Origin of the sequence: Streptomyces sp. NRRL WC-3618 (assembly GCF_001280005.1) — a bacterium.
GTDB lineage: Bacteria > Actinomycetota > Actinomycetes > Streptomycetales > Streptomycetaceae > Streptomyces.
In genome coordinates this window covers 1-54,029 of sequence record NZ_LGDW01000188.1, presented here as the reverse complement: position 1 = coordinate 54,029, position 54,029 = coordinate 1, and the positions used below count along the sequence as shown (strand labels likewise).

Here is a 54,029-nt window from a genome sequence, read left to right as displayed (position 1 = left end):
CCCTTGCCGTCGCGGACGGTGATGACGGGCGCGTAGCCGTGCGCGGTGAGGTAGACCTTCGAGTCGCCGACCACCAGCGGCTCATTGACCTTGATGGTGCGCTTCTTGGGCTTGCCGTACGCGCCCACGCTGTAGGAGAGGTCGGCCTGGTAGGTGCGCGGGGTGCCGCGGTTGGGTCCTGTCGTCTCGTACGTGCCCGTGAAGTCCTTCAGGGTGAAGCTGAAGGGGTCGAGGTCGTCGGTGTCGAAGAGGGCGCCGGACTTGAAGTCGTCGTACTGGGTGAGCGTGTTGGAGAAGCCGTCGCCCTCGAGGGTCAGCTTGTTGCCCTCGGACTTGTACAGCTGGCCCCAGGCGAAGGAGGTCAGCATCACGATGAGCGCGATGTGGAAGGCGAGGTTGCCGACCTCACGCAGATAGCCCTTCTCGGCGGCGACCGCGTCCCCGGCGAGATGTGCCCGGAAGCGGCGCTTCTTCAGCAGTACGAGGGCCGCCTCGCGGATCTGCTCGGGCTCGGCCTCCGTACGCCACGTCGTGTACGCGGGCAGCCGGGTCAGACGGCGGGGCGCGCCCGGCGGGCGGCCGCGCAGCTGGCCCACGAACTGCCAGGTGCGGGGCACGATGCAGCCGATGAGGGAGATGAACAGCAGGATGTAGATCGCCGAGAACCACACCGAGCTGTACACGTGGAACAGACCGAGCTTGTCGTAGAGCGGCCCGAGGAAGCTGTGCCGCCGCGTGAAGTCGGCGACCTTGGTGTCGTCCGTCCCGGACTGCGGGATCAGCGAGCCGGGGATCGCCCCGAGCGACAGCAGGAACAGCAGCAGCAGCGCGACCCGCATCGAGGTGAGCTGCCGCCAGAACCAGCGGGCCCAGCCGATGACACCCAGGGCGGGCAGGTTCGGCGCGTCCTCCTGGGGTGCGGTGGACAGTTGGGAGGCGGCGGCGCCGAGGTCCTGCTCGTCGTTGTGCTGGGGAGCGGGGGCAGGGGTGCCGCCGGTGGTGGTGCTGTTGCTCATCGGTCAGATCCCCACAGTGAAGCCGTTGGACCAGGTCTGCATCTCCTGCACCAGACGGTCCCACGCGCCGGTAAGAATCAGCACACCGGTGAGGATCATCATCGAGCCGCCGATGCGCATGACCCAGACATAGTGGCGCTTGACCCAGGCGAACGCGCCGAGCGCCTTGCGGAAGGCGACCGCGGCGAGCACGAAGGGCACCCCGAGGCCGACGCAGTAGGCGACCGTCAGCAGGGCGCCGCGCCCCGCGCTGGCCTGCTCGAAGGCGAGGCCGTTGACGGAGGCGAGGGTCGGGCCGATGCACGGCGTCCAGCCGATGCCGAACAGCGCGCCGAGGAGCGGGGCGCCGACCAGCCCGGCGGCGGGCTTCTTGTGGAAGCGGAACTCGCGCTGGGTGAGCCAGGGCATCAGGCCCATGTAGAACACGCCCATGAGGATCATGAGGGCGCCGAGCACCTTGGACAGCGTGCCCTGGTGCTCCTGCAGCGTCTGCCCGAAGAACCCGAACAGGGCCCCCGTGGACACGAACACGGCGGTGAACCCGAGCACGAAGAGCGAGGCCCCGGCGGCCATCCGGCCCCGGCGGGCCTCGCCGAGATCGGTGCCGGTGACGCCGGTGACGTACGACAGATAGCCGGGGACGAGGGGCAGCACGCACGGCGAGAAGAAGGAGACGAGCCCGCCGAGGACGGCGATGGGCAGGGCCAGTGCCAGGGCCCCGCTCCGCACGGTCTGGTTGGGCTCGGTGAAGGAGGCGGCCAGCGTGAGAAGGTCGGGCGCCTGGGACATCCCGCTCACGTCACTTCTCCGCGAGGACGGGGTCGATCATCTTGCGCAGGTTGTCCTCGCTGAGCGCCTCCAGCGCGCGGGCGGCGATCTTCCCCTGCCGGTCGAGGACGAGGGTGGAGGGGATGGCCTGCGGGTTGAGCGTGCCCTTCTTGAAGCGGAGCATCAGCCTGCCCGTGGGGTCGTACAGACTCGGATACGGGACCCCGTACTCCTTGTCGAACGCCTTCGCCTGCTTCGTGTCCGTGTCCCGGGTGTTGATGCCGACGAACACCACACCCTGGTCGGCGGTGTCCTTGGAGACCTTGACGAAGTTGGCCGCTTCGGCGCGGCACGGCGGACACCAGGAGCCCCACAGGTTGATGACGACGATCTTGCCTTTGTAGTCGGCGACATCGAGCTGCTTGCCGTCGACAGTCGGGCCCGAGAGGTCGGGGGCCTGCACCCGGTCGCCCGCCTTGACGGTGGCGATGCCGTCCTTGCCCGCGATGAAACCGACGTCACCCGACCCCCCCGACGTGCCGCCGGACCCGCAGGCGGCCAGGGAGAGGGCCAGAGCGGCAGTCCCGGCGAGGGCAGGGGCGATGCGGCTTCGGGTGCGATTCAGGCGCTGGGAGGCGCGGCGGGCGGCACTCATGTGAAAAGTTTCGCATGCCCGTTCTGGGATTCTTTTCGGCCCCCCGGTTAGGGCGGAATGCGCACTTCAGGGCAGGTCGAACATGCGGTCGCAGTGTGCGCCAGGGCCTGTCCGACGGGTCGGGTCGGCGGGTCGGGCCGACGTCGGACAGGCCCTGGCGGACCGGCTATGGGGGGGGTACGCGGGCCGGAGCCCTGGACTCAGCGGGTCTGGTAGTCGACCAGCTTCACGAAGTACCGCTGGGCCGCGCCGCAGGCCACCTTCGACGTCCTGTTGATGCCGACCCACGGGCCGAACGCGAGATGGGTGTCGCCGGTGATGCCGTCCTCACACGTGACCTTGACCCGCACCTGGCCGGTACCGAGTCGGCAGATCGCGGTCCCCGTGTTCTCGTCCGGCTTGCCCACCTGACAGCCGCTCGGCGTGGCACTGGCGGCGGTCGCGCCCGCTATCGGCGCGGCGACGGCGATGCCCGCGAGCACCAGCGGCGTCATGGCGAGCGACGTGAACTTCCTCTTGTTCATGGCTTTTTCCCCTCTTCGGCCTGCCAGGCAGGCGAGCAAGCACGGGCCATGGTCAGCCGGCCCGGGCTACGGCGACGAGGAGGTTATCCAAGGTCCACTCAGCGCGTCCACGCCTTTTAGGCGGGACGACGGCGCCCGCCCGGGAGACCGGGCCGGCGGCGCGGGCACGGCCTCACGCCGGCTTTCCCGCGCCCGTTCCTGCTGTCGCTGTCGCTGTCGCTCCCGCTCCCGTTCCCAGGAACCCCTTCCAGCCACCCGTCGGCTGCTGCCCGACATCAAGGGTCCGCAGCTTCTCCAGCACCTCGGGCTTCTGCACGTCCAGCCAGTCGACGAACTGACGGAAGGAGACCATCCGGACGTCCTCGCCCTTCTCCTTCTCCCGGGCGATGTGCTTGAGCGCGGCCTCGACGGCGTCCATGTATATGCCGCCGTTCCAGTGCTCGAAGTGGTTGCCTATGAAGAAGGGGGCGCGGTTCGTCTCGTACGCCCGCTGGAAACCGGCGATGTAGGAGTTGGTGGCCTGCTCGCGCCACGCGGGGTAGTTGTGGGCGGGCGCGTTGGTCGAGTTGATCGACTGGTTGGCGAGGATGTTGTAGTCCATCGACAGGACCTCGAACTTGTGGCCGGGGAAAGGCATCGCCTGGAGGGGCAGATCCCAGACGCCCCCCTTCTTCGTGGGCCACACCTGGCTGCCGCCGGGCGAGGAGGCGTCGTAGCGCCAGCCGAGGGCGCGGGCGGTGGGCAGCAGGTTGTTCTGGCCGAGGAGACAGGGCGTACGGCCGCCTATGAGCTCCTTCTCGTAGTCGAAGGGGAGCGCGGGCAGGTCGGTCCACCCGGTGTTGGTGCGCCACTCCTTCACGAAGCCCTTGGCCTGCTCTATCTCGCTGCTCCACTGCTTGGGCGTCCAGTTGGCGACCGTGCCGTAGCCGGAGCAGAAGTGGCCGTTGAAGTGGGTGCCTATCTCGTGCCCGTCGAGCCAGGCCTGCCGGACGTTGGTGAGGGTCGCCTTGACGTGGTCGTCGCTGAGGTAGCCGATGTCGGAGGCGCCGGGGGCGTTGTTCGGCGGGAGGTACTTGCGCTTCTGCGACTCGGGGAGGAGGTAGATCCCGGAGAGGAAGAAGGTCATGTGGGCGCCGTGTGTCTTCGCCAGCTCCAGGAAGCGCGGGAAGAGGCCGTTGCCCACCTCTCCCGCCCCGTCCCAGGAGAAGATCACGAACTGCGGCGGGGTCTGGCCCGCCTCCAACGGCACGGGCTTGTCCGGCTGGTGGGGCTGCTTGCCGGTGTACGAGGTGGAGCCGTCCCCGATGGGCTTGGCGGCGGGGCTGGCCTTGGGCGACGGCTTGCCGGAAGACCGGTCCCCGTTGGCACCCTTGGAGCCCTTGTCCCTCTTCGGATCGCCTCCCAGGACGGACCCGCAGCCGGCCGTACCGAGAGCGGCGGCGGCCCCGAGGCCGAGGCCGAGCGCACCACGCCGGCCGAAGCCACCGACGCCGTCGCCGTTCTTGCCGTGCATGGGATCCCCATTCGTCGTACTCGCTGGTGCTCACCCATTCAGAGGGCACGACGAACAGGGAGGTTCCCCATGGTGTTCTGGGCTTCGGAACAATTGCAACAACCGTGTCACTAGATGGGCAAAAGTCGAAAATTTCCGAAGCGATGGTTGAAAAGCAGCGCTGAGCGCTGAGGGATGAGAGATGGGGGATGAGGGATGAGGGATGAGGGATTACGCCCCGAAGGCCTTGTCCTTGCCCTTCACCGGCTTGGCGCCGGCGAGGAGGTGCGCCGGGACCAGATCACGCGCGGGCTCGGTGTAGCCGACGGACACGATCTTGTCGCCGCGGTAGGTGAAGGTCGTGAGGGAGGCGAGCGTGCACTGCCGCTTGCGGGGGTCGTGCCAGAGCCGGCGCCGCTCGACATAGCTGCGCACGATCCAGATCGGCAGCTGATGACTGACGAGCACGGCCTCGTGCCCACGGGCGGCGTCCTTGGCGGCGTCCAGCGCCCCCATCATCCGTACGACCTGGTCGACGTACGGCTCGCCCCAGGACGGCTTGAACGGGTTGACGAGGTGCTTCCAGTTCTCGGGCCGCTTCAGGGCCCCGTCCCCGACCCCGAAGGTCTTCCCCTGGAAGACGTTCTCGGCCTCCAGGAGCCGCGCGTCGGAGGCGAGATCGAGCCCGTGCGCCTTGGCGATCGGCGTCGCCGTCTCCTGCGCCCGCTCCAGCGGGGACGCGCAGACGTACGTCACGTCACGCGGCGCGAGGTGCTCGGCGACCCGGTCGGCCATCCGCAGGCCCAGCTCGGAGAGGTGGTAGCCCTCCAGCCGCCCGTACAACACCCCTTCGGGGTTGGCGACTTCACCGTGCCGCATGAGGTGTACGACGGTGATGTCGGCGTTCTTCCCACTGTTGATGTCGCTCATACTGCCGTGGCCTCCGCCGCCGCACGGGCCGCCGCCGGAAGGGCGTCGGCGATTTTCTGGATGGCCCGCTCGTCGTGCGCCGTGGAGACGAACCAGGACTCGAACGACGACGGCGGCAGATAGACGCCGTTCGCCAGCATGGAGTGGAAGAACGCGGTGAAGCGGAACGACTCCTGCGCCTTGGCGCCCTCGTAGTCGCGCACCGGCTGGTCGGTGAAGAACACGGAGAACATGTTGGACGCGTTCTGCACGGTGTGCGCGACGCCCTCCTTGCTCAGCGCCTCGCCGACCAGCCCCTGAAGCTGCGCGGAGACGGCGTCGACGGTGACGTACGCGGCCTCGTCGAGCAGCCGCAGCTGGGCGAGCCCGGCGGCGGTGGCGATCGGGTTACCGGAGAGGGTGCCGGCCTGGTAGACGGGCCCGGCGGGAGCGAGGTGGGCCATGACGTCGGCGCGCCCCCCGAAGGCGGCGGCGGGGAACCCACCGCCCATGACCTTCCCGAAGGTCATGAGATCGGGCCGGACGCCGTCGATCCCGTACCAGCCACTGCGACTGGTCCGGAACCCGGTCATGACCTCGTCGGACACATACAGCGCGCCGTTCGCGGCGCAGGCGTCCTTGAGCCCCTGGTTGAACCCGGGCAGCGGCGGTACGACGCCCATGTTGCCCGGGGAGGCCTCGGTGATCAGGCAGGCGATCTCGCCGGGGTGCGCGGCGAAGGCGGCGTGCACGGCGTCGAGGTCGTTGTAGGGGAGCACGATGGTGTCGCCGGCCTGGGCACCGGTGACGCCCGGGGTGTCTGGCAGCGCGAAGGTCGCCAGTCCGCTCCCCGCGGCGGCGAGGAGCGAGTCGACGTGACCGTGGTAACACCCGGCGAACTTGATCACCTTGGCGCGCCGGGTGAACCCACGGGCCAGCCGGATCGCCGACATGGTGGCCTCGGTCCCGCTGGACACGAGCCGCACCTGCTCGAGGGGGTCGATACGGGCGACCATCTCCTCGGCGAGCGCGACCTCGCCCTCCCCCGGCGTGCCGAAGGACGTACCGCGCGAGACGGCGTCCTGGACGGCGGCGATGACCTCCGGGCGGGAGTGCCCGAGGATCATCGGACCCCAGGAGCAGATCAGGTCGACGTACTCGCGCCCGTCGGCGTCGGTGAGATACGGACCACGCCCCGACACCATGAACCGGGGCGTACCGCCCACGGCACGGAAAGCGCGCACCGGCGAATTGACGCCGCCGGGTGTGACACCCGTCGCACGGTCGAAGAGGCCCTGCGAGACGGGTGCTTCGTATGGATAGGGCAACCCACTCGCCATTCCGCTGGCTACCCCGCTAGACGTTTCGCTCATGACCTGCGACTTCTCCGGCTTCTCGGTCTCCTGCTGCCAGTGACCCCCTCAGGGTAGGCGGCGGGACGGCGGGGCGTCGGCCCCACCCGTCTGCGAAACTGGGACCGAACACACACGGAGACTCACAGAGACACACAGCTCATCGGGCCGTACATACGGACGATAGGCGGACGATGGTGTTCAGGGGCTGCGAAGATCCTGCGGACAGGTGTTTCAACGCACGTTTCGGCGGGCGGACGTGGGGGAGGTCACTGACACGATGATCGGGTTGCGCGACGGGGTTCGCGCGTCCTAGAACAGCAGTCGGGTGGAGATATGCATCGCGGTGGCGGACTGGGCGAGGGGACTGACGACCTGGGTCCTCGACGTGCCCGGCGGGGAAGGCACCGACGCGACGTGGAGGAAGCGGCAGCGGCAGAAGCGGCACGGCAGGCCCAGGCCCAGGGGCTGGGTCCCGGGCAGGGCAGTATGGGTCCGGGTCAAGGAATCATGGGCCCCGGGCAGGGAACCATGGGTCCTGGGCAGGGCAGTATGAGTCCTGGGCAGGCCCCGGGATCGAACGGTGTGCCCGAGAGCGTCGACCGGAGGGTCGATCGACTCCGGGCAGCGAGCGGGAATGGTGGTCGGGTGGGGGTGACGTACAAATACTTCGGCGCACCGGACGGCGCCACGGCTGCCCGCGTCCCGATCTCGATGCGCCCCGAGGAACTCGGCGGCGACGAGCTCGGCATGAACGGCATGTTCACCAAGATCAAGCCCGAAACGATGGCCGCGATGGTCCTCACCGGCATCGAGGGTGTCCCCCTCCACAAGGTGCCCCCGCTGGAACTCGTCGTCCTGCACCCCGACTACGCGGTCGTGAAACTCCCGATGACCGTCGTCGACCCGCTACGAGGCATAGGCGAGGAGGCGGTGGGCGCGGCAGCGTTCATCTGGTCGACGGTGCCGGACCGGGGCGGGCCTCGGGACGCGTTCAATGTGTACCAACTGCTGCACGAGTGGCAGGACTTCAGCCATCGGTTGCATGAGGCGGGGCATCAGCCGTACTGCCTTGTGTGGCCCTGAGCCGGGATTTCGTTCGGTGCGGGCGGGGCTTTCGGGTCCCGCCTTTGTCATGCGCCAGGAGGGGCGGCAGCAGGACCGGAACAGGTTGGCTTGCGGAAGGCTTGCAGGATCCGCCGGCCTCCGGCAGCCTTACCTGATCTTCCGGCCACGCTCGACAACGCTGCCCGCGTCTGCGACCAGGAGGTTTGGGCAGCACGGAGTGCCTTTTTCGGCACAGATATTGACGCCCGGCGGGTAGGGCCATACCTTCAGTCGCTGAGCGAAGTATCGAACGTAGTTCGACATTACGAACAAGGCCGGTGGCGGTCCGCCCTCGCACGCTGACCGGTCGAAGCCCCGAAATGAGAGCACCGCTATGAAGGCGACAGGTCTGGCAGCGCCGCACAGACTGCGAAGTTCCGACGCCGTCATGCGTCTCGACGGGGTCGACGCCGTCATGCGTCTCGATGGCTTCGACGGGGTCACGCGTCTCGATGGCTTCGACGGGGTCGACGGGGTCGACGGTCAGGGCTTTCGCAACCATCGACCGGATCTTGTCGTAGATGTCGCAGACGGTCGTCCCGTCGCTCTCGACGTCCTGCCGGGCATCGCCCACTGGCGCGAGTCGTTCCCCGACTTCCGGCCGCCTTCGGAGCGAGCCTCGGCGCGGACCTCGCGCCTGCGCACCCGGCGTCGACCGCATCACCGTCACACCGCTCACCGTCACGCCGCTCACCTGCTGATGGCACGCTCCGGCAGGGGTCCGGGCGCGTGAGCCGGCCCCTGCCGGGATCCGTACCCCCGAGGCTTCCCTCCGCCCCACCATTTCTCATGTCGAACAACGACCGTAATACCGAACAGAAAGGCGGTCCGGTGGTGAACGCCGAGAACAGCGAAGACACCCAGCCCGACACCTACGTCATCGGAGTCGACTACGGGACGCTGTCCGGGCGGGCCGTAGTGGTCCGGGTCGCCGACGGCACCGAAGTGGCCGCCGCCGAGCACCCGTACACGCATGCGGTCCTGGACCGGGCGCTTCCCGACGGCACCCCGTTGCCGCCCGACTGGGCGCTTCAGGTGCCCTCGGACTACGTCGACGTCCTGCGTATCGCCGTACCCGAGGCGCTGGCCCGTTCCGGTGTGCGACCGGAGCAGGTCGTCGGCATCGGCACGGACTTCACCGCCTGCACGATGGTGCCGGTCCTCGCCGACGGCACGCCCCTGTGCGAGCTCCCCGACCTCGCCGGCCGGCCGCACGCCTACGTCAAGCTGTGGCGTCACCATGCCGCGCAGGCGCAGGCCGACCGGATCACGGAGCTCGCCGAGGCGCGCAAGGAGCCGTGGCTGAAGCGCTACGGCGGCAAGATCTCCTCGGAGTGGGAGTTCGCCAAGGGCCTCCAGCTGCTGGAGGAGGACCCCGAGCTGTACGAGCTGACCGACCGCTGGATCGAGGCCGCCGACTGGATCGTCTGGCGTCTGTCCGGCAACTACGTCCGCAACGCCTGCACCGCCGGATACAAGGGCCAGTACCAGGACGGCAGCTACCCCTCCGCCGAGTACCTCGCCGCCCTCAACCCCGGCTTCGCCGGGTTCGTGACCGACAAGCTGGACCACCCGATCGGTCAGCTCGGCGATCTGGCCGGCGGGCTGACCGCCGAGGCGGCGGAATGGACCGGCCTTCCCGAAGGCATCGCCGTGTGCGTCGGAAACGTCGACGCCCATGTGACCGCACCCGCGGCGACCGCGGTGGAGCCGGGCCGCATGGTCGCCATCATGGGCACCTCCACCTGCCATGTGATGAGCTCCGACCAGTGGGCCGAAGTACCGGGCATGTGCGGTGTCGTCGAGGGCGGCATCCTGCCGGGCCTGTGGGGATACGAGGCCGGGCAGAGCGGCGTCGGCGACATCTTCGGCTGGTTCGTCCGTACCTCCTTCCCCGCGTCGTACGCCGAGGAAGCCGCCGCCCTCGGGCGGGACGCGCACGAGCACCTGACGGCCCTCGCGGCCGAGCAGGAGATCGGCGAGCACGGCCTGATCGCCCTGGACTGGCACAGCGGCAACCGTTCCGTCCTGGTCGACCACGACCTCAGCGGCGTCGTGGTGGGACAGACCCTGTCCACCCGCCCCGAGGACATCTACCGGGCGCTCCTCGAGGCCACCGCGTTCGGCACCCGCACCATCATCGAGACGTTCCAGAAGTCCGGCGTCCCGGTCGAAGAGCTGATCATCGCGGGCGGACTCACGAAGAACGCGCTGCTGATGCAGATCTACTCCGACGTCACCCGACTCCCCCTCGGCGTCATCGACTCGGCGCAGGGTCCCGCCCTCGGCTCGGCGATGCACGCGGCGGTGGCGGCGGGAGCGTACGCGGACATCCGCGCCGCCGCCCAGGCCATGGGCAAGGCACGTCCGGCCGTCTACCTGCCCGACCCCGAGCGGGCCGCGGCCTACGACCGTCTGTACGCCGAATACCAGCTCCTGCACGACTACTTCGGCCGTGGCGCCAACGAGGTCATGCACCGCCTGCGCCGCATCCGCGCCGAGGCATCCGCCTGAGCGGCACCGCCCCGCGCCCCCGGTCGACCCCCTTCGAAAGGAACCTCATGGAGAACAACGCCACCCACCCCTATCCCGAGCAGGAGATCTGGTTCCTCACCGGAAGCCAGGGCCTGTACGGCGACGACGTCCTGCGTCAGGTGGCCGACCAGTCCAGGAGCATCGCCGAGATCCTCGGCAGCCCCGGGAAGATCCCGGTCAAGATCGTGTGGAAGCCGGTCCTGAAGGACGCCGACTCGATCCGCCGTATGTGCCAGGAGGCGAGCTCCTCCGACGTCTGCGTCGGCGTGATCGTCTGGATGCACACCTTCTCGCCCGCCAAGATGTGGATCGCCGGACTCAGCGCCCTGGACCGGCCGTTGCTCCACCTGCACACCCAGTACAACCTGTCGCTGCCCTGGCCGACCATCGACATGGACTTCATGAACCTGAACCAGGCCGCCCACGGCGACCGTGAGTTCGGGCACATCGAGTCCCGTATCGGCATCGACCGCAAGGTCGTCGCCGGTCACGCCACCGACCCCCGGGTCGTACAGCGTGTCACCGCCTGGGCCCGCGCCGCCGTCGCCCGCCACGCCTCACGCACCCTGCGGCTCGCCCGCTTCGGCGACAACATGCGCGACGTCGCCGTGACCGAGGGCGACAAGGTCGAGGCGCAGATCCGGTTCGGGTACTCCGTCAACACCTACGGCGTGAACGACCTGGTCGCCGTCGTCGACGAGGTCGAGGACAAGGCGACCGCCGAACTCGCCGCCGAATACGTCGAGTTGTACGACGTGGTGCCCGCGCTGCGCCCCGGCGGCGACCAGCACGACTCGCTCCGCTACGCCGCCCGGCTCGAAATCGGCCTGCGCACCTTCCTCACCGAGGGCGGCTTCACCGCCTTCACCACCAACTTCGAGGACCTCGGCGGTCTGCGCCAGCTTCCCGGACTCGCCGTCCAGCGCCTGATGGCCGACGGCTACGGCTTCGGCGGCGAGGGCGACTGGAAGACGTCCGCCCTGCTGCGCACGATGAAGGTCATGGGCGCGGGCAACCCCGGCGGCACCAGCTTCATGGAGGACTACACCTACCACCTCGGCCCCGGCACCCCGCTCGTCCTGGGCGCCCACATGCTCGAGGTCTGCCCCTCGATCGCCGCCGACCGCCCCAGCTGCGAGATCCACCCGCTGTCCATCGGTGGCCGTGAGGACCCGGTCCGCCTGGTCTTCAGCGCGGCCGAGGGCCCCGCCGTCGTCGTCGGCCTCTCCGACCTCGGCGACCGCTTCCGGCTGACCGCCAACGCCGTCGACGTCGTCGCCCCCAGCGAGCCGCTGCGCCGTCTGCCGGTGGCCCGCGCCGTGTGGAAGCCGCGCCCGTCGCTGGCGGAGTCGGCGGAGAGCTGGCTGCTCGCCGGCGCGCCGCACCACACCGTCCTCAGCTCGGCGGTCGACACCGAGACGCTGACCGACTACGCGGCCATGGCCGGCGTCGAACTGCTCACCATCGACGAGAACACCAAGACCGAGCAGTTCGGCAAGGAAATCCGCTGGAACGCCGCCTACCACCGGCTCGCCCAGGCCCTGTGACGTCCATGAACCGTATGCAGAAGGAGACGACCTCATGACCGCACGAGTCCGCGACGGCCTGCGGGAAGAGGTCCTGGACGCCAACCTCACCATCCCCAAGGTCGGCCTGGCGACCCTGACCTGGGGCAACGTGAGCGGAGTCGACCGGGAGGCGGGCGTTTTCGTCATCAAGCCCTCCGGCGTCCCCTACGACGCCCTGACCATCGACGACCTGGTGACGGTGCGCCTGTCCGACGGCGCGGTCGTCGACGGTCACCTGCGCCCCTCCACCGACACGGAGACCCACCGCTGCCTCTACCTGGCGTTCCCCTCCGTCGGCGGGGTCACCCACACGCACTCCACGCACGCCGTCGCGTTCGCCCAGGCCCGCCGTGACATACCTGTCCTCGGCACCACCCACGCGGACACGTTCAACGGCCCGATCCCGTGCACCCCCGACCTCTCGGCCGAACAGTGCGCGAAGGACTACGAGTACAACACCGGCCGCGTCATCGTGGACATGCTGGCGGAGGACGACCAGCGGGCGGCGGAGGTCCCCGCCGCCCTCGTCGCCAGCCACGGCCCCTTCACCTGGGGCTCCAGCGCCCGCAAATCCCTCGAACACGCGATCATCTGCGAAGCCGTCGCCGAGATCGCCCTCAACACCCTGGCCCTGGCGCCCACCAGCCCGCCGCCCCCTCACCTCCTGGCCCGCCACTACACCCGCAAACACGGCCCCGACGCCTACTACGGCAACCCGGATCCCACTGCGGCTTCGTGACCGGCACGGAGATACGTGCGGATGCCCGGCGATGACGAGCCCACGCCGGGCATGCGCCCCGGAGGGCATATCCGGGGCGCATGAGCCTGGGAAAGGGAAACGGCGTTGACCGACGAGAGCTACCGAGAGGTGTTCTCCGAGGTCAACACCGTTTCCCCGAGAAAGTCCAGGTCGGCGCCCTCACGCCCTCAGTCGCTGTACGAGGGGCAGGATTTCAGCCACCGGTTGGCATGAGGCGGGGCATCAGCCGTACTGCCTTGTGTGGCCCTGACTTCGTGAACTGCTCGACGTCCAAGAACGCTGGCGGTCCTACGCTCTCGTGCAGTAGTAGGCAGCTTGTGCGCCGACCCGCCCGGCCACCACCTCAACCGGGAGTCTGCCGCTTCGCGCTGCGAGGAACGGATCCACGGGTGCACGCGCGCCAGGCGGACGAGTGGGTATCCGTGCTCAGCGACGCACAGGAAGGGTTTCTTGTCCGAGTTGTTCAGCCTCGTCACGCCTGGGCTGCAAGGAAGCGGGCTTCTCGTTGGACAGCCAGTCTGTTCGCCAACACCCCGGGACCGATCTTGCTCAAGGCCCAGAGGCTGCTGCTCCTCCGTGCCCACTGCCAGAGCGGATCGTCCGCATCCCCAGGGGTACGGAAAGGCAGCACAGGGATGCTGCGGGCATCAAACGGATCAACGTCGAGGTAGCGCAGCCCGCCGGTGCCGCACAGATAGTGGGTACTGCTGGTGGCTGCGGCGAGATCGGCAAGGCGCTCGGACCGGCCTTGACGGGTCGGGATCTCACTACTGACCAGCACTTCTCCTGACCAGCCAAGAGCGGTGAGCAGGGCGATCGTCGATGCTCTCGTGAGGTCGGCCACGCGGTCTGTGGTGTCGATCATGTACAAGACCGCGTCCAGGACCTCGCGCGTGGCATCCCAGTAGCGGCTGTGGCCGTAGTACTGGCGCATGAGCAGTTCGACTGTCCGTCGCGAGCGGCGGGGATCGACGAGCCGAGCCTGGCTGATCCTCGTCGCGCGCCCGTGGGGAAGGTGCGTCGGGAGCGTGAGCCACTGCTGCCGACCAGGATCGTCCAAGGCGGCGAGACGGGCTCGATGCTGGTAGTCGCGCCGGGCAAACTGCACATCGTCGAGGACGATCCAGCGGTCGGCGGCAAAGAGCTTCGCCAATGTGGACAGCCGTGGAAACAAGTTCGGTTGATGAATCGCACACACCCCATCCGACGGACCGACGCGGGGTGATTCAGGCGCTGATGAGGCGGCTGTCGAATCCGGCCTGTAGAAGGCGCTCGTAGGCGTCATGGACATCCTTCGGTACGTCCTGCTCAACGGCGAAGCCGAGCTTCGGGTATTCGATCACCCGTTGCAGGTCTCCGACGAGCATGTCGACGACGAGCTTCTCGTCGCCGATGGACTTGATGTAGTCGTCCAACTCAAGTGGCTCGGAGGCGCAGACCACCTCCACGTCCGGCCACAAGTTGCGGCAGGTCGCGTACGAGCGGCGCTCCATGTACGGCTTGGAGATCAGCAGAAGCGACTCCACCTCCACGCCGGCGTCGGCGAGCAGCTCGCGGGAGAAGGTGATGTTCTGGCCTGTGTTCGCCGCCTTCGGTTCCACCAGGATCGACTCGTCCGGCACACCCAGGGCAAGCGCATGCTCGCGGAAGTGGACGGCCTCGCCGCGCGGGAAGCGGGCTCGGGTGGTGGGGCTGTTGCCGCCGCTGAACACCACGACGGGGAAGAGGCCGGCGCGGTAGAGGTCGGCGGCCGTGGTGGCCACGCCCAGGTCGTGGCTGCCCAGGCCGATCGCCGCCGAGCAGGGCCGCTGCTCGTGGCCCATCTGGTGGTAGTTCCAGATCAACGTCGCGTCGTGGAACTGCTCGTCGGTGATCTGGCGCTGCTGGTGCTCCGGCACGTGCACTCCCTGGCTCATCTTTGCTGGTGGCTCAGCCCGAACTGCTGAGCCACTTGTGCCGCCTGATCGAGGACGGACAGCCCATCATTCCGGGTCGCCGCATCCGACAGAAGGATGTGCCCGTACGCGGTGTCCAACCGCACCCGCTGCATCGGAGAGTCGACCGTGCCGGTGGTACGCGCGATATCGATGTAGTGCAGGGCCTGCTTCAGATCACCGGCGCCGCGGTGGGCCAGGGCCAGCTTCTGGTGGGCGACCGACCAGTCCTCCGGCTCGCCCAGGTCCTCGAACGCTTGAGTGGCGTCCACCATCACGTTGGTGGCGTACTCGTTGTTGCCCTCCTTACTCAAGGCCGTACCCACCCAGAGCTGGGCCCTGGCGCGGTCGCGAGGGCTCAGGCGCTCGTCGGTGGCGAGGAGTTCGTAGTGGCGGGCGGAGGCTTCGAGTTGGCCGGACATCTCCTGTACGACGGCGATGGACAGCTCGATCTGTGCCACCCGGCGCGGGATGTCGAGTTCGGTGAACATGCCACGGGCGGTCCGGTAGGAGTGAAGGGCGGAGAGCGGGCCGAGGATCGCGCCCTGGTCCCGCTGAAGGTCACCGAGGAGGACGAGCGAACGGCCGTACAGATAAAGGCCCTTGTCCTCCAGGCGGTGCGGGTCGTGACTCCCCAGCCAGCGGTTCAACAAGGTGGAGGCGAAGGAGAAGTTCTGGCGGCTGACGCAGACCACGGCCCGCTCGATGTCCTCGGTCCAGGTCTCGTAGTCCGCCGGCCTCGCGCTCTTCCGCTCCGGGAACAGCACCGCCTCGAACCGGGCATGGGCGGCGGCATCGGCACGGGCGAGCGCGGTGTCGAGGATCGCCTGGGTATCGGGCCTCGGCTGCGTTTCGGCGCGCAGGCTCTCCCACTTGGCCACCGTACGCAGGGCGACGCCCAAGTGCTCGGCGAAGGCGCGCGTACTCATCCGCAGGGCAGCGCGCAGAGCGCTCGCCTCCCGGCCTGTCCATTGCTGCACGCTGACCACGGATTACCTCCCCTCCGTCACGTATGTAAGCACCCTCTGTGACGACGCAGGGCGAGAAGTGCAACGGAAGTACAACAGCAGGTCATTTCGAGGCCGGTCACGCCGGCCGACGCTATGGACATGGACGAGGAACTCATCACGGAACGCCGCCCGGTCACCGGCCCACATGTCTTCGGCTACATACGCCACGTCACCGGTGGACAGGCCCGCCACGCGGCGTTGGTCGACTGCCTCACCGAGTACTGCCGACGGCACGAACTGACCCTGTGCGGGGTCTTCACCGACCGCGAGGCGACCGTGACCGTCCGCTCCCCCGCCTTCGTCGGCCTCCTCGACGCCCTGGAACTCCCCGACACCTACGGCACCGTGATCCCCGTCCTCAGCCACCTCGGCCCCAAGCACACCGCCAACGAGCGGAAGCGGCAGATAACCGCGACCAGCACCCGTCTGATCGTGGTCCGTTCCACCAGGGCGACCACTGGTCCTTCGCCTTCACTCGGCGCAAGTTCCAGCCTCCAATGGCAAGGAGGCACGTGATGTTCCTACGCGAAGCACTGCGGAGCGCCCTCATGGTCAACGATGTGCCCGGACTGCGCCTGCTCCAAGTCGGCGGTTACTGGGACCTCGTACGGATCCCCGCGGACATCGGCTTCCTGGCCTTGGCTCACCTCCGCGCCACCGGCGCGGCGATCGGCCCCGTGCTGTACGACAAGCCCAACGAACGCCTCTACTACGCGATCAGGACCGGCACCCTCGGCAGTTGGGACGACCTGCCCGTTCGGCATCTCTCCAGCAACTCTTGGCTGGTGGCCCCTGGCCTTGAGCTGATGGACGACTGGTTCGGCGGCTGGTGCGAACTGCCCGACGACAACACCCTCACGGACGTCGACACCCTCCGCGCCGCGCTAACCCACCCATACGTCCTCGCCGGCCAGGAGGATCCCTCCGGCGCCTGTCACAGACAGGCCGAGCTCGAAAGGGCAGGCCGGTGAATACCCGCGCGGTCATCCGCCACTTGGAGTGGACCATCCAGCCCGACCGGGAGCCGGACGCGGAGCCGACCACATACGCGATGCAATGCGCCGTCTGCGGCAAGACCTCCCCACCCAGCGTCGACTTCGGCGTACCTCAGGACTGGGTGTTCGAGCACGGCTCCCGCAACCCGTCACACCACACCTACCGCGAGATCATCACCCGGCCATGGCGTGCCTGGTGGAAACCGTGACAGGCCGCGTCGTGAGCCGATCGGCGCGCTGCACAGCCCGCTTCCGATCGCACTGATCGCCGCCTCGTCCGGCTTCGTGATCGACGTTGCGGTCTCCACCGCCCCAGTCAGCCCCTGAATTCCCGTCCCTGCCGCACGTAACCGATCGAGAGGTTCCCCCCGACCGAGAGGCCCCGGCAGGGGCGGGTCGTAGGCCCCCGCCCCGGGCGGATAGAACCGCCCGAACCCTAGACAGGCCGAGCGCCGTCCGGGGCGGGTCCGTAATGCCGTTTCATCCCGAACCCCAGGAGGAGCCATGCCGAACGACACCACCATCCCGGCGACCGGACCGGCCCAGGCCGGACTGGTCAAGGCACGTCGCCGTATCCAGGCCGCCCGCGAGCGGGGCGTCACCCCTTCCGACGGCGGCAGCACCGGCCGTACCGACGGCAACGACTGATCCAGGAGGAGAAGCGTTGTCGCCGCTGAATCTGGCGGCTCGCCTGGGCCAGGACGAGTTCCTGGCCCAGGTGCTCCACCGCCGCTACCGCCACATCTCTGCCGCCCTCCCGAACCCGGGTGAGCTGATCACTTGGGACGACGTGAACACCATCCTGGCGACCCACCGCCTGGAGCCGCCCCGCTTCCGCCTCTCTGCGGACGGGGAGATGCTGCCCGCCCACCGCTACACCGCTCCCGTCACCACCCGTCGGCACACCGTCTGGCAGCGCCTGCACCCGACCGAACTGCACGACCGGCTCGCCGAGGGCGCCTCCCTGGTCATCGACGCTGTCGACGAACTCCATCCGCCCATCGGCCGCGCGGCCATGGAACTGGAGCAGTGGCTGCGCACCGGCGTGCAGACCAATCTGTACGCCTCCTTCACCGCGCGCGAGGGCTTCGGCGTGCACTGGGACGACCACGACGTCGTCGTGATCCAGGTCGACGGCGCCAAACGCTGGAAGCTGTACGGCCCCACACGCGCCGCCCCCATGTACAAGGACACCGCCGAACCCGAACCGCCTCCGGAGAACCCGGTCGCGGAACTGGTCCTGCGCCCAGGGGACATGCTCTATCTCCCGCGCGGCTGGTGGCACTCGGTGGCCGCCTCCGAAGGCGAGCACTCCCTCCACCTCACCTTCGGCATCCAGGCCACCACCGGCGCTCAGCTCCTGTCCTGGCTCGCCGACGACCTACGCCGCCACGACGTCCTGCGCGAGGACCTGCCTGTGCACGCCACCGCAGCGCAACAGGCTGCATACCTGGAACGACTGCGCAAAGAGGTCACCACCGCCCTTGAAGGCCCCGGATTGCTCGGCCGCTACACGGCGATGCGCGACAGCACCGACCTCACCCGCCTACGCCCGAGCCTTCCTCACATCACCGGACTCCCCGCAGACCCGGACATCCACGTCCAGTTGACCAGCAGTCGCGCGCAGATAGGCCCCGCACCCGACGGGGACGGAGTGATCTTCCGAGCCTGCGACAACGAATGGGAGTTGGCCAAGGAGGCTCTGCCTCTGCTTCAGATCCTGACGTCCGCCGCACCCGGCACCGTCTCCGTCGGCGAGCTCGTCGCGGCAACCGGAATCCCCATCGCGGACGTGACGGCCGTCGTCTCCGATCTGATGAACGGCCAAGCAGCCACAGTGGTGCAAGGAGACCGACGATGACGATCCCCTCTCTCGGTCTGGGCACCTACCGCATCCAGCCGTCCGCACTGTCCGCCGCCGTCACCCGCGCAGCCACCGACCCGACCACCGCATGGATCGACACAGCACCCAACTACCTCAACGGACAAGCCCAGTCACTACTCGCCCCCGCTCTCACCCAGCACCGCGTCGCGGTCTCCACCAAGGTCGGATTCCTCACCGACCGGGCCATCAAGGACGCCGTCGCAGACGGAGCCCTCAGCACCGACGCCGCCAAACACGGACACTGCCTGAGCACCCCGTACGTCCACTGGCAGTGCTCCCGCAACCGCACCGAACTCGGCCGCGCCCACCTGGACCTCGTCTTCGCCCACAACCCCGAGCGCACCGACGCTGACCCGTACGAATCCCTGCGCGACGCCTTCATCGCCCTGGAAGCAGAAGCGGCAGCAGGCACCCTGAGCGCGTACGGCGTCGCCACCTGGGACGGCTTCGAATCCGGCGCCCTGAGCATCCCCGCCCTGCACCAACTGGCGGCCGAAGCCGCCGGCACGGAACACCACCACCTGCGAGCCGTCCAACTGCCCGTATCCCTCGTCACCGCCACCGCATTCGCCCAGGCCCTGGACGGAGGTGGTCCCATCGCTCAGGCAGCCGAACTCGGATGGCACGTGTACGCCTCAGCACCCCTGTTCGGCGGGGAACTTCCCCACCTGGCCACACCCGAACTCACCGCACTCCTCAGCCCGGATCTCACCGTCCCCCAGGCATGCCTCCTCGCCACGGCCTCCTGCCCGGGAGTGACGCGAATTCTGCTCTCCACCTCCACCCCGGCACACTGGACCGAGGCACAAACGGCTCTGCGAAGCCCGGCCATCCCGGTCCCCACGCTGCGAAAGGTGCTGGATGTACTCGCCGCCGACTGACCCCGCCGACCAACAGCGCATGCACCGGGCATTCGTCCAGGCCGCGCAGACGCTGAACACCACGGTCGTCGGTCAAGAGGTCTGGGGCTGGTACGGCCGCACCCTCAGCAGCCGCGTCCACCACCCGGACCGCGGAGTCTGCTGGCTGAGGCTGCTCTCGGCACCCGAGGACAAGGCGGCCGGGAAGATCTGGGAGGGCAACGGCCAGGCCGCCGCCCTGTTCGACGGACACGTCCGCAAACCGTTGCTGTACGACTCCTCGGACACGAGCAGCGACGGCCACGCCTACCGCGCGGAACTGCACCAGTACGTCACCGAACCCGCTGTCTCTCCGAGCCCAGTCCTGCAGACGGATCCCGATCCGCCGGTCTCGTGGTGGGACTCGCTCCGAGCGGACCTGGACTACGTGAGCAGGGTCCCGACGGATCGCGTGGCCGTACGCCAGGAGTGGGTGGACCGCAGCGTCCCCCGCTTTCTCGGCATCCCCGCCCCCCGCATCACGGACTGGACGACAGCCCACGGAGACCTGCACACCGCCAATCTCACGAGCACCACCCCCTACCTCCTCGACTGGGAAGGCTTCGGCCAGGCGCCGGTCGGCTACGACGCGGCCATGCTGCTGGGGTACTCCCTGCTCGTGCCCAGATTCACCCAGCGCGTCCGCGACACCTTTCCCGTACTCAAGACAGAACCCGGACACGTCGCGCAGATCATCGTCATCACCGAACTGCTGCAGTCCGCCTCACGTGGAGACCATCCCGAACTCGTCCCCGCACTCCGCGCCCTGGCTACAGAACTGACTTGACCAGTCCGCCCGGCGGCCAATAACAAGCCAGCCATCGGTTGCGTGAGCTGGGCATCAGCCTTATTGCCTGGTTCAGCCGTGAGCCGGGGCTTTGGCTGGTAGCGGGCGGGGTCTTCGGGCCTCGCCCTTTTCGGTGCGGGAGACGGGGCGTCGGGGGGGCAGGGCACGTTGGTTCGCTGGGGGACTGGTGTGCCGGCGCCCAGCTAACAGCTCCTCGCAGAACAGGGGAGGGGCGCCTCAGAATTCCCTCATGCTCCTCACCCGAGCTGCCGCTGCCCCGGCTCGCAACCGGCGCAAGGACGGCGGCGCTGATCCCGGTCGCGCGCCCACCCTGGGAGCGACCAGCTTCAACACTTCCTCCAAGCGGCAGCGGTCGGCCCCGCCCCCGGCCTTCGGCCGGTGAGGTTCGTACGAGCCGCTGAGGGCGCCCAGTCGCTGTTCCACTCCACCCCCTCCGGGAGAGGGCATCGCGCTGTCCGGCCAGACCCACAGGTCCCCCACAACTACGGGCTCCCCCCGCACCCACGCCTCGCGAAGTCCCCCGACCGCGCGGCACAGTGGGACGGCACCGCATCAGTCCGTCCGAGTCGGAAACCGGCCGGTCCGCCACCCCGCTTGAAGGAGTTCCCCCGTGGAGTACCCCGACCTGTCGGCCCTGCCGGCGGAACTGCGCGAAGCCGTTGCCGAGCACGGTTCGCTCAACGTCTTCCGCATGATCATGCACTCCCCCGCACTCGCCCCCGGCCTCCTCCAGCTGGGCGACGCGATCCTGCGGAGCAACTCGCTGCCGGACCAGTTGCGTGAACTCGCCATCGTGCGGGTCGGCCACGTCTACCAGGCGCCGTACGAGGTCCACCACCACGAGAACGTAGGCCGCCTCGTCGGCCTGAGTCAGGCCGCCATCGCCGCTGCCGGCACCGGATCCACGGAGGGGCTGTCGAAGGAGGAGGCGTCGGTCCTGCGCTGTACGGACCGTCTGCTCGCCCGGCACACCCTGACCGACGCCGAACGCACCGAAGCGCTGGAGTTCCTCACCGTGGGCCAGCTCTCCGATCTCGTCATCACGGTCGGTTTCTACCAGCTCGTCAGCAACTTCCTGAACGCCTTCGGCGTGACGACCGACGGCGAGACCAGCCCGTCCTGAGTCAATGAGTCGCTGAGTCACGTCACCTACAGGCCCACTCCGCCCAGGACGGTGAGGTCCGTCCGGTGCGGTGGGGACGACAGCAGCGCCAGGACGTCCGCGGGAGCCGGACTGTCTGCGGTCGGCGGAGCCGTGAGAGCTGCCTGGGCGCTGGCGTCGTCCTGCCAGACCTCGGTGACGTGCACCGTGTCCGGATCGGCCGCGTCCTGGCTGATCAGGTAGATCTCACAGCCGGGGAACCCGTGCAGCCTCTGCGCCACCCTCAGCAGGACGGCCGCGAGCTCGCCGCCCCGGCCCGGGTGCGCTGTCATCGTCATCAGTCTGCCGATCACGATCAGACCAGGGTGGTGATGCAGAAGGGGTGGCCTGCGGGGTCCAAGAGGACCCGCCACCGGCCGGGTTGCGGCTGGACGGCGGGCTCGACGGCCCCCAGGGCGAGCAGCCGGGCCTGGGTGTCGTCCAGGTCGTCGACGCCCAGCTCGAGGTGGGCCTGCTTCTCCTGCGACGGGTCCGGCCAGGTGGGGCGCCGGTAGTCGGCCAGGCGGTTGAACCCCAGTCCGGCCGAGCCCTCCTGGCCGAGCATGACGAAGTCGTCGGAGGAGTAGGTGACGGGCAGGCCGAGGGCGTCGCCGTAGAAACGGGCGAGTTCGGCGGGGTCCGGACAGTCGAAGGTGACGGCCCCGTAGCGGATCGCGGTCGTGGTCGTGTTTGTTGTATTTGTTTCTTTTATTTTGTTTGATGCGTTTTCTGGGCTCATGAGAAGGACTCTATGCCGGGACCAGGACAGATTCGGTCCTGGTCGTACGGAATCGTGCGGGACACTTCACGCGTGATCAGCACCTCCGCCCGCCTGCTCCGACTGGTCTCACTGCTGTGCGCGCGGCCGTCGTGGACCTGCGGTGAGCTGGCCCGCCATTTGGCGGTCACCGAGCGCACGGTGCGGCGGGACGTCGCGAGGCTCCGGGAACTCGGCTACGGCGTCGAGTCCGACCCCGGGCCGTGGGGCGGCTACCGCCTCCGCGCCGGAACCCAAGTACCGCCGTTGATCCTGGACGACGAGGAGGCACTCGCCGTGGCGGTCGGGCTGCGCGAGGCCGCACTCAGCGGCGTACTCGGCGGCGACCAGGCCGCGCTGTCCGCCCTGCTGAAACTCCGCCAGGTGCTGCCACGCCGGATCGCGGACCGGCTGGGCGAGATGGACGCCGCTTTCGTCCACACCCTGAGGCCCGACGAGCCGCAGATCACGCCCGGCACTCTGCTGGACCTGGCCGCCGCGTGCCGTAGGGGCGAGCGCAGCCGCATGTCGTACCGCGACCGGGAAGGAACGGCCACGGTCCGCGACGTCGACCCGTACCGCCTGGTGCGCACGGGACGCCGTTGGTACTTCGTCGCCCGGGACGTGACGCGCGACGAGTGGCGCACCTTCCGGGCCGACAGGGTGGGCCGGATACAGCCGACCGGACGCCCCGTGGACCTCGTCGACCCACCCGACCCGGCACTGCTCGTCTCCCGCTCCATCGCGGCCGGCGCCTACCCGCTGTACGTGAGGATCCGCCTCCCTCTGCCCATGGACCAGGCGCTCCGGATGATCCCTCCGACGGTCGGCACCCATCGCCCGGAAGGCCCCGGCGCGACGATCGTCGACATCGGCGGCCCCGACGCCGACGGCCTCGCCAAGTACCTTCTCAGCCTGGCCACACCACTGCGGGTCGTGTCACCGGACGAGGTACGGGAGGCGCTGGTGAGCCGTACCCGGGACCTGCTGGACAACAACAACGCGGACGGTCGCCCCGGATAGCCGCGTCACACCCGGACCGCCGTGCTCGCGGCTCGCGGCTCGCGGCAACCGGCAAGCAGCAAGCACTCGCCATGCCATGACCCGGCTGTGCGCCGTACACGAAGCGACAGGTTCTGGTCAAAGGATGTCCAAGTGTGGCGGAAACTTGCTCCGCTCGTGGTCGGCTCCCCTGCGACCGCTGTTACCGCTTGCATCAACGCCCCTTCTGGGAGGACCCGGTGTCAGCACCGACCCGTAAGAGACGACGGCTCACAATCTGCGCCATCACCGCCTCCGCCGCCCTCGTCGCGATTCCCGCGAGCGCCGCGCCCGGCGGTGGCGGCAGCCCCTTCGGACCCCGCGTTCTCGGCCAACTCGCTGCGGAACGCGAGCAGTCGGTCGGCACGTTCGCCCCCAGCCTGAAGGGCGAGGACGGTGACGGTGACGACGGCAACGAGGCCGACGAGATCGCCGAGGGCGCGGACCAGTACGCCGAGGCCCGCACCTCACCCGGTGTCGTCGCACCGGGCGCGTACGGCGCCGCGTGGCAGAGTCTGAACAAGTTGCCTCGCAGCAAAGGCAGTTGGCGCAACGTCACCGACCTTCCCTACAACTCCGACGATCCGCGCTACCGGGACATCGACTCCAACTCCAGTGGCGGCTCAGGCAATGTCACCGGCCGGATGGCCGCCATGGCCGCCGACGACGACGGGTACGTGTACGCCGGCAGCGCGGGCGGCGGGGTGTGGCGGTCCAGGTCGGGCGGAGGGCACTGGCGGCCCATCAGCGACCGGCTGCCCGCGCAGTCCACCGGCGCGCTCGCCCTCGACAAGGCCGGGCGCCTGTGGCTGGGCACCGGCGAGGCGACGACCAACGCGGACGCCTACCTCGGCAGCGGTGTCTACGTCCTGACCCACCCTCACCACGGCACGTTCTCCTCCCGCACCCGGGTCGGCGGCGACGAGCTGGAGAGCACCACCGTCCGCCAACTGCGCTTCGGCGGCGACAAGGTGTGGGCGGCGACCAGCAAGGGCGTGTGGAGCCACTCCACGAAAACACTGAAGGGCGCCTGGAAGCTGGAGTTCGCCCCCAACCCCGGCTTCCTGCCCGGCGGTTCTGAGGCCGCAGACCCCAACGCCCCGTACAAGAACATCGCCAACGACATCGCGATCGACCCGAAGAACCCGAACAAGGTGGTCCTCGCGGTCGGTTGGCGCAGCGGTGACGACTACAACGGCTTCTACACCAAGGGCGCGGGCGGCACCTGGACCCGGATCACCAGCGGCCTGGGCGATCTGCCGGCCGATGCGGACGGCGTCGGCAGCGTCACCTTCGCCCGCTCGGCCGACGGCTCCCGCTACTACGCGATCGACGAGTCGCCGGAGCAGCTGAACACCAACCCGGACAGCGGCCTGGAGGGCTTCTACGTCTCCAAGTCCGGCTCTCCGACCGGGCCTTGGACGAAGATCGCCGACTACAAGGGGCTGGCGGCCTCCGGTTCGGCGCTGACGTCCAGCGGCTTCATGCCCGGCGTACAGGCCTGGTACAACCAGTTCCTGACCGTCGATCCGAGCGACCCGCAGCACGTGTACGCGGGGCTCGAGGAGGTCTACGAGTCCAGGGACGGCGGCGGCACCTGGTCGACCGTGGGCCCGTACTGGAACTTCGGTTTCTCCTGCTGGGGCATCGACCCGGCCAAGCAGACCGGGGACTGCGACCAGACCACCCACTCCGACCAGCACGGCGTCGCGATCGGCCGTTACCACGGCAGGAGCTTCGTGTACGTCGGCAACGACGGCGGTGTCTACAAGCGCCCGCTGAACGGCCGGCAGAACGCCTCCGGACACGCCACCGACTGGACCTCGCTGAACGACGGGACCATCGACACCCTGCAGTACTACTCGGTCGGCATCGGCAAGGACCTCGACCACGGGGGCGTCCTGGTCACCGGCGGTCTCCAGGACAACGGCCAGTCCGTCCTGCGTGGCGACGACCGGGTGATGGGCTCCAACTTCGGCGGCGACGGCGGCGACACCCTCACCGACCCGGCCAACGGCTGCAACACGGCTGAGGAGTACGTCTTCCTGTCCATCCAGGTGACCCAGAACTGCGCGGTCAACGACGGCAGTTGGATCGACGATGCGAGCAAGGCCACGTCCTTCAACGTGGCCCCGCCCGACAACGCCACCAGCGAGGCCCGCTTCATCGCCCCGCTCGCGGCCGACGCGAAGAACCCCTCCACGTGGATCGCGGGCGGCCGTCACGTGTGGGTGCAGACCCACGGGTACGCCATCCGCAAGGGCGACGAGTGGACCAGCGTGTACGACCTCGGCGCCGGCCACACCGCGACGGCCGTCGCGGCCTCCGGCGGCAAGGTCTACGCGGCCTGGTGCGGCCCCTGCAACAACCAGGGCTTCGCGCGCGGGATCTCGGTCGGCAACGCGGACGGCACCGGCTGGCACGACATCACGCTTCCCGTCGACGGGACCGTGCCCAACCGCTACCTCAGCGGCTTCGCCGTCGACCCGAAGACCGCCGACCATGTGTTCCTCACGGTCAACGGCTTCTCCCGGCAGTGGACCGAGGGGCCGGGTGCGGGCGTCGGCCATGTCTTCGAGTCCAGGGACGGCGGCACCACCTGGAAGGACATCTCCAGGAACTTCCCCGACGTGCCCGCCGATTCCGCCGTGATCACGCCGAACGGCGGCCTCGCTGTCGGCACCGACCTCGGCGTCGTCTACCGCGCCCCGGGCCGGACGACGTGGCAGCGCGTCGGCGACCTTCCGGCCGTCGCCGTGCTCCAGCTGAAGCTCGGCCCCGACGGCACCACCCTGTACGCGGCCACGCACGGCCGCGGCATCTATGCGATCAGGGTGCGGGACTGCGGCTGACCTTGCGGACGTGGCTTACGGGGAGGGGTGGTCCGGCTCATCGCCGGGTCACCCCTCCTTCCCGTACGGCACCACGCTCACGTACAGCGAGAACGCGACGCGCGCCGCACCCGCGACGTCCGGCGCCTTCGCCGACACGCCGACCACGGCGGCGCCGGCACGGGTTCCCGCGCACCGCAGCGAGGCACGGGCCGTACCGTCGCCGCGCACCTGCCAGCCGGACACCAGGACGAACGCCGGCGCGGAGCTGTGCACGGCCGTCCACCGCTTGTCGTCCGTACGAGGCCGCAGGACCAGGGTCACCACCGTGCTGGGCCGTACGCACAGCCGCCGCGCGACGGCGTCACCGGGACCGACAGCGACGTCCACGTGCCCGGCGGCGCAGCGCCCCGACGTGGCGGAGGGGGACGCTGGCGCCGGGACGGACGGTGACCGCGTTGACGCGCGGCTCGCCGACGGCACGCCCGAGTGCCCACCGCCCGCCGATCCGCCGCACGCTGTCAGAAGGACCACTCCGACGGCCATCGCCACCCCGGCCCACCACCACCGCATACCCATACCTCTGCCTCCTGGCCCGCGTACACGAAGTTTCCCCCGTCACCCGCCGGAGGTGGAGATCGAGGTGGAGGTGGAGGTGGCTGGGGCGCCGACGCCGATCTGGAGAGTGCCGGGGGCGGCGCAGCAACCGCCGCCCCCGTCCTGCCCGGCGTTCTCCGGCTCGTCGAAGAGACCCGCGCCGCCGCACACGCCCGTCGCCGGGAGGGTGAGTTCGACGCGTTCGGCGGCCTCCCGGTCGCCCGCGAGCGCGGCGGTGACGGAGCGGACCTGTTCGTAGCCGGTCATGGCGAGGAAGGTCGGGGCGCGGCCGTAGGACTTCATGCCGACCAGGTAGACGCCCGCTTCCGGGTGGGAGAGCTCGCTGACGCCGTGCGGGTGGACCGTGCCGCAGGAGTGCTCGTTCGGGTCGATGAGGGGGGCCAGGACGGTCGGGGCCTGGAGGCGTTCGTCGAGGCCGAGACGGAGTTCGGAGAGGAACGACAGGTCGGGGCGGAAGCCGGTCAGGACGATGACCTCGTCGACCGGGTCCAGGCGGCGGCCGTCGTCGGAGACGAGGACGAGCCGGCCGTTCTCCCGCTCCACAGCCTGTGTACGGAATCCCGTGACCGCGCTCGCGTGACCGGCCTCGACCGCTTCCCTGGCCCGCAGGCCGAGGGCGCCGCGCGCGGGCAACTGGTCGGCCTCTCCCCCGCCGTAGGTGTTCGCGCCGATGCCGCGCCGCAGGATCCACGACGTGTGGGTGCCGTCCTCCGCCTTCGCCAGGTCGGCGAGGAGGGCGAGGGCGGTGAAGGCGGAGGCGCCGGAGCCGATGACGGCGGTGCGCCGGCCCGCGTAACGGGCCCGTACAGCAGGGTCGTTGAGGTCGGGGACGCGGTAGGTGACGTGCTCAGCGGCTGCCTTCTCGCCGAGGGCGGGCAGGCCGTCGGCGCCCATCGGGGCCGGGGTGGCCCAGGTGCCGGAGGCGTCGATGACGGCGCGGGCGGTGAGCCGCTCCTCGTCGCCCGCGGTGGACCGGAGGTGCACGGTGAAGGGCTGCTCGTCGCGGCCGGAGTCGACGACGCGGTCGCGGCCGGCGCGGGCGACGCCGGTCACCGTGACGCCGTAGCGGATCCTGGCGCCGAGGACGTCCGCGAGGGGCTGGAGGTAGCGCTCGGCCCAGTCGCCGCCGGTCGGGTAGGTGGCGGCGTCGGGGCGGACCCAGCCGGTCGGGGCGAGGAGCTTCTCGGCGGCCGGGTCGACCAGTTCGCCCCAGGTGGAGAACAGCCGGACGTGCGCCCACTCCCGTACGGCGCTGCCCGCGACCGGGCCTGCTTCCAGGACGAGCGGTTCGATGCCGCGCTCGACGAGACGGGCGGCTGCGGCCAGGCCGATCGGACCGGCACCGATGACCACGACGGGCGGCGGCTGCTCAGCCATGAGGGTCCCCTTTGTTTCGATGTTCGTCGATCTCCCGCTCTCGCCAGCATGGCACTTGTATCGACAGGCGTCAACATAGACGTTTATCGAATCAGATCGCCCGGGACCGGCCCGCGGGGTGGCTGGGGATGACTGGGGATGGCCTCTGGCTGCACTGGTTCGACGCATGTCAACATAGACACATGTCGAATACGAAGGTGCTGCCGCTGCTCGAACCCGAGGCCACCGAGGTCACGGGAGATGCCGTGCCGTGCTGCCCGCCGCTCACCGAGCGCCCGCTGACGGCCGAGGAGGCCGAGCGCACCGCCGCGATGTTCAAGGCGCTCGGCGATCCGGTCCGGCTGCGCCTCTTCTCCCTGGTCGCCTCGCACGAGGGAGGCGAGGCGTGCGTGTGCGACATCTCCGACGTGGGCGTCTCGCAGCCCACCGTCTCCCACCACCTGAAGAAGCTCAGGGAGGCCGGCCTGCTCACCTCCGAGCGGCGCGGCACCTGGGTCTACTACCGGGTCGAGGCACCCGTACTGGCCGCGATGGGCAGGCTGCTCACCATCGCGCCGACCACCGCCGGACGAAGGTGAGAACGAACGCCGGGACGAACGCCCGAACGAACCTCACCTGACGGCGGATCGGGCGGGTACGAAGACGAGCGCCACCAGCGCCAGTCCGACGACCGCCCCCACCACCTGCGCACCGACGAACCCCGGCACCGACCCCGGCGCGATGCCCGCGAACGTGTCGCTGAAGGTCCGGCCGATGGTCACCGCCGGGTTCGCGAACGACGTCGACGACGTGAACCAGTAGGCGGCGCCGATGTACGAGGCCACGGCCACGGGCGCGTACCGCAGCTGGTCGGTGCGGGCCAGGCCGAAGATCAGCAGGATCAGGCCGGCGGTGGCCACCACCTCCCCCAGCAGCAGATGACCGGCCGAACGGTCGTGCGTGGACCACTCCACCAGGGGCTCGCCGAACATCGCGTCCGCCAGGATCGCGCCCGCGACGGCACCGACGATCTGCGCGGGGACGTACACCGCGACCTCGCGTGCCGTGACGCCGTCGCCGCCGCGCCGGGCGGTCCACCACTCGGCCAGCGTGACCACCGGGTTGAAGTGCGCCCCTGACACCGGGCCGAACAGCAGGATGAGGATGCCCAGGCCGAAGACGGTGGCGATCGAGTTGGCCAGCAACTGGACGCCGACGTCCTTCGTCAGTTCCGTGGCCTGGATGCCGGAGCCGATCACGACGGCGACGAGCAGGGCGGTGCCGAGCAGTTCGGCCGCGGCCCGGGCCCTCAGCGGGGTACGGGCCTTCAGCGGGGTACGGGGTGGGGTGGCGTCCGGCGCGGGCCGTGGTCCGGTGGCGGTCGCGGCCGCCCCTGCCGCTGGCCTGGGATGCTCGGCGGCTTCGGCAGCCTCGGTCGGTGTCAACAGGACTCCTTCAATGCGGTCGCCGCAGGCGGCGGAGATCAAGGGCGGAGATCAAGGGCAGGACCGTTTGACGTTGTTCTCGGCCGTGGCGCGTGCGGTCTCCGCCAGGTCGGCGAAGCCGTCCGCGAGGGAGGCGAGGACGTCGGGCCTGAGCCGGTAGTAGGTGAACCGGCCGCACGGCTCCGTGTCCACGACCCCGGCCTCGCGCAGGACCTTCAGGTGGTTGGAGAGGTTGGTCTGTCTGACCCCCGTCTCCTCGATCAGATGGGTGCTGCAGAGCGTCTCCTTGGCGAGCAGGGTGACGATCCGGAGGCGGAGCGGGTCAGCGAGAACCCGCATCAGATCAGCGTCGACCGACTTCAGCATGGACTGATACTGTCACATCAGCTTTAACTGATACCAGCCTGGGCTGAGCTGAAATGAGCTGAACCGAGCTGAGCCCTGGGAACCACAGCCCCGCACACGCGGGGACGATCCGAGCCCCGAAAAGGACGACTCCATGACCTCCTCCGGCCCGCTCGCCTCTGTGCTGTTCGTCTGTGTCCACAACGCCGGGCGTTCGCAGATGGCCGCCGGTTTCCTCAGCCACCTCGCGGGCGACCGGATCGAGGTCCGCTCCGCCGGCTCCGTCCCCGGAGACCAGGTCAACCCCGCCGCGGTCGAGGCGATGAAGGAAGCGGGTGTCGACATCGCCGGCGCCAGGCCGAAGATCCTCACCACCGAGGCGGTCCAGGCCTCCGACTACGTCATCACGATGGGCTGCGGCGACGCCTGCCCGGTCTTCCCCGGCAAGAAGTATCTCGACTGGGCGCTGACGGACCCGGCCGGCAAGGGCGTCGAGGCCGTCCGTCCCATCCGCGACGAGATCAGGGCCCGGATCGAGGCGCTGATCGCCGAGATCGACACGAAGGACCAGGCGAAGGACCAGGCGTGAGCTCGCCGAACGTCACGAACTGAGGTTCGACGCGACTGTCGCGCGCGTTGCCTGTCCCGCCACCCTGCAAGCGTCCCTCGTAGGCCTTTCACCCGAACGAGCGCCCGCGTGCCCGGCATTGACTCCCAGGGTGCTACGAAAAGCACATGCAGAAGCACACGCAGGGGCACACGCAGAACCAGACGGACACCCACCGCACCGACGACTGCGGGGGCATACCCTGCATCGTCCGCGCGGTGCGAGCCGGCGACGACCGGCTCATCGGCACCCTCCTCCAACGGTTCGCGCAGCACGCGGAGTTGGACTCGCTCTTCCGATTACGGGACGCCCTGCAACTCGACGCCGACCCCGTTGCGCACATCTCGCCCCCGGCCTGCCGCGCGGGGCGGTGACCGGTTCCCGCGCGGGCTCAGCGACCGTCCCGCGTACCCTCGTACTCCGTGGCGAGGAGGCCGAAGAGGACGTCGTCGGTCCACTCCCCCTTGACCCACAGGCTCTGGACGAGGTGGCCCTCGCGGCGGAATCCCACGCGTTCCAGCAGCTTGGCCGAGCGGACGTTGCGCGCGTCGCAGCCCGCCGAGAGCCTGTGCAGCTTCTCCTCCGCCAGCAGGAACCCGACGATCCGCGCGACCGCCTCGGTGGCGTACCCATGTCCCTGGAACTCCGGCGCGAACGTGAAGCCCAGCACGGCCTGCCGTCCGTCCTCGCTCCGGCACACCCCGACATCGCCGATCAGCCCGGGCACGTCCCGCCGCTCGACGGCGTACTGGAACCACCCCGGAGCGCGCGGGTCCCCGGCCGAGAAACTGGCCGCCAGCGGCTCGGCCTCCGCCAACGGCACCGGCGCCTCCCAGCCCTGATACCGGCTCACCTCGGGATCCGACCGGTACGCCGCCAATGCCGGCGCGTCCGCCGGGGTGAACCGCCGGAGCACCAGCCTCGCTGACTCCATGCTGACGTTCTCCATGCTGACGTTCTCCATGCTGACGTTTCCCTTCGCTACGCGTGATGCGTTCGGCGGCGCCAAGTGCCGCTGCTGAAGTGGCGCCGGTGCCCCGCCCCCGTTCCCACCACTGTCCGGTCAGCGCGTCGCCTCGGCGTCTCGGCCGGTTCCTCCCTCGTACCGTCCGCGCATTTCCGAGAGCACCCCGAAGGCCGCCGCCGTCAGCGGTACGGACAGGAGCATGCCGAGGACGCCGGAGAGGGAGGCGCCGGCCGTGAGGGCCAGGAGGATCACCGCCGGGTGCATCTGGAGCGTACGGCTCTGGATGATCGGCTGGAGCACGTTCCCCTCGAGGAACTGCACCGCGACGACGAAGCCGAGTACCCACAGCATGGTGTCGACCCCGCCGTCCGCGAACGCGACGAGGATCGCGACCGCGCCCGAGAGGAAGGCGCCGAGATAGGGGATGTACGCGCCGATGAACACCAGCGCCCCGAGCCCGATGGCGCCCGGCACCTGGAGGATCAGCAGGCCGACGGTGATGCAGACGGCGTCGATGAACGCGATGATCGTCGTCCCCAGCATGAAGCCCTCGATCGCCTGGAAGGCGCGGCGGGCCATGACCTCCAGGGTCGCGCCGGAGTCACGGGGCGCGAGCGTGTGCAGCGAGGCCATGGCCTTGTCGGAGTCGCGGAGGAAGAAGAAGAGGAGCAGCAGCGCGAGAGTTGCGGTGGCGGTCATCTCGGTGAGCAGGCTGACACCGCTCAGCACACCGGAGAGCGCGGTGCCGCCGAACTTGGACAGCAGGTCCTTGGCGTTGGTGGCGAGTTCGTCCAGTCCCTTGCCGACGGTCTCGAACCGCTCGCTGAGATCCCTCGCCGCGTGCTGCACCGAGCTGATGATCTGGTCACCGCTGTCGATCAGGGAGGTCGCCACGATGTACGCGGCCCCGCCCATCACGACGAGTACGGCCGCGCAGGCCAGCCCGGCGGCGAGCGACTTGTTGACCTTCATCCGGACGAGGCGCCGGTAGAACGGCCCCAGCAGAGCCGACAGCAGCAGCGCGAGCAGCACCGGCGTGACGACGGTCTGGAACGTGATGCAGAACCACACCCCCACGGTGATCACGCCACTCACCAGGAGCAGCAGCACGCTTCCGGCGGCGACCCGCCGGGCGGGCTCCGACAGGAGCGGGACGTTCGGCGCGTTCGGCGCGTTCATGGACGCGCCGGTGGTGCGTACGGTCGTACGCGTCCGGTGGATCCGTGGACCGCGCCGCCCCGGCTGCCTGGTTCTGCTGCCGCCGACTCTCCGGGAGTCTCCGGTACGGCTGTTCATTCTGGTTCGTCTCCGCTCACCCACATGGCCGTTCACCCGCATGGCCGATCGCTGTACGCGGCGACAGAGTAGACCGGCTGGGAGAGAGGGCGCGGGCCGGTCGCGTCGAACCTGTGAGGACCATAAGACTTTGTGTGACTCCGCCGCGGCTGGGCAGGCGCGGTCGTTATGAGCACCCCCACCGACCGGAGCACGGTAGACACGGCTGACTCGGCCATGGAGCGGAGCCCGCAGCCCCTGCTCGAGCGGGTGGCGCCACCGCGGCGCAGATCCGGCGGCGGGCGGGGCTTTCCGTCGGCGTCGCGTGGTGGTGGGCGGGTGGCGGGGCTGGACGGACTTCGGACGGTCGCGGTCGTACTGGTGATCGTCTACCACGTGAAGCCGGGTCCGCTGCCCGGCGGCTCGGTGGCCGTGGACGTCTTCTTCACGCTCAGCGGCTTCGTCATCACCCGCCTGCTGATCGCCGAGTACGCCCGCACCGGCGGTATCGACCTGCGGCGGTTCTACCGGCGCCGGTGGCTGCGGCTCGGGCCGGCCCTGCTGACGATGTGCGCGGTCACCGCGCTCCTGTCCCTGGCGTTCCCGCTGCCGCTGTTCGACGGGGCGTGGACGGCGGCGGCACTGGCCGCGATGTCGGTGGTCAACCTCGTACGGGCGGGCGAGGCCGGCTCGTACTCCGACCTCACCTCCCCGCTGAGCCACACCTGGTCGCTGGGGGTGGAGGAGCAGTTCTACCTGGCCTGGCCGCTCCTGCTGCTGGTGCTCCTACGGCACACCACGGCACGGAAGGTACTGGCCTGGGTGGCCGCCCTGTGCGTCCTGCCGCTGCTCTGGCGCCTCGCCCTGTGGGACCCCACGGCGGCCCACCGCATCTACAACGGCCCCGACACCCGCGCCGACCAGCTCCTGATCGGCGCGCTGGCGGCCGTGGTCCTGGCCCGCCTCCGCGCCGACGACCCGCGGCTGGCGGTGCTGCGCCGCTGGGCGGGACGCCTGTGCTGGCCCGCGTTCGCGCTGCTGGGGCTGATCGCCTGGCGGATCCCGATCGCGGAGGCGAGCGCGTGGAACCCGGTCTGGTACACCGCCGGTTTCCTGGTCGCCGCCGTCCTGTCGGCCACCGTGGTGACGGCGCTGGACCTGCTCCCGGGATCGTGGCCGTCCCGCCTGCTGTCGGTCGGGGCGCTCGCCTGGGTCGGCCGGAACCTCAGCTACGGGATGTACCTGTGGCACTACCCCGTCATCCGCCTCCTCTCCGACCTCGGTGTCGCGGACGACCAGCTGCTGCCGATGGGCCTGACGGCGACGATCGCCGCGGCCCTCACGTCGTACGTCCTGGTGGAACGTCCGCTGCTGCGACGGGGGTGAGAGAAGAAATGGGAGGGATGGACGCAGGTTTATGGCGTGTGTGGCCGTGGACGGCCGCCTACTGACGCGGACTCAGACGGTCGCGCAGCCTCTGCCAGACGACCCGCCAAGGAGGTCGCGTCGTCGCCTGAACGGTGACGGGGACGCCGTGGGCACTGCCGGTGACCTCGCCCCAACGGTGGTAGCCCAGGTCCCGCTTGTCGCGCCCGTAGCGCACCGAGGTCGTGAGGAAGTCCGCCCATTCGGCCAGCTCCTCCGGAGCCTGCTTGCGGCGGGCCCACGGCAGGCTGCCGGACAGTTCCGGCTCTCCACGAGTGCGACGGATCTGCCAGGTCGCCGACGGCAGACCGGCGTTCAGCAGCTGTACGAGCGCTGTCATGGCCTGGAGCTGGGCGCGGTGGACCGGGTCCGACGAAGGAACCCGTCCGGCCTCGGGCACACGTGCCCGCGCGGCCGTACCGGGTGCCACATGTCTGGAGAACCCGACCCGCACGCCATTCCGGGTCGCTTCCACCTCCAGCCCCTCCCAGTGGCGTTCCTCGGTCCGCCCCGTCGAATAGCTTGAATCGGAGCTGTCGTCCATCGGTATGCGAGCCACGCCGGACTCGGTCCGAAGCTCCGTCCCCAGAACAGCGGCCCAGTGGGAGAACGCGGCGTAGTGCTCCTGGTCGCTCAACTCGAAAGGGACGACCCCGTAAAGCACGGGTTCCTCCCCGAGCGACCAGCCGACTGGCGGAAGCCGCGCCCCCATGAGGTCGATCAGCACCTCGGCCGCACGCAACTGCCCTGCGAGAATCTCCGCCCTGGTGTCCGCTCGGGGCTTCGCTCTGTCCATGCCGGTGAGCATTCCCCTGGTGTTCACTCACGGAACCCGATGTCAGTGGGCCGCCCTAGACTCCGGCGCACCATGACCGACAACCGCACACCCCTCGCCCTCGCGCCCGCCCTCGGCTCCATGACCGTGCTGGTCGCGGCCGTCATCGTCCACGACAGGGCGGCGGGCCGCGTCGTCCTCCTCCAGCGCGGCCCGCGCGCCAAGTTCGGCCAGGGCATGTGGGACCTCCCCCTCGGCAAGAGCGAACCCGGCGAGCCCATCACCGACACGGCGGTGCGCGAGCTGTACGAGGAGACCGGCCTGCGGGTGAAACCGGAGGCCCTGGAACTCGTCCACGTCGTCCACGGCGCCCAGGGCGTGCAGGCTCCCAACGGCTACCTCACCGTCGTCTTCGCCGCCCACGACTGGACCGGCGAGCCCGAGAACCGCGAACCCGACAAGCACGCCGACGTCCGCTGGGTCGAAGTCGACGCGCTCCCGGGGGAGTTCGTGCGCACGAGCGCGGGCGCCCTGCGTCGCTATCTCGACGGCGGGCCGCTGATTTCGCTGGCGGGCTGGAGGTAGGCGGCGACTAGGATCGCAATCTTCGACCGGCGGAAGCCAGTTGGAGTCCCGTGAGGCTGTGCCGACACGATGAACCCGGCAGAAACGAACCACGCCGACACACCGACTTCCTCTTTCCCAACCTCCCCTCTCGTCCCCACTTCCTCTTTTGCCCCCGCCCGACTTCGGCTCGACCGTGCCCTGGATCGCCTGGACGGCGCCTTTCGCGGGATGACCGCACGCGCCAACGAGGTTCAGTGCACATGCCATTGGGGCAGCGCGGAGGAGCTCGCCCTGCTGAAGGTCCCGGACGTGGAGCTCGACCCGGACCTGCTGTATCGCACGTGGCATGCCCCCGACTGGGAGGACCACGGCGCGGTGCTGCGCCGCGTCCTGCCCCAGTTCGCCAGGGCGCTGGCGGGCGGCCTCGTGGAGCCGTACCGCATGGACGAGGTCGGACGCTCGTTCGCTCGGGGCGACTGGCCACGGTGGCCGGTGCGCCAGAGCGCGGCGGTGTGGGAGTTCCTGCACGCCTGGTGGGCTCACAGCCTCATCGACCCGGACCCTGTTGCCCCTGTTCACGAGCTCCTCGCGCTGTGCACCGAGGCGTCCGCCGTGATCAGCCCGTGGCTCACCGTCTGGGAGGGCCTCGAACACCCGGTGGCCGACCGGCACTTGGCGGAGGCGGCTGCCCGGTGGGAGTACGACCTGCTGAGGGACGAGCTTCCCTGGACCATGTGGGAGGACGACCACGCGGACGACATGCGCACCGGGCTCGCGGCCTGGCTGGTGCGTCACGCACCCGCGCGGCTGCGGGGGCAGCCCGGCACCGAGGAACTCCTGCACGGAGTACGGCTGTTGGGCCTCACCGGCCCCGCCCGCTGGGAGGACCCGCACTGGCCGACCCAGGGCTGCCGGACGTGGCCGTGACGTCCCAGGTGGGTCCGGTGGGTGCGTGACGGCGCGCGGCGGTCACGCCCCGCTCTGGCGCTGCCTGCCGATGTCGTCACGGAGTCGTTCGGTGTGGCGGGCTACGTCGTCGACGCGCGCCGCGAGGTCCGGGTGGGCGGACGCCAGATATGCGTGGGTGACTGTCAGGGGGCCGACAAGGGCGGCCGTGTCGTTGTCGGCGAGGGCGGCGGTGAGCTCGGCGAGCGGGGTGCGGGCGCCGGCGGGGAGGTCGGTGAGCGCGGTGATCTGGCCGGCGAGCATGCGCAGGTCGGCGGCGTTGGCGCGGGCCCAGGTGGTGACCGTACGGGCGGCGGCGCGGCGGTCGCGTGTGTCGCGTACCCGCTGCTCGCCCGTGGACCCCGGGGTTCCGGGGCGTACGCGCAGGTAGCGGCGTTCGGCGGCCTGGCGGCTGGAGACGCCGAGGGGGTGGGCCAGGTCCGCCCAGCTGGCGCCCGCCTCCCGGGCCTCCTCGATCAGGCCCGGCTCCCACTCGGCCAGCTGATCGCGGACTTCGCGGAGCAGCACGAGCGCGGCGAGCACCTCCGCCGAGCCCGTCTCCGAACCTGTCTGCGAACCGGCCTCCGAGCCCGTCTCCGTGCCGCTCCGCCGGCCGGGCCCGGAGCGCGCTCCGTCCCGCGAGCCACGGGCCGTGTGCAGCGCTTCGTGGATCGTGTTCAGCGCGGTGGCGGCGGCGAGGAAGGACGTGGGGGTGAGCCCGTGGGCCCCGGAAATGGGCTGATCGTCAAGGGTCATCGAGCCTCCAACACGCGATGTCATCGCATCAACGACGACTCCACTTGTCATCACTTGGATGACATGTTACAACCGAAGACAGGTGAACGCATTGGCGGCAAGTGCCCCAGCCCGAACCTTGGAGGTGTTCGACCATGTTGATGCGCACCGACCCGTTCCGTGAGCTCGACCGGCTCACCCAGCAGCTCCTGAACACGACCGGCACGTGGTCCCGGCCGTCGACGATGCCCATGGACGCCTACCGGGAGGGCGAGGAGTACGTGATCGCCCTCGACCTGCCCGGCGTCGCCAAGGACGCGATCGACATCGACGTCGAGCGGAACATGCTCACCGTCAAGGCCGAGCGACGGCCCGTCCCCCGGGCGGACGACGTGCAGATGGAGCTCTCCGAGCGCCCCCTGGGTGTCTTCTCCCGCCAGCTCGTCCTGGCCGACACCCTGGACACCGAGCACATCGAGGCGGACTACGACGCGGGAGTGCTGACCCTGCGGATCCCGATCGCCGAGCGCGCCAAGCCCCGCAAGGTCTCCATCGGCGGAGGCTCCGCGCACCGGGAGATCAGCGGCTGACCTCTCCCCACGACGCCGGAGACGGGGAGACGGCCCCCATCCGGGCCGTTCCCCCGTTCCCCGCGTCCTCCCCTTCGCCTCCACACACACAAGGGAGCAGCGATGGTCATGCGATGGGAATCGTTCCTGGACCAGATCAAGGAACGCGGCGCATACGGGACTTCGCAGGAAGCCGAGCGTGCGGCCCGTACCGTGCTGGCGCTGCTGGGCGCGCACCTGGTGGGCGACGTACGCACGGAACTGGCGGCCCGGCTGCCGGAGGAACTGGCCCTCATCCTGCTCAATCCGCTCCAGGCACGTGAGCCGCTCTCCCCCGAGCGGTTCGTCAGGGCCACGGCGGCATGGATCGAGGGATCCACTGAGCGAACCGCGGCCTGGGACGTGAGCGCCGTGCTCAGCGTGACCGCGGACGCGGCGGGTGAAGAGCTCGCCGGCCGCATCCTGCTCCAGCTCCCGGTGGGCTACGACCTGCTGTTCGGCCACACCCAGCACGTATAGGCCCATGGCCCGCGCGGGCACCCCCCGCCCCACGCGTACAGCCCCGGGCAGCGACCAGCGACACCCCTTCACCGAAGCAAGAAAGGCAACCGAGTCAGCCATGATGACCCAGCAACAGCAGAAGCCATGCCGCCGTTCCACTGCGGGCATGACGTTCGAACAGATGCTGGAAAGAGTGCGCTACGAGGGCGCGTACCCCACCCGCGCCCAGGCCGAGCAGCGTGTACGTGCCGTACTGGCCGCCCTCGGACGCCAGGTCACGGGCGACGAACGCGTGGAACTCGCGGCCAGGCTGCCGTACGCGGCCGCCGCCGCCTTCACCGGCGAGATCCCCGCCGCCGAGCCCCTCACCGGCTGGGACTTCGTCAAGGACCTGGCCTCTCGCAACGGCGCCACGGTGGCCACCACCCGCTGGGACACCGGTACCGTCCTGCGCGTCGTGGCCCAGCTCGCCGACGAGGAACTCCTGAGCCGCATCCTCGCCCAACTCCCCTCCGGCTACGGCCTGTTGTTCGGCCGCGCCGAACTCATCCAGGCGGCCTGACGGCGGAGTACGGACAGGAGGGAGACGACCGGGAGGGCCGCCTCCCGGATCCGCCCGGTCCCGGCCCGCCGACAGCCAACCGTCAGCGGGCCCGGGACCCACCAGGCGCAGCGCACGTCACACCCCCCGCCCCCGCCCCCCAGGGCCGTCAGCGGCGGCGTGCGGTCAGCAGCCAAGCAAGATTCGTCACCGCGATCGCACCCCAGATCCAGCAGACGACGGCGGTCGCGTCCGGCGCCAGCGCCGTGGCGAGTGCACCCAGGCCGACCGTCCCCAGCACCAGCCTGGTGCTGCTCCGCAAGGCCAACGACGAGCGCAGCGGCCCCGGTTCGGCCAGCCGGTCGGCGAGGCAGGCGTCGAAGGCCTCCGCGACCTGATCGTCGATCTCGTCCCGCGTCCGGGCGTCCAGTGACTCAGACATGGACGGCCGCCCGCCGCACCGGCGCCGTCCGAGCGGACGCCACCACCGGCGGCCGTAGCGCGGCGACAGCGCACAACGCCGCCAGAGGCAGTTCCAGCGTGCAGGCCACCACCAGCGACATGACAACATCGCCCCCGGCCGTCATGACGTCGAACCAGGCGTCGACCAGCAACAACACGGCTGTCGCGACCGTCGCGAGCGGCGCCCGGCGGTCACCGCGCCGCACGAGCAGCGCCGACGTCAGCAGCCCGGCGATCTCCAAGGCGTCGAAGCCGACCCAGGCGACCCGCCAGCGCTGCGCCGAATAGGACGCCGGCAGCGTCGCCCACAGCACCGCGAGCCATGGCACCAGGGCCAGCCCCGCGGTCAGCAACACCCTCCCGACCAGGTTTTTACGCATCCCGACCCCCGTACGGTCCTGGCGCCCGTCCGGCGCCCTCCCTGAACCAACATAGCTATTGCAGAGACATTCTGCAAACAATCTCTGCGATTACTGCAGAGAGTCTCTGCAGTACGCTGGTCGGCATGGTCGAGCGCCCCGAGAAGAGAGTGCTCACCGGCCCGGACCTCAAGGCCTTCTACAAGGCGCTGTCCAACCCGGTGCGCCGCGACATCCTGAGCTACCTCGGCGAGCACGGCGAAGCGAATTCCACCAGCGTCGCCAAGGCCCTCGGCGAAAGCACCGGCACCACCAGCTACCACCTGCGGAAGCTCGCCGACCTCAAGCTGATCGCCGAGATCGAGGAGCGGTCCACCGGCCGGGAACGCTGGTGGAGGTCACTCATGACGGACATCTTCACGCCGCCGGGCCTGGAGTTGACCGCCGACGAGCGCGAGGCCGCGGTGAAGATCGGCGCCCTCAAGATGACCCATGACCTGAACCTGGTCGTGAGCGCGTACGCCGGGTACGACACCTCGGCAGGCTGGAACCAGATCTATCGCGCCGGCCTGCGCATGACGAAGGAGCAGGTCGCCGCGTTCACCGAGGAGTACCAGGCGCTGGTGGGCAAATACCTGACGGAGCCCGGCGACCACCCACCCGACTCACGCAGCATGGCCGTACGTCTGGTGGTCGTGCCCGACGACGGCCCCCGGCCCACCCTCCCGACCGAGCCGGACGACGGGTAGCGCCACGTGACGACGAGGTACGAGTGGCGCGGCGACTTCGACAACGCCTCCCTCAACGCGCTGCACGCCCAAGGCTTCGGGGGCCGGCCGGGAACCACCGACTGGCGGGCACGAGTACGGCGACACAGCCTCGGCTGGGTCTGCGCGTGGGACGGCGACTCGCTCGTCGGGTTCGTCAACGTCGCCTGGGACGGGGGAGTTCACGCCTTCGTGCTGGACACGGTGGTGTCCCGGCGCTGCCGTTCCCAGGGCATCGGCGCCGCACTGATCACCACCGCCGCGCAGCACGCCCGCGCCGCCGACTGCGAGTGGCTGCACGTGGACTTCGAGGAACACCTCCGCCCCTTCTACCTGGATGCCTGCGGTTTCCGGCCGACAGCCGCCGGCCTGATCCCCCTGTAGCCGACATAGCCGACGCACCCGACGCAGATCTACGCGAGCCCCCATTGCGCAGACGACTTGCGCAGACGACACACACGACGGCCCGCCGGTTTCCCCGGCGGGCCGTCGCCTGCTCTCCGTACACGTCCGCTCAGCTGGCCGGCCGCCGAAGCCGCCCGCCGTAATGCCGCTCGAGCCCCAGGTTCCCCTCGAACCCTCCGGGCACGTTCGCCGACACGTACACCGGCGGACGCTCGCCCGCCGCGATCAGTACCGCCGCTGTCTGGGCCACCGCCATCTGTACGAGCATCACGCCGGTCAGTGTGGACAGCGCGCATACGGCGCCGCCGCCCGGGAGCTCCAGCAGCGCGTCCCCCGTCGGTGCCTCGTTGTCCAGGACCACGTCCGCGATGTCGGCGAGCTTCTTACCGCTGGCGTGGCCCGCCGGGACCGTGCGGGTGTGGGTGAGGGAGGTGATCGCGAGGATCTTGTGGCCGCGTTCCTGCGCGTGCAGGGCCATCTCGACGATGACGTTGTTGACGCCCGAGTTGGAGATGATCACGAACAGGTCGGCGGGGTGCGGCGCGGCGAGGTCGTACAGGCGCTCCGCGATGCCCGGCCTGCGTTCCAGGAGGGGGTCGTCGAGGGCGCTGGGGTCGTCGCCGCCGTAGAGGACGAGGTCGGCCATGCTCAGGCGGTTGGTGGGGACGAGGCCGCCCGCTCGACCGGCCAGTTCCAGGACGAGGGCCTGGGAGTGACCCGTACCGAAGGCCTGGATCACGCCGTCCGCGCGGATGCAGTCCGCGATCAGGCCGGCGGCGCGGGCGACGGACTCCTGGACCGGCTCCGAACCGGTGATGCGGTCGAGGACGGCCCTGCTCTCGCGCGCGAAGCCCTGGGCGCTGACGGACTCGACGGACACTCGACACTCCCCACCGGTGGATTGAACCACCCGCTCTACCTCTACCGGTGAATCAATAAATCACAGTCTACGGGCTGCGGGCAACGGGACCGCGGAGGGTGGCGCGCTCCCGGTCCTGGGATTCAAACTGTCCCGCACACGGTGGCTGGTACATTCACCGATACCATCAAGTGCAGAAACACTCACGCACAGACACACAGACACACAGCCGTACAGCAGCAGAGCGGCACAGCGCCGAGGAGATCGGGTAACCCCATGGAACGGACCGCCTCCGGCAACGGCATGCCCCCGACCGACGTCACCACCCTCATCCGTACGGAGCTGCCGCGTCTCGCCGGCTCCCTGCGGAAGGTGGGTGAGCTGATCCTCGAGGATCCCGCCGCCGTCACCCACTGCTCGGCCGCCGAGCTGGGCCGCCGTACCGGCACCTCCCAGGCCACCGTCACCCGGTTCTGCCGCGCGATCGGCCTCGACTCCTACCAGCATCTGCTCATCGAGCTGGCCCAGGAGCGCGGTCGCGGCGAGGTCTCCGACTGGGGCACCGCCGAGATCGGGCCCGACATCTCGCCCGACGACAGCCTGGAGCGGGTCGTCCAGGTCGTCGGCAGCGCCGATCTGCGCGCCATCCAGCAGACCATCGACCGTATCGACCTGGACTCCGTCGAGCGCGCCGGGCAGGCCGCCGCCCGCGCCCGACGTATCGACGTGTACGGCGTCGGCGGCAGCGGCGCGGTCGCCCAGGAGACCGAGACGCGGCTCTTCCGCATCGGATGCGCGGTGCGCGGCTGGACCGAGGTGCACTCCGCCCTGACCTCCGCCGCCCTCCTCACCCCCGCCGACGTCGCCATCGGCATCTCGCACTCCGGCTCCACCCGCGAGACCATCGAGCCCTTCGAACTGGCCAAGCAGCGCGGCGCCACCACCGTCGCCATCACCGCCGATCCGAAGTCCCCGCTGGCCCGCGCCGCCGACGTACGGCTCATCTCCTCCTCCTCGGAGACCAGTTTCCGCACGGAGAGCATCGGCGCCCGCCACTCGGTGCTCGTCCTCATCGACTGCCTGTACGTCCGGGTCGCCCAGCTCTCCTACCAGCGCGCCAGCGCCTCCCTCGCCCTCACCGACCACATCGCCAGGGAGCACGCGGTGAGGTCCCGCCGTACCCGCTGAGACCCACGACAGCCACATCAGGCAGGGCGCGGAACGCCACAGACGCCGCCTCGGGGCAGTACCGCCCGGGGCGGCTTTCGCATGGATGAACCACCAAGGAAACCTGAGCATGGTTGTTTGAACCATCCGCCGGTGCCACGATGGGCCCGCCGACCGCCCAGGTTCCCCCCACCTCGGTTCCGGAACCTAAAAGCAACACGGCACCCCATTGACCTCCGATGAATTCTGGTCCACATTTTCATCACTCGGAGTCAATGTTGGTGAATTGAACCAGCACCCTGCATCCAGGAGGGCAGCAGCAATGCGCGCAAGAAGACTGACCGGATCCCTGTCCTGTCTCGTCGTACTGACGTTGACGGCCGCCGGCTGCGGCCTCTCCGGAGGCTCCGACGACGGCGGCGCCACCGCCGGGGGCTGCTCGGTCGACAAGGGCAACGTCGGCTCCGGAAAGCTCACCGGCGACGTCAAGGGCAAGATCACGTTCCAGACGACGAACCTGAAGAAAGACTTCGGCACGTACTTCAACGGGGTCATCGCCTCCTTCGAGAAGGCCCACCCGGGTACGACCGTCAAGTGGATCGACGACCCGGGCGACAGCCAGTTCACCCAGCGCCTGGTCGCCGACGCACAGGCCTGCACCCTCCCCGACGTCGTGAACCTCAACGTCAACACGTCGATCTCCCTCACCAAGGCCGGCTACCTCCTCGACCTCGACAAGAAGGCGCCCGGCTCGGGCGCGCCGTTCGGCCCCGCGATCTGGAAGTCCAGCATGTTCACGGACGCCTCGGGGGCGAAGACGCACAGCGCGTACCCCTGGTACTCCGGCGGTATCGCCCAGACCTTCAACGTCGACCTGATGAAGAAGGCTGGCCTGGACCCGGCCAAGCCGGCGACCACGATCCTCGGCATGTTCGATGACGCCCTGAAGATCGCCAAGGTGTCCGGCGGCAAGTACTACGCCACCGTCGCGAACCCGATCTGGCGCATCCCGGCCGACTGGCAGCAGATGGGCGTCAAGGTCCTGTCCGACGACGGCAAGTCGTTCACGTTCGCCGACGACCCGAAGACGGTCGCGTGGGTGACGGCGATGACCAAGATGTACCAGGCCGGCGCGATGCCCAAGGACTCGCTCTCCTCCAACCAGGACGCGTCGACCCTCTACGCGCAGGGCAAGCTGGTCTACGGCTCCACCAACCCCAACTACCTGCGCTTCATCCAGCAGAACAACCCGAGCGTCTACAAGAAGACGGGCGTCGCCCAGTACATGCTGGACGACCTCGGCCACACCGTGGGCGCGCCGCAGTACATATCGGTGGCCGCGACGAGCAAGAACGCGGCGACAGCGTTGTCCTTCGCCCAGTTCCTGACGAACGCGCAGAACCAGCTGGAGTGGGCGAAGGACCCGAACGTGGTCATCTTCCCGTCCACGACAGCCTCGTTGGACGACCCCTTCTTCCAGTCGGTCAAGGGCACGGACCCCTTCTCCCAGGCCCGCAAGATCGTCGCCGAGGACCGCAAGACCTCCACGGCCGACGAAATCGCCCTGTCCCCCGGTGAGTTGAACGCCATCACCGCCCAGGTGCAGCTGGCGATGCAGGGCAAGAAGAGCGCCGAGGACGCCCTCAAGGAGGCGCAGTCCAAGGCCGACGAGCTGCTGAAGCAGGGCAGTTGAAGATGACGGCCGTACGTACGATGCCTGACGGCGAGGCGCCCGCGACCGCTCCGGCGGCCCCGGGCGCCCCGGCGCCGCGAGCACCCGGCAGGACACGCCGCGCGCTGAAGGCGATCACCCCGGGTCCGACTCCGGACGCGGGCGGCGCGGCCATCTACCGCCGCTGGTGGCTCCCCTGGCTGTGGATGCTTCCGGCGATCTTCGGAGCGGCGGCCTTCGGTGTCTTCCCGTTCCTGAACACGCTGGTCCTCTCCTTCACCGACGCGAAACCGCTCGGCGGGGCGGCGGGCTTCGTGGGCCTGGACAACTACACGCGCATGCTCGGGGACTCGGACTTCTGGCTGGCGACCCGCAACAGCGTGCTGTACGCCGTGATCGTGGTCCCGCTGATGGTCGTACTCCCGCTGCTGCTCGCGGTGTTGGTGGAGAAGAACCTGCCCGGCATCGGCTTCTTCCGCTCGGCGTTCTACACCCCGGTGCTGGCCTCCAGTGTGGTCGTCGGCCTGAGCTGGCAGTGGCTGCTGGCGGACCAGGGCCTGGTCAACACCTGGCTGGAGAAAGCCCACGTCATCCGGGGAGCCATCCCCTTCCTCTCCGACAGCTGGCTGATCCTGCTGTCGGCGATGGGCCTGACCCTGTGGAAGGGCCTCGGCTGGTACATGATCTTCTACCTCGCCGCCCTCGGAAACGTCCCCAAGGAACTCCACGAGGCGGCCTCGGTGGACGGCGCCGGTGCGGCCCGCCGCTTCTGGCACATCACGGTGCCCGGCGTACGCACGTCGATGATGCTGGTGGGCACGCTGACCGGGATCGGCTCCCTGCGCGTGTTCACGGAGATCTACATGCTCGGCGGCTCGACCGGCGGCCCCGGCGGCGCCGACCGCACGCTCCCCTTCTACATCCGGGACGTCGGCCTCGATCCGCTGAGCGGCAACGCCGGTTACGGCGCGGCGGTCAGCGTCGCCCTCTTCGTACTGACCCTGGGCCTGACGCTGCTGGCCCAGCGCCTGACCAAGGAGGACGAGTCTTGACGACCGCATCCCCGGCCGCGCCCGGGGCGCCCCGACGTTTCTGGCCCCGCTGGCGGGACTACGGCCGCCCGCGCGAACTCGTCGTCCGCTACCTGCTGTTGCTGTTCGTCCTCGCCATCACGATCGGCCCGCTGCTCTGGCAGCTCCTCGCGTCGCTCAAGGGCGTGGGCGAGGACGTCTTCGGCTCGAACGCCTCCCTGATCCCCCACCACCCGACGCTCCGCGCCTACCGCGAGATCTTCGACCAGGTCCCGGTGGGTACGTACATCAGGAACAGCGTGATGATCGCGCTGCTGTCGATAGCGAGCCAGCTCGCCTTCTCGACGCTGGCCGGCTACATGCTGTCCAAGCCGGGCTGGAAGGGCAAGAAGGCGGTCTGGGTACTGCTGTTGGCGTCGATGATGTTCCCCTTCGAGTCCATCATGGTGTCGCTGTTCCTGAGCATCCGGGACCTGAGCCTCGTCGACCACCTGGCAGGCGTGTGGCTGCCCGGCTTCGTCGGCGCGATCAACGTACTGATCATGCGGGCGGCGTTCCTGGCGGTCCCGCGCGAGATCGAGGACGCGGCGATGCTGGACGGCGCGGGCGAGTGGAAGCGGTTCCGCCACCTGTACCTGCCGTCGGCGTACGGCGCGATCCTGGTCGTCACGATCAACACGTTCATCAGCGCCTGGGACGACTTCCTCTGGCCCCTGATCGTGCTCCGCTCGGAGGAACACTTCACGCTGACACTGGGATTGGCGAGGCTCCAGACGTCGTCGTTCGGGTACGACCAGCGGATGGTGATGGCGGGGTCGGTGATCTCCGTGGTGCCGGTGCTGGTGCTGTTCGTGATCACGCAGCGGTGGTTCTACCGGGGGGTGGCTTCCGGGGGCGTGAAGCTCTGAGGGGACGCTGAGGGGCTCTGAGGGGACTCTGAGGGGGCCGCCCGCCCTCCACCGAAGGGCATGGCCTGGCATGGCACGGCACGGCACGGCACGGCACCGAACGGCCCGCACCGCACGGCACTTGTGACACCCTCGTGACCGGAACTATGGCCTCCGTCACAGGCACGCGGGTCCGGCCCTGATCAGATGACCGCATGCGTAGACCCGCTCCCCTTCGTCTGTCGGTTCTCGCCGTGACCGCTCTGCTGCTCGCAGCCTGCGGGACGGAGACGGGCCGCGCGGGCACCGGCGACACCGGTGCCGGCGCGGCCGATCCGCCGCCCGCCACGCAGGTCGACGATCCGGGCAAGGACGGCGTACGGATCACCGCGCTGACCCTCCCGTCGCCCTCACCCTCGCCCTCACCCTCGCCCACCCGCGATTACTCCGTCTCCGCCGACAGCCTCGACCTCGCCAGGGACTTGGGGGTCAGCGCCTCCTACGAGGTCACCAACAAGGGCACCGAGACGCTGACCTACTCGGTCGTGGTCACCTTCCTTGGCGTTGACGGCGGGGCCGTGACCAACCAGACCGTGACGGTGCGGGGCGTCGGCCCCGGGAAGACCATACGGGGCACGGTCCGGGCCGGGGATCTCCCGCCCCGCGCGCCCCGGGTGACGCGGGCCAGGGTGCTCGAGGTGACCAAGGTCCCCGCGAGCGAGGCGCCGGCCGATGCGGGCACCTGCCCCGCCTCCGGGATCCGGGTCAGCGCCGACGAGGGCGACGCGGCCATGGGGTTGCGCGTCGTGGGCCTGCACCTCGACAACTGCGGGACGCGCGACTACACCGTCGAGGGGTACCCGCTGCTGGAGCTCCTGGACAGCACGCGCAAGCCCGTCACGGGCGTCAGGATCCTCCACGGCAGCGCCGAGATCACCACCGGCGCCGGACCCGACAACCCGCCCCGCCCCGTCACGCTCAAACCCGGCGAGTCGGCGACCGCCGGCCTGGTCTGGCGCAACACCACCGAGTTCGGCACCTCGGTGAACGTGCCCTACGTACGGGTCCGCGCGAAGACCGGCGCCGCCCCGGTGACGGTGACTCCGAACCTCGACCTCGGTACGACCGGGAAACTCGGGGTGAGGCCATGGGAGAGGGCGGCGGGCTAGATTTCGAGCGTGGGCAGCCATGGCTCAACGTCGTCCTTTACAGGAACGGGGACGGGGACGGGGACGGGAACATTCCTGCGGCGTACTTCGACGCGATGATCGCCATGGCCGACACAATCCACAACGAACCACGCTGGCGCGCCTGGTGGTCCGGCGCGGAGCAACGCGAACTGACGATTTCCGTCAACTACTCGGCGAAGTCCGGGCGCGGCAGCGTCACCGCACGCGGAGGTCGGACGTGGGCCTCGTTCCGGATGGAGGAGTCACGGTTCAGGGGTCGAGGCGCCGGCGCCCTGGCTCATCTTGCGCACACCGACTTGGCGACGGTCTTCGCCCGGGTCTCGACGGCACTGGACATGCCGGTGCCGGGAGACATCCCTCGTCCGGCCGATGCCACCGCCCCCACGCCGGAAAACGTGGCGTCCCGCGAACGGCTGGCCGACCTGCGAAAACGCCGCCGCACGCAGCCCCAGCCGTAGCCCGCGTGCACACGCACCCACTCACGCTCACGCCTTGACGGCCTCGGCGATCTGCTGGGCGGCCTGGGCGGGCGTGATGTGTGTGGTGTCGATGACCTCGGCCTCGGCGTGCAGCCAGGTGCGCGCGGCCTCGGCGTAGGGCTCGAGGTAGGTGAGGCGGAACGGGGAGTCGGGGCCGATGACGGTGTCTTTGGCGATGCGCGCGCGGAGGGTGTCCTGGTCGGCGTGGAGGACGAAGTGCCGTACCAGGATGGCGTGTTGGGCGAGGCCGGCACTGATCTCGCGCCAGTACTCCTCGACCAGGACGGTCATGGGGATCACCAGGGTGCCGCCGGTGTAGTCGAGGACGCGGCGGGCGGTCTCCACGACGAGGGGCCGCCACGGCGCCCAGTGCTGGAAGTTGTCCGTCTCGGGCAGTCCCGGGGTGATGTCCATGAGTGTCTCGCCGACCTTCTCGGCGTCGAACACCCGTGAGTCCGGGATCAGTTGCTGCAGGAAGGGGCTGGTCGTCGTCTTGCCCGCACCGTGGGTGCCGTTGAGCCATACGATCATGGGAGTCGACGCTAGCAAGTCTGCGCGGCGGGCGTTCGGTCCCGGCTAACGTGGCGCGAATGACGACCCAGATGATCATTCTCAACGGTGGTTCCAGCTCGGGAAAGTCCACGATCGTACGGTGTCTGCAGGCCCAACTGCCGGATCCGTGGCTGGCGTTCGGGTGTGACTCGTTCGTCGAGGCCCTGCCCGCGAGGATGCGGGAGTCGGACGCGGGGATCGAGATCGCGGCGGACGGCCTGGTGAGCGTCGGGGCGGACTTCCTCGCCCTGGAGGCGGCCTGGCGGACAGGCGTCGTGGCGATGGTCCGCGCGGGCGCCCGGGTCGTCATCGACGACGTCTTCCTCGGCGGAGCGGCGTCCCAGCAGCGGTGGCGGAAGGCTCTCGGTGACCTGCCTGTGCTGTGGGTCGGCGTCCGCTGCGAGAGCGCCGTCGCCGCGCACCGCGAGGCGGCCCGGGGAGACCGGGCCCGGGGAATGGCCGCGGCGCAGGCGGATGTGGTGCACGAGGGTGTCGTCTACGACCTGGAGGTCGACACGTCGCACACCGGCTTCCTGGCGTGCGCGCGGGCCATCGCCGGCCGCGTCCACAACGGCGGGTGGCGATGACCGACCCGGTCAGCCTGCGTGACCGAGGACGACCGGTACGGCGTCCAATGCCCCCCGCGCCGACCCCGCCACCCGGATCTCCACACTCCCCGGCAGTACCGCCCACTCCAAGCCCCCGCCCACCTGGGCGAGTTGATCCACCCCGAGGCGGAAAGTGACCGTACGGCGCTCCCCCGGAGCGAGGTCGACGCTCTCGAAGGCGCGGAGTTCCAGGGTGCGCGGCCACACGGTCGTACGCAGCGGGCGGATGTACAGCTGGACGACGGAACACCCCGTCCGATCCCCGGTGTTGGTGATGTCGACCTCGCAACCGGCCCCGCCCTCAACGACCTTCGGAGTGCCGTACGCGAACGTCGTGTACGTCAGGCCGTGCCCGAAGGAGTACAGCGGCTCGGCGTCCTCGTCGACGTACGACCCGTACTCCGTGTCCTTGTGGTTGTAGTAGACGGGGAGTTGGGCCGCCGAGCGCGGGACCGAGACGGGGAGGCGGCCGGTGGGGGCGGTGTGGCCGAGGAGGATCTCGGCGATCGCCTCGCCGCCCCAGGGGCCCGGGTACCAGGCCGTCAGCAGCGCGGCAGCGTGTTCCGCCGCCTCCGGGACCGCGTGCGGGCGGCCCTGGATCAGGACGACGACCGTGGGGGTGCCCGTCGCCGTCACCGCGTCCAGCAGGGCGTGCTGGGCCTTGCCCAGGCGCAGGCCGGCCAGGTCGACGCCCTCGCCGCAGGTCATCTCCGAGACGATCGTCCGGGCGGCGCCGTTGGCGTCGAACTCCGTGTCCGGGGTACGGGCGCTGCTGCCCCCGAGGACGAGTATGGCCAGGTCGGAGGCGGTGGCCGTCGCGACCGCGTCGGGGATGCCGGAGAGGTCGTCGCCGGTCAGGGCGCAGCCTCGGGCATGGCGGACCTCCGTCCCGGGGCGCGTGAGGCGGTTCAGGGCCGCCAGGACGCTGGTTCCGGTGCCGGGGCGCTGGGGTGCCGTGTAGTCGCCGAGCTGGTGGGCCGTGGTGGCGGCGTGCGGGCCGACGACGGCGATGCGGGTGACCCTCGCCGGGTCGACGGGCAGGACACCCGCGTTGTCGTGGAGGAGGGTGACGGCTGAGCGCGCCAGAGCGGTGCTCAGGGAGCGGCCGTCCTCGGCGGAGGGCAACTCCGCTGTCGTATAAGGGTGTTCGAAGAGGCCGAGGCGGAATTTCAGGGTCAGGACCCGGGACACGGCCGCGTCGAGCACCGACTCCTTCACCAGGCCGCGTTCCACCGCCTCCGCCAGGTGCGTGAAGCCCTCGTCCCAAAGGCTCAGGTCGATACCGGAGTTGAGGGCCAGCGCGCCTGCGGAGACCTTGTCGCCGGTGATGCGGGCGAGGCGGTCCACCGCCAGGCCGTCCGCCATGACCAGCCCCTCGAAGCCCCAGCGGTCGCGCAACAGCCCGTTCAGCAAGGGGCCGTTGGCCGAACACGGGATGCCGTCCACCTCGTTGTACGCGGCCATGACCGCTGCGGCACCGGCCCGTACGCCGGCCCTGGCCGCCGGGAGATGGATCTCGTGGAGTTCACGGGGACCCAACTCCGACTCGGCCGAGTTCCGCCCTCCGACCGTCGCCCCCTGCCCGGCGAAGTGCTTCAGGACCACCGGGGCCTTGTCCGACGCGAACCTCCCCGTCTCCTCCGCGTCCCCCTGCATGCCTCGCACCAGCGCCTCCGTCAGGCGCGCGGCGAGGTACGGGTCCTCCCCGAAGCACTCCTCCGTACGTCCCCAGCGGGGGTCGCGGGCGATGTCCAGCGCCGAGACCAGCGCCAAGTGGGCGCCCCGGGCACGGAGTTCGGCGGCGGCGTGGGCGGCGGCCCGCTCGTACAGGTCCGGGTTCCAGGTGGCGCCCACCGCCAGGTTGACGGGGAGGACCGTGCCGTCGAGGGCCATGAGCCCGTGCGGCACCTCCTCGACGAAGAGGGCGGGGATACCGAGGCGGCTGCGTTCGAGTACGTGGCGCTGGACCAGGTGGGCCAGTGCGGGGCCCGCGTCGGCGCCGGCGCCCGTCGAGTGGTCGACGCCGGACCAGGCGTCGGCGCGCAGGAGTCCGTACAGGGCGCCGATGCCTTCGAAGCGGTCGGTTTCCTCGTACAGGGCCTCGGTCAGCTCGAACTCGCCGTCCGGGCGGCGGCGGTAGGCGTCCCAGCCGTACATCCGCTGGTTGAGCTGGCCGGCCTTCTCGCGCAGGGTCATCCGGGCCAGGAGGTCGGCGACGCGGGCGGAGACGGGGGCGGCGGGGTCGCGGTAGAGGGGGGACGACGCAGGGGACACGGTCACTGGTTCTTCTCCGGCTCCGGGTGCGTGACGGGGGCGCCTTCGTGGGCGCCGTCGTGGGCGAGCCGGGCCAGGGCCACGGCACCCCGGCTGCCGTCGGGGACCCAGTGCGCGACCAGGCCGAGGGCACCGAGATGCCGGTCCAGCGGGGCGGTCAGGGGACCTTCCGGGCCGAGGAGGCCGCCCGTCGCGACCACCGACTCGCCCGGCTTCGGCTCCAACGCCCGTACGCAGTCGGCGAGATGACCGGCGGCCTCGTCGAGGACCGCCCGCGCGAGGGCGTCCCCCGACCGGGCCGCCCCGGCGACCAGCGGCGCGAACCGGGCCAGCCGGACCGGCAGTTCGGCCATGACGGCGGGCAGAACATACCGCCGGTAGGCCTCGCGGGCGGCGCGGGGCCAGCCGCCCGCCTCCGCGCCCGTACCGGTCGGCCCCTCGGGGGAGAGACCCGGGAGCACCGCCGCCGGCACCCCCAACTCCCGCCCCACCAGCGCCGCCAGAGCCGTGTCGCCGCCGCGCCGGTCCGCCATGCGCAGGGCGAGCCGGACCGCTTCCCGGCCGATCCAGAAGCCGCCGCCGTCGTCACCGAGGAGCCAGCCGTCACCGCCGACGGTCTTCTCGCAGTGGCGGGCGGTGATGCGCATCGCGACCGCGCCCGTCCCGGCGACGAGGGCCAGACCGTCCGCCGGGGCGCCCGGGGCGGCGGCGAAGGCGGCCTCGATGTCGCTGCTGATCCGGACCTCGCGCGCCGGAATGCCGAGGCGCCGCAGAGCCTCGGTCAGCGCGGTGAGGGCGTTGACGCGGCCGGGTTCGTCGGCGGTGCCGGCGGCGCCCGCGAAGCCGCCCGCGACGGCGACGACCCGGGGGCGGGCGGCTTCCGGTACGGCACCGGCGAGCGCCTCGACGAGGTGCTCGGTGAGCTGCGGTACGGGGACGGTGAGGGCGTTGCCCGGCCCGGCGACGGCCTCACCGAGCGGGCGTCCGTCGGAGGCGGACGCCAGCACGGCGCGCGTACGGGTGCCGCCGGCGTCGATCCCGACGACGAGGGCGCCGCCCGCCGGAAGACGGTGTCCGCCCAGGCGGGAATCGGAATCCGGGCCCGAACCCCTGCCCGAACCCTCGCCCGAACCTCTGCCTGAATCCGCACCCGAATCTGGGTTCAATTCATTACTCATCACGCACTATGGTGGTTCATACATTCGCCGAGGACAAGACCCGACTCGCGGCCCGGCGCAGTCACGTACGTCCGAGGAGGACCCGTGAGCACACTCCCCGCCCCCCGTTCCGGCCCCCGCTTCGGCGTCAACTACACGCCGCGCCGGGGCTGGTTCCACTCCTGGTACGACTTCGACCCGGCGCCGGCCCGCGAGGACCTCGACCAGATCGCCGGGCTGGGCCTGGACCACGTACGGATCTTCCCGCTCTGGCCGCTGCTCCAGCCGAACCGCATGCTCATCCGCGCATCCGCCGTCGACCAGGTGGCGCAGCTCGTGGACGTGGCGGCCGAGGCGGGCCTCGACGTCATGGTGGACGGCGTACAGGGCCACCTCTCCAGCTTCGACTTCTACCCGGAGTGGACCCGCAGCTGGCACCACCGCAACGTCTTCACGGACCCGGAAGCGATCGAGGCACAGGCCCGACTCATGCACGCCCTGGGCACCGCCCTGGCCGGCCGCCCGAACCTCCTGGGCCTCCAGCTCGGCAACGAGCTCAACAACCTGGTCGAACACAACCCGGTGACGGTGGCCGACGTCGACCACTACCTGGACACCCTGCTGGCCGCCGCGCGCACCGGACTCGGCACGCCGGCGGGCCTGGTCACCCACTCCGCGTACGACGCCGCCTGGTACAGCGACGACCACCCCTTCACACCGGAGGCCTCGGCCCGCAAGGGCGACCTGACGACCGTCCACCCCTGGGTGTTCTCGGCCGACTGCGCCCGCCGCTACGGCCCCCGCTCCCCGCAGGTCCGGCATCTCGCGGAGTACGGCGTGGAACTGGCCACCGCGTACGCCGAGAACCCCGCCCGCCCGGTCTGGGTCCAGGAAACCGGCGCCCCGGAACCACACATCCCGGCCGCCGACGCCCCCGACTTCGCCCGCGCGACGGTACGCAACGCCGTCGAGTGCGCCAACCTGTACGGGGTCACGTGGTGGTGCTCCCACGACGTGGACCGCTCCCTCGCCGACTTCCCCGAACTGGAGTACACCCTCGGCCTGTTCGACTCCACGGGCCACCCGAAACCCATCGCCGAGGCCCTGGCGGAGACGGTGGCCGAGCTGCGCGCCGCGCCCCGTACACCCGACCCCCGCACAACCGCCCTGGTCCTGGACTGCACACCAGGGAACCGTTCGATTTCCGGTCCGGGCGGCGCGTACTTCGAGGCGTGGATGCGGCTGCGGGCGGAGGGCGCGCGCCCGGCGGTGGTACTGGCGGAACGGGCGGAGGACGAGGAGTACTTGGCGACGCGGGGCATCAAGGAGGTCGTCCGGGGCCTGTGACGGAGCGGTAGCCACAGGGGCGCGGGGCTGTGTCCTATAGGCGGCTCCGCCGCGGGGCGCGACCCGCCCCCACCGGCCCGCACCCCACACACCACCTCAGCCACACGCCACCTCAGCCACACGCCACCTCACACACCCCCCACCAGCACCTCAGC

60 protein-coding genes and 1 pseudogene (1 of these 61 running past the window's edge) are annotated in these 54,029 nt (G+C 70.0%); 34 read left to right on the top strand and 27 right to left on the bottom strand.

The window, feature by feature from the left end; all coding sequences use genetic code 11:
- The 7 genes from resB to hemL all read right to left on the bottom strand — a co-directional run.
- Positions 1-1,016 carry the 5' portion of a cytochrome c biogenesis protein ResB gene (gene resB / locus ADL01_RS18895; RefSeq protein ID WP_053743180.1) on the bottom strand. It extends 721 nt beyond the left edge of the window, so the window shows 1,016 of its 1,737 coding nt (coding positions 1-1,016); its start codon is at positions 1,014-1,016; the stop codon falls past the left edge of the window.
- Positions 1,017-1,019: 3 nt separating this feature from the next.
- Positions 1,020-1,805: a cytochrome c biogenesis CcdA family protein gene (locus tag ADL01_RS18890; protein ID WP_053743213.1), complete on the bottom strand. Its 786-nt coding sequence runs from the start codon at positions 1,803-1,805 to the stop codon at positions 1,020-1,022.
- Positions 1,806-1,815: 10 nt separating this feature from the next.
- Entirely contained in the window at positions 1,816-2,439 is a 624-nt protein-coding gene (locus ADL01_RS18885) for a TlpA family protein disulfide reductase (protein WP_053743179.1), read from the bottom strand.
- Between the two features lie 200 nt (positions 2,440-2,639).
- Positions 2,640-2,963, bottom strand: coding sequence for a hypothetical protein (locus tag ADL01_RS18880; protein ID WP_053743178.1), 324 nt, complete (start codon positions 2,961-2,963; stop codon positions 2,640-2,642).
- Between the two features lie 172 nt (positions 2,964-3,135).
- On the bottom strand, positions 3,136-4,476 hold the full coding sequence (locus ADL01_RS18875; protein ID WP_053743177.1) for a hypothetical protein: 1,341 nt from the start codon (positions 4,474-4,476) through the stop codon (positions 3,136-3,138).
- A gap of 210 nt (positions 4,477-4,686) precedes the next feature.
- Positions 4,687-5,385 carry a histidine phosphatase family protein gene (locus ADL01_RS18870; protein ID WP_053743176.1) on the bottom strand — a complete coding sequence of 233 codons (699 nt, stop codon included), beginning with the start codon at positions 5,383-5,385 and terminating at the stop codon, positions 4,687-4,689.
- Positions 5,382-6,704, bottom strand: coding sequence for a glutamate-1-semialdehyde 2,1-aminomutase (gene hemL, locus ADL01_RS18865; RefSeq protein WP_053743175.1), 1,323 nt, complete (start codon positions 6,702-6,704; stop codon positions 5,382-5,384). Before hemL ends, ADL01_RS18870 begins: the two co-directional genes overlap by 4 nt.
- Positions 6,705-7,364: 660 nt before the next feature.
- Here hemL and ADL01_RS18855 point away from each other — a divergent pair.
- The 5 genes from ADL01_RS18855 to araD all read left to right on the top strand — a co-directional run bounded on the left by ADL01_RS18855 (position 7,365) and on the right by araD (position 12,665).
- Positions 7,365-7,802, top strand: a complete 438-nt coding sequence (locus tag ADL01_RS18855) for a hypothetical protein (protein ID WP_003974483.1) — start codon at positions 7,365-7,367, stop codon at positions 7,800-7,802.
- Positions 7,803-8,211: 409 nt separating this feature from the next.
- Positions 8,212-8,556, top strand: coding sequence for a hypothetical protein (locus tag ADL01_RS18850; RefSeq protein WP_159049570.1), 345 nt, complete (start codon positions 8,212-8,214; stop codon positions 8,554-8,556).
- A gap of 56 nt (positions 8,557-8,612) precedes the next feature.
- A complete protein-coding gene (araB, locus tag ADL01_RS18845) occupies positions 8,613-10,337 on the top strand; it encodes a ribulokinase (RefSeq protein ID WP_234354710.1) in 1,725 nt (574 codons plus the stop codon).
- 47 nt (positions 10,338-10,384) lie between these two features.
- Entirely contained in the window at positions 10,385-11,905 is a 1,521-nt protein-coding gene (araA, locus tag ADL01_RS18840; protein WP_053743172.1) for an L-arabinose isomerase, read from the top strand.
- Between the two features lie 34 nt (positions 11,906-11,939).
- Positions 11,940-12,665, top strand: a complete 726-nt coding sequence (gene araD / locus ADL01_RS18835) for an L-ribulose-5-phosphate 4-epimerase AraD (RefSeq protein ID WP_053743171.1) — start codon at positions 11,940-11,942, stop codon at positions 12,663-12,665.
- A gap of 493 nt (positions 12,666-13,158) precedes the next feature.
- Here araD and ADL01_RS18830 read toward each other — a convergent pair whose 3' ends face one another.
- Genes ADL01_RS18830 through ADL01_RS18820 form a run of 3 tightly spaced genes read right to left on the bottom strand, consistent with a single transcriptional unit; the run spans position 13,159 to position 15,609 of the window.
- Positions 13,159-13,884 (bottom strand): WbqC family protein, encoded by a 726-nt coding sequence (locus tag ADL01_RS18830; protein WP_053743170.1) that lies wholly within the window; start codon positions 13,882-13,884, stop codon positions 13,159-13,161.
- A 28-nt stretch (positions 13,885-13,912) separates the two neighbouring features.
- Positions 13,913-14,602: a YdcF family protein gene (locus tag ADL01_RS18825; protein ID WP_053743169.1), complete on the bottom strand. Its 690-nt coding sequence runs from the start codon at positions 14,600-14,602 to the stop codon at positions 13,913-13,915.
- A complete protein-coding gene (locus tag ADL01_RS18820; protein WP_053743168.1) occupies positions 14,599-15,609 on the bottom strand; it encodes a helix-turn-helix domain-containing protein in 1,011 nt (336 codons plus the stop codon). Before ADL01_RS18820 ends, ADL01_RS18825 begins: the two co-directional genes overlap by 4 nt.
- Before the next feature lie 120 nt (positions 15,610-15,729).
- Here ADL01_RS18820 and ADL01_RS18815 point away from each other — a divergent pair, with 120 nt between their 5' ends.
- From ADL01_RS18815 to ADL01_RS18790, 7 genes are all read left to right on the top strand, one after another.
- The gene (locus ADL01_RS18815; RefSeq protein WP_234354709.1) at positions 15,730-16,146 is read left to right on the top strand and encodes a hypothetical protein; all 417 of its coding nucleotides are present in this window, start codon (positions 15,730-15,732) and stop codon (positions 16,144-16,146) included.
- Positions 16,146-16,601, top strand: a complete 456-nt coding sequence (locus ADL01_RS18810; protein ID WP_053743166.1) for a hypothetical protein — start codon at positions 16,146-16,148, stop codon at positions 16,599-16,601. The genes ADL01_RS18815 and ADL01_RS18810 overlap by 1 nt, the downstream gene beginning before the upstream one ends.
- Positions 16,598-16,834, top strand: coding sequence for a hypothetical protein (locus ADL01_RS18805; protein WP_053743165.1), 237 nt, complete (start codon positions 16,598-16,600; stop codon positions 16,832-16,834). Before ADL01_RS18810 ends, ADL01_RS18805 begins: the two co-directional genes overlap by 4 nt.
- A gap of 295 nt (positions 16,835-17,129) precedes the next feature.
- Positions 17,130-17,273, top strand: coding sequence for a hypothetical protein (locus tag ADL01_RS45405; RefSeq protein WP_199834868.1), 144 nt, complete (start codon positions 17,130-17,132; stop codon positions 17,271-17,273).
- A gap of 16 nt (positions 17,274-17,289) precedes the next feature.
- Positions 17,290-18,486, top strand: a complete 1,197-nt coding sequence (locus ADL01_RS18800; RefSeq protein WP_053743164.1) for a cupin domain-containing protein — start codon at positions 17,290-17,292, stop codon at positions 18,484-18,486.
- Positions 18,483-19,391 carry an aldo/keto reductase gene (locus ADL01_RS18795; protein ID WP_053743163.1) on the top strand — a complete coding sequence of 303 codons (909 nt, stop codon included), beginning with the start codon at positions 18,483-18,485 and terminating at the stop codon, positions 19,389-19,391. Before ADL01_RS18800 ends, ADL01_RS18795 begins: the two co-directional genes overlap by 4 nt.
- Positions 19,392-19,410: 19 nt before the next feature.
- Complete coding sequence (locus ADL01_RS18790) at positions 19,411-20,196, top strand: phosphotransferase (protein WP_234354708.1); 786 nt, start codon at positions 19,411-19,413, stop codon at positions 20,194-20,196.
- Positions 20,197-20,514: 318 nt separating this feature from the next.
- On the opposite strand, the pseudogene ADL01_RS47810 reads toward ADL01_RS18790, so the two are convergent.
- A pseudogene (locus tag ADL01_RS47810) lies at positions 20,515-20,625 on the bottom strand (flavoprotein); the annotation flags it as partial.
- A gap of 202 nt (positions 20,626-20,827) precedes the next feature.
- Between ADL01_RS47810 and ADL01_RS18785 the strand changes: the two are divergent.
- Positions 20,828-21,340 carry a carboxymuconolactone decarboxylase family protein gene (locus tag ADL01_RS18785; protein WP_053743161.1) on the top strand — a complete coding sequence of 171 codons (513 nt, stop codon included), beginning with the start codon at positions 20,828-20,830 and terminating at the stop codon, positions 21,338-21,340.
- A gap of 26 nt (positions 21,341-21,366) precedes the next feature.
- Here the strand turns inward: ADL01_RS18785 and ADL01_RS18780 are convergent, their stop codons facing one another.
- Together ADL01_RS18780 and ADL01_RS18775 are read right to left on the bottom strand one after the other, a co-directional pair.
- On the bottom strand, positions 21,367-21,651 hold the full coding sequence (locus ADL01_RS18780) for a putative quinol monooxygenase (protein ID WP_234354707.1): 285 nt from the start codon (positions 21,649-21,651) through the stop codon (positions 21,367-21,369).
- A gap of 23 nt (positions 21,652-21,674) precedes the next feature.
- Positions 21,675-22,097, bottom strand: coding sequence for a VOC family protein (locus ADL01_RS18775; protein ID WP_063783544.1), 423 nt, complete (start codon positions 22,095-22,097; stop codon positions 21,675-21,677).
- A 72-nt stretch (positions 22,098-22,169) separates the two neighbouring features.
- On the opposite strand from ADL01_RS18775, the gene ADL01_RS18770 reads away from it, so the two are divergent.
- Positions 22,170-23,138, top strand: coding sequence for a helix-turn-helix transcriptional regulator (locus tag ADL01_RS18770; protein ID WP_053743159.1), 969 nt, complete (start codon positions 22,170-22,172; stop codon positions 23,136-23,138).
- Between the two features lie 218 nt (positions 23,139-23,356).
- Positions 23,357-26,008: a hypothetical protein gene (locus ADL01_RS18765; RefSeq protein ID WP_053743158.1), complete on the top strand. Its 2,652-nt coding sequence runs from the start codon at positions 23,357-23,359 to the stop codon at positions 26,006-26,008.
- A gap of 48 nt (positions 26,009-26,056) precedes the next feature.
- Here the strand turns inward: ADL01_RS18765 and ADL01_RS18760 are convergent, their stop codons facing one another.
- Together ADL01_RS18760 and ADL01_RS18755 are read right to left on the bottom strand one after the other, a co-directional pair.
- Entirely contained in the window at positions 26,057-26,377 is a 321-nt protein-coding gene (locus ADL01_RS18760) for a hypothetical protein (RefSeq protein WP_053743210.1), read from the bottom strand.
- Between the two features lie 228 nt (positions 26,378-26,605).
- Positions 26,606-27,982, bottom strand: coding sequence for an NAD(P)-binding domain-containing protein (locus tag ADL01_RS18755; protein WP_053743157.1), 1,377 nt, complete (start codon positions 27,980-27,982; stop codon positions 26,606-26,608).
- Positions 27,983-28,164: 182 nt separating this feature from the next.
- Here ADL01_RS18755 and ADL01_RS18750 point away from each other — a divergent pair, with 182 nt between their 5' ends.
- Positions 28,165-28,560, top strand: coding sequence for an ArsR/SmtB family transcription factor (locus ADL01_RS18750; protein ID WP_053743156.1), 396 nt, complete (start codon positions 28,165-28,167; stop codon positions 28,558-28,560).
- Positions 28,561-28,593: 33 nt separating this feature from the next.
- Here the strand turns inward: ADL01_RS18750 and ADL01_RS18745 are convergent, their stop codons facing one another.
- Together ADL01_RS18745 and ADL01_RS18740 are read right to left on the bottom strand one after the other, a co-directional pair.
- Positions 28,594-29,406: an aquaporin gene (locus ADL01_RS18745; RefSeq protein ID WP_053743155.1), complete on the bottom strand. Its 813-nt coding sequence runs from the start codon at positions 29,404-29,406 to the stop codon at positions 28,594-28,596.
- 51 nt (positions 29,407-29,457) lie between these two features.
- On the bottom strand, positions 29,458-29,772 hold the full coding sequence (locus tag ADL01_RS18740; RefSeq protein ID WP_053743154.1) for an ArsR/SmtB family transcription factor: 315 nt from the start codon (positions 29,770-29,772) through the stop codon (positions 29,458-29,460).
- Between the two features lie 133 nt (positions 29,773-29,905).
- On the opposite strand from ADL01_RS18740, the gene ADL01_RS18735 reads away from it, so the two are divergent.
- Both ADL01_RS18735 and ADL01_RS18730 read left to right on the top strand, forming a co-directional pair.
- Complete coding sequence (locus tag ADL01_RS18735; RefSeq protein WP_053743153.1) at positions 29,906-30,340, top strand: arsenate reductase ArsC; 435 nt, start codon at positions 29,906-29,908, stop codon at positions 30,338-30,340.
- 146 nt (positions 30,341-30,486) lie between these two features.
- Entirely contained in the window at positions 30,487-30,732 is a 246-nt protein-coding gene (locus tag ADL01_RS18730; protein ID WP_053743152.1) for a hypothetical protein, read from the top strand.
- Between the two features lie 17 nt (positions 30,733-30,749).
- Here ADL01_RS18730 and ADL01_RS18725 read toward each other — a convergent pair whose 3' ends face one another.
- Positions 30,750-31,322, bottom strand: a complete 573-nt coding sequence (locus ADL01_RS18725; protein WP_234354706.1) for a GNAT family N-acetyltransferase — start codon at positions 31,320-31,322, stop codon at positions 30,750-30,752.
- A 99-nt stretch (positions 31,323-31,421) separates the two neighbouring features.
- Complete coding sequence (locus tag ADL01_RS18720; protein ID WP_078960605.1) at positions 31,422-32,504, bottom strand: AI-2E family transporter; 1,083 nt, start codon at positions 32,502-32,504, stop codon at positions 31,422-31,424.
- Between the two features lie 285 nt (positions 32,505-32,789).
- Here ADL01_RS18720 and ADL01_RS18715 point away from each other — a divergent pair, with 285 nt between their 5' ends.
- Positions 32,790-33,986 carry an acyltransferase family protein gene (locus tag ADL01_RS18715; RefSeq protein WP_053743151.1) on the top strand — a complete coding sequence of 399 codons (1,197 nt, stop codon included), beginning with the start codon at positions 32,790-32,792 and terminating at the stop codon, positions 33,984-33,986.
- A 58-nt stretch (positions 33,987-34,044) separates the two neighbouring features.
- Here the strand turns inward: ADL01_RS18715 and ADL01_RS18710 are convergent, their stop codons facing one another.
- Positions 34,045-34,821: a hypothetical protein gene (locus ADL01_RS18710; protein ID WP_159049569.1), complete on the bottom strand. Its 777-nt coding sequence runs from the start codon at positions 34,819-34,821 to the stop codon at positions 34,045-34,047.
- A 72-nt stretch (positions 34,822-34,893) separates the two neighbouring features.
- On the opposite strand from ADL01_RS18710, the gene ADL01_RS18705 reads away from it, so the two are divergent.
- Positions 34,894-35,385 (top strand): NUDIX domain-containing protein, encoded by a 492-nt coding sequence (locus tag ADL01_RS18705; RefSeq protein ID WP_199834866.1) that lies wholly within the window; start codon positions 34,894-34,896, stop codon positions 35,383-35,385.
- 210 nt (positions 35,386-35,595) lie between these two features.
- Positions 35,596-36,294 (top strand): hypothetical protein, encoded by a 699-nt coding sequence (locus tag ADL01_RS18700; RefSeq protein WP_234354705.1) that lies wholly within the window; start codon positions 35,596-35,598, stop codon positions 36,292-36,294.
- A gap of 42 nt (positions 36,295-36,336) precedes the next feature.
- Here the strand turns inward: ADL01_RS18700 and ADL01_RS18695 are convergent, their stop codons facing one another.
- The gene (locus tag ADL01_RS18695) at positions 36,337-37,068 is read right to left on the bottom strand and encodes a hypothetical protein (RefSeq protein WP_053743148.1); all 732 of its coding nucleotides are present in this window, start codon (positions 37,066-37,068) and stop codon (positions 36,337-36,339) included.
- Between the two features lie 134 nt (positions 37,069-37,202).
- Between ADL01_RS18695 and ADL01_RS18690 the strand changes: the two genes are divergently transcribed.
- The 3 genes from ADL01_RS18690 to ADL01_RS18680 all read left to right on the top strand — a co-directional run bounded on the left by ADL01_RS18690 (position 37,203) and on the right by ADL01_RS18680 (position 38,679).
- Positions 37,203-37,637, top strand: coding sequence for an Hsp20/alpha crystallin family protein (locus ADL01_RS18690; protein ID WP_053743147.1), 435 nt, complete (start codon positions 37,203-37,205; stop codon positions 37,635-37,637).
- Between the two features lie 102 nt (positions 37,638-37,739).
- Complete coding sequence (locus ADL01_RS18685) at positions 37,740-38,135, top strand: DUF2267 domain-containing protein (RefSeq protein ID WP_053743146.1); 396 nt, start codon at positions 37,740-37,742, stop codon at positions 38,133-38,135.
- A gap of 148 nt (positions 38,136-38,283) precedes the next feature.
- Entirely contained in the window at positions 38,284-38,679 is a 396-nt protein-coding gene (locus ADL01_RS18680) for a DUF2267 domain-containing protein (protein WP_053743145.1), read from the top strand.
- Positions 38,680-38,827: 148 nt separating this feature from the next.
- On the opposite strand, the gene ADL01_RS18675 is transcribed toward ADL01_RS18680, so the two are convergent.
- Together ADL01_RS18675 and ADL01_RS18670 are read right to left on the bottom strand one after the other, a co-directional pair.
- On the bottom strand, positions 38,828-39,100 hold the full coding sequence (locus ADL01_RS18675) for a hypothetical protein (protein ID WP_053743144.1): 273 nt from the start codon (positions 39,098-39,100) through the stop codon (positions 38,828-38,830).
- Positions 39,093-39,500: a hypothetical protein gene (locus ADL01_RS18670; protein WP_053743143.1), complete on the bottom strand. Its 408-nt coding sequence runs from the start codon at positions 39,498-39,500 to the stop codon at positions 39,093-39,095. The genes ADL01_RS18675 and ADL01_RS18670 overlap by 8 nt, the downstream gene beginning before the upstream one ends.
- A 125-nt stretch (positions 39,501-39,625) precedes the next feature.
- On the opposite strand from ADL01_RS18670, the gene ADL01_RS18665 reads away from it, so the two are divergent.
- Positions 39,626-40,228, top strand: a complete 603-nt coding sequence (locus tag ADL01_RS18665) for an ArsR/SmtB family transcription factor (RefSeq protein ID WP_053743142.1) — start codon at positions 39,626-39,628, stop codon at positions 40,226-40,228.
- A gap of 6 nt (positions 40,229-40,234) precedes the next feature.
- On the top strand, positions 40,235-40,630 hold the full coding sequence (locus tag ADL01_RS18660) for a GNAT family N-acetyltransferase (protein ID WP_053743141.1): 396 nt from the start codon (positions 40,235-40,237) through the stop codon (positions 40,628-40,630).
- A gap of 130 nt (positions 40,631-40,760) precedes the next feature.
- On the opposite strand, the gene ADL01_RS18655 is transcribed toward ADL01_RS18660, so the two are convergent.
- Positions 40,761-41,531: a sugar isomerase domain-containing protein gene (locus tag ADL01_RS18655; RefSeq protein ID WP_053743140.1), complete on the bottom strand. Its 771-nt coding sequence runs from the start codon at positions 41,529-41,531 to the stop codon at positions 40,761-40,763.
- Between the two features lie 282 nt (positions 41,532-41,813).
- Here ADL01_RS18655 and ADL01_RS18650 point away from each other — a divergent pair, with 282 nt between their 5' ends.
- The 6 genes from ADL01_RS18650 to ADL01_RS18625 all read left to right on the top strand — a co-directional run bounded on the left by ADL01_RS18650 (position 41,814) and on the right by ADL01_RS18625 (position 47,915).
- Entirely contained in the window at positions 41,814-42,698 is an 885-nt protein-coding gene (locus tag ADL01_RS18650) for a MurR/RpiR family transcriptional regulator (RefSeq protein WP_053743206.1), read from the top strand.
- A 301-nt stretch (positions 42,699-42,999) separates the two neighbouring features.
- A complete protein-coding gene (locus ADL01_RS18645; RefSeq protein ID WP_053743139.1) occupies positions 43,000-44,370 on the top strand; it encodes an extracellular solute-binding protein in 1,371 nt (456 codons plus the stop codon).
- A 2-nt stretch (positions 44,371-44,372) separates the two neighbouring features.
- Positions 44,373-45,401 (top strand): carbohydrate ABC transporter permease, encoded by a 1,029-nt coding sequence (locus ADL01_RS18640; RefSeq protein ID WP_053743138.1) that lies wholly within the window; start codon positions 44,373-44,375, stop codon positions 45,399-45,401.
- Positions 45,398-46,288 carry a carbohydrate ABC transporter permease gene (locus ADL01_RS18635; RefSeq protein WP_053743137.1) on the top strand — a complete coding sequence of 297 codons (891 nt, stop codon included), beginning with the start codon at positions 45,398-45,400 and terminating at the stop codon, positions 46,286-46,288. Before ADL01_RS18640 ends, ADL01_RS18635 begins: the two co-directional genes overlap by 4 nt.
- Positions 46,289-46,482: 194 nt before the next feature.
- The gene (locus ADL01_RS18630) at positions 46,483-47,436 is read left to right on the top strand and encodes a DUF4232 domain-containing protein (protein ID WP_053743136.1); all 954 of its coding nucleotides are present in this window, start codon (positions 46,483-46,485) and stop codon (positions 47,434-47,436) included.
- Between the two features lie 104 nt (positions 47,437-47,540).
- Positions 47,541-47,915: a hypothetical protein gene (locus ADL01_RS18625; protein WP_159049568.1), complete on the top strand. Its 375-nt coding sequence runs from the start codon at positions 47,541-47,543 to the stop codon at positions 47,913-47,915.
- Positions 47,916-47,942: 27 nt separating this feature from the next.
- On the opposite strand, the gene ADL01_RS18620 is transcribed toward ADL01_RS18625, so the two are convergent.
- Positions 47,943-48,467, bottom strand: coding sequence for an AAA family ATPase (locus ADL01_RS18620; RefSeq protein ID WP_053743134.1), 525 nt, complete (start codon positions 48,465-48,467; stop codon positions 47,943-47,945).
- A gap of 59 nt (positions 48,468-48,526) precedes the next feature.
- Between ADL01_RS18620 and cpt the strand changes: the two genes are divergently transcribed.
- Positions 48,527-49,075 carry a chloramphenicol phosphotransferase CPT gene (cpt, locus tag ADL01_RS18615; RefSeq protein ID WP_053743133.1) on the top strand — a complete coding sequence of 183 codons (549 nt, stop codon included), beginning with the start codon at positions 48,527-48,529 and terminating at the stop codon, positions 49,073-49,075.
- Positions 49,076-49,084: 9 nt separating this feature from the next.
- Here the strand turns inward: cpt and ADL01_RS18610 are convergent, their stop codons facing one another.
- Together ADL01_RS18610 and ADL01_RS18605 are read right to left on the bottom strand one after the other, a co-directional pair.
- Positions 49,085-51,376, bottom strand: a complete 2,292-nt coding sequence (locus ADL01_RS18610; protein WP_053743132.1) for a glycoside hydrolase family 3 N-terminal domain-containing protein — start codon at positions 51,374-51,376, stop codon at positions 49,085-49,087.
- A complete protein-coding gene (locus tag ADL01_RS18605; protein WP_078960603.1) occupies positions 51,373-52,548 on the bottom strand; it encodes a BadF/BadG/BcrA/BcrD ATPase family protein in 1,176 nt (391 codons plus the stop codon). The genes ADL01_RS18610 and ADL01_RS18605 overlap by 4 nt, the downstream gene beginning before the upstream one ends.
- An 84-nt stretch (positions 52,549-52,632) precedes the next feature.
- Here ADL01_RS18605 and ADL01_RS18600 point away from each other — a divergent pair, with 84 nt between their 5' ends.
- Positions 52,633-53,874 carry a glycoside hydrolase 5 family protein gene (locus tag ADL01_RS18600; RefSeq protein ID WP_053743131.1) on the top strand — a complete coding sequence of 414 codons (1,242 nt, stop codon included), beginning with the start codon at positions 52,633-52,635 and terminating at the stop codon, positions 53,872-53,874.
- Positions 53,875-54,029 lie beyond the last annotated feature (155 nt).

Excerpts from the sequence above, each read along its gene's own strand:
- ADL01_RS18685 (WP_053743146.1), top strand. The coding sequence starts at position 37,740 with ATGGTCATGCGATGGGAATCGTTCCTGGACCAGATCAAGGAACGCGGC.
- ADL01_RS18670 (WP_053743143.1), bottom strand. The coding sequence starts at position 39,500 with ATGCGTAAAAACCTGGTCGGGAGGGTGTTGCTGACCGCGGGGCTGGCC.
- ADL01_RS18665 (WP_053743142.1), top strand. The coding sequence starts at position 39,626 with ATGGTCGAGCGCCCCGAGAAGAGAGTGCTCACCGGCCCGGACCTCAAG.
- ADL01_RS18870 (WP_053743176.1), bottom strand. The coding sequence starts at position 5,385 with ATGAGCGACATCAACAGTGGGAAGAACGCCGACATCACCGTCGTACAC.
- araB (WP_234354710.1), top strand. The coding sequence starts at position 8,613 with ATGTCGAACAACGACCGTAATACCGAACAGAAAGGCGGTCCGGTGGTG.
- ADL01_RS18675 (WP_053743144.1), bottom strand. The coding sequence starts at position 39,100 with ATGTCTGAGTCACTGGACGCCCGGACGCGGGACGAGATCGACGATCAG.
- ADL01_RS18880 (WP_053743178.1), bottom strand. The coding sequence starts at position 2,963 with ATGAACAAGAGGAAGTTCACGTCGCTCGCCATGACGCCGCTGGTGCTC.
- ADL01_RS18875 (WP_053743177.1), bottom strand. The coding sequence starts at position 4,476 with ATGCACGGCAAGAACGGCGACGGCGTCGGTGGCTTCGGCCGGCGTGGT.
- ADL01_RS18815 (WP_234354709.1), top strand. The coding sequence starts at position 15,730 with ATGGACGAGGAACTCATCACGGAACGCCGCCCGGTCACCGGCCCACAT.
- ADL01_RS18645 (WP_053743139.1), top strand. The coding sequence starts at position 43,000 with ATGCGCGCAAGAAGACTGACCGGATCCCTGTCCTGTCTCGTCGTACTG.
- ADL01_RS18725 (WP_234354706.1), bottom strand. The coding sequence starts at position 31,322 with ATGGAGAACGTCAGCATGGAGAACGTCAGCATGGAGTCAGCGAGGCTG.
- ADL01_RS18650 (WP_053743206.1), top strand. The coding sequence starts at position 41,814 with ATGCCCCCGACCGACGTCACCACCCTCATCCGTACGGAGCTGCCGCGT.
- ADL01_RS45405 (WP_199834868.1), top strand. The coding sequence starts at position 17,130 with ATGCCGAACGACACCACCATCCCGGCGACCGGACCGGCCCAGGCCGGA.
- ADL01_RS18795 (WP_053743163.1), top strand. The coding sequence starts at position 18,483 with ATGACGATCCCCTCTCTCGGTCTGGGCACCTACCGCATCCAGCCGTCC.
- ADL01_RS18605 (WP_078960603.1), bottom strand. The coding sequence starts at position 52,548 with ATGAGTAATGAATTGAACCCAGATTCGGGTGCGGATTCAGGCAGAGGT.
- ADL01_RS18790 (WP_234354708.1), top strand. The coding sequence starts at position 19,411 with ATGCACCGGGCATTCGTCCAGGCCGCGCAGACGCTGAACACCACGGTC.
- ADL01_RS18680 (WP_053743145.1), top strand. The coding sequence starts at position 38,284 with ATGACGTTCGAACAGATGCTGGAAAGAGTGCGCTACGAGGGCGCGTAC.
- ADL01_RS18630 (WP_053743136.1), top strand. The coding sequence starts at position 46,483 with ATGCGTAGACCCGCTCCCCTTCGTCTGTCGGTTCTCGCCGTGACCGCT.
- ADL01_RS18780 (WP_234354707.1), bottom strand. The coding sequence starts at position 21,651 with ATGACAGCGCACCCGGGCCGGGGCGGCGAGCTCGCGGCCGTCCTGCTG.
- araD (WP_053743171.1), top strand. The coding sequence starts at position 11,940 with ATGACCGCACGAGTCCGCGACGGCCTGCGGGAAGAGGTCCTGGACGCC.
- ADL01_RS18755 (WP_053743157.1), bottom strand. The coding sequence starts at position 27,982 with ATGGCTGAGCAGCCGCCGCCCGTCGTGGTCATCGGTGCCGGTCCGATC.
- cpt (WP_053743133.1), top strand. The coding sequence starts at position 48,527 with ATGACGACCCAGATGATCATTCTCAACGGTGGTTCCAGCTCGGGAAAG.
- ADL01_RS18695 (WP_053743148.1), bottom strand. The coding sequence starts at position 37,068 with ATGACCCTTGACGATCAGCCCATTTCCGGGGCCCACGGGCTCACCCCC.
- ADL01_RS18640 (WP_053743138.1), top strand. The coding sequence starts at position 44,373 with ATGACGGCCGTACGTACGATGCCTGACGGCGAGGCGCCCGCGACCGCT.
- ADL01_RS18850 (WP_159049570.1), top strand. The coding sequence starts at position 8,212 with ATGCGTCTCGACGGGGTCGACGCCGTCATGCGTCTCGATGGCTTCGAC.
- ADL01_RS18720 (WP_078960605.1), bottom strand. The coding sequence starts at position 32,504 with ATGAACGCGCCGAACGCGCCGAACGTCCCGCTCCTGTCGGAGCCCGCC.
- ADL01_RS18885 (WP_053743179.1), bottom strand. The coding sequence starts at position 2,439 with ATGAGTGCCGCCCGCCGCGCCTCCCAGCGCCTGAATCGCACCCGAAGC.
- ADL01_RS18735 (WP_053743153.1), top strand. The coding sequence starts at position 29,906 with ATGACCTCCTCCGGCCCGCTCGCCTCTGTGCTGTTCGTCTGTGTCCAC.
- ADL01_RS18620 (WP_053743134.1), bottom strand. The coding sequence starts at position 48,467 with ATGATCGTATGGCTCAACGGCACCCACGGTGCGGGCAAGACGACGACC.
- ADL01_RS18705 (WP_199834866.1), top strand. The coding sequence starts at position 34,894 with ATGACCGACAACCGCACACCCCTCGCCCTCGCGCCCGCCCTCGGCTCC.
- ADL01_RS18710 (WP_159049569.1), bottom strand. The coding sequence starts at position 34,821 with ATGGACAGAGCGAAGCCCCGAGCGGACACCAGGGCGGAGATTCTCGCA.
- araA (WP_053743172.1), top strand. The coding sequence starts at position 10,385 with ATGGAGAACAACGCCACCCACCCCTATCCCGAGCAGGAGATCTGGTTC.
- ADL01_RS18775 (WP_063783544.1), bottom strand. The coding sequence starts at position 22,097 with ATGAGCCCAGAAAACGCATCAAACAAAATAAAAGAAACAAATACAACA.
- ADL01_RS18825 (WP_053743169.1), bottom strand. The coding sequence starts at position 14,602 with ATGAGCCAGGGAGTGCACGTGCCGGAGCACCAGCAGCGCCAGATCACC.
- ADL01_RS18810 (WP_053743166.1), top strand. The coding sequence starts at position 16,146 with ATGTTCCTACGCGAAGCACTGCGGAGCGCCCTCATGGTCAACGATGTG.
- ADL01_RS18715 (WP_053743151.1), top strand. The coding sequence starts at position 32,790 with ATGAGCACCCCCACCGACCGGAGCACGGTAGACACGGCTGACTCGGCC.
- ADL01_RS18700 (WP_234354705.1), top strand. The coding sequence starts at position 35,596 with ATGACCGCACGCGCCAACGAGGTTCAGTGCACATGCCATTGGGGCAGC.
- ADL01_RS18890 (WP_053743213.1), bottom strand. The coding sequence starts at position 1,805 with ATGTCCCAGGCGCCCGACCTTCTCACGCTGGCCGCCTCCTTCACCGAG.
- hemL (WP_053743175.1), bottom strand. The coding sequence starts at position 6,704 with ATGGCGAGTGGGTTGCCCTATCCATACGAAGCACCCGTCTCGCAGGGC.
- ADL01_RS18730 (WP_053743152.1), top strand. The coding sequence starts at position 30,487 with ATGCAGAAGCACACGCAGGGGCACACGCAGAACCAGACGGACACCCAC.
- ADL01_RS18625 (WP_159049568.1), top strand. The coding sequence starts at position 47,541 with ATGGCCGACACAATCCACAACGAACCACGCTGGCGCGCCTGGTGGTCC.
- ADL01_RS18750 (WP_053743156.1), top strand. The coding sequence starts at position 28,165 with ATGTCGAATACGAAGGTGCTGCCGCTGCTCGAACCCGAGGCCACCGAG.
- ADL01_RS18690 (WP_053743147.1), top strand. The coding sequence starts at position 37,203 with ATGTTGATGCGCACCGACCCGTTCCGTGAGCTCGACCGGCTCACCCAG.
- ADL01_RS18740 (WP_053743154.1), bottom strand. The coding sequence starts at position 29,772 with ATGCTGAAGTCGGTCGACGCTGATCTGATGCGGGTTCTCGCTGACCCG.